Below are 55,490 nucleotides of genomic sequence, written 5' to 3' on the forward strand. Positions count from 1 at the left end.
TCTTTCGCTCGGCCGCTCTCTCGCGGAGAGCTTGTCTATATTACCACCCCATCCCCGACTTGTCAACACTTTTCTTCAGATTTCTTCATTTTATTTTTCCCGCCTCTCCCAGCGCTGGAAAACTGTCTTATAGTGTTCCCCTTTCCCCTCCGTGGTATACCAAACGCGGAGTCCTTTTCTCTGCCCCCGAAACCAAAACTCCAGACTGCCGGGGAATACCCTTACCTGCGCCTCCGTCTCCCACAGGATCTCCTCCCACAACTCCCGGGTGATGTCGGGTAAGGGCGGCGCATTGCATTTCTCCGGCTCCTCTGCCCGCTCCTGTTCCGTCTGATATTGCGCCCGCACCGCCGCCAGCTCTGCCGCCGTGATCACGCCGTCCAGATAGCCCTCCAATGCCCGGCGCAGCCGCCGCTCCCCCTCTCTGCGCCGGGATTCTTCCCTGGCTGATGTTTTCCCCTCCCGGGCCCTGATCCTCTCGATCTGTCCGGACAGCTCCGCCAGCTCTGCCGCCGGGTCCGCCCCCAGCTGTTCCAGGGCAAATTGCCCGCAGGCAAAGAGCGCCTTGTCGTTGACCATCCCCATGCCGCAGCTGTTCCGGCAGCCCCAGCTTCTGTACACGGCGCCGTCCTTCCGGCGGCTGGTCCGCGGAACATAAGTTCCGCCGCACCCGCCGCACTTCACCCGGCCGGAGGACCAGTAGCGGGCGGAGTGCCGCTCTCCCCCCTGCCGGACTCCGCGCCTCCGGGCCAGCTCCCGCTGGACGGCCTCCCAGGTCTCCCGGTCCACGATGGCCTGATGGTGGTCTCGGAGATAGATCTGTTCCTCCCTGCCCCGGTTCTCCACCTTCCGGTGGGTCAGGTAGTCCAGGGTGATGTACTTCCTCTGGAGCAGATCTCCCGCGTACTTCTCGTTGCGGAGCATGCGGAGGATGGTGTTCTCCGACCAGCGCTCCGCTTTGGGCGGCGCGATCCCCGCCCGGTCCAGCTCCCGGGCGATGACGTGGGCCCCCTTCCCCTCGGCCAGATATTTATGGTAGATGAGCCTGACCACCTCGGCCTCCGCCGGGCGGACAGTGAGGGCGCCTCCTCTGGTCTCAAAACCGTAGGTGGAGTCGCTGCCAAAGACCACCCCCGCCTCCATCCGGCGGCGCTGGCCCCACTTCACCCGCTGGGAGGTCTTGCGGGACTCCTCCTGGGCCATGCTGGCCATGATGGTAAGGCGCAGTTCCCCGTCGTTGTCCCGGGTGTCGATGTTGTCGCTGAGAAAGACCACCCCTACCCCCATCTCCTTCAGTCTGCGGGTGTATGCCAGGGTGTCCACCGTGTTTCTGGCAAAACGGGAGACCTCCTTGGTGAGAATGAGGCCAAATTTTTTCGCCGCCGCGTCCTCCAGCATTTGCTGAAAGGCAGCCCGGCGGCGGACGCTGGTGCCGGACAGGCCCTCGTCGGCGTACACCTGGGCCAGCCGCCAGCCGGGGTGGTTTTGAATATAAGTATGGAAGTACTCCCGCTGGCTGCGCAGGGAGTTGACCTGGTCCGTCCGGTCGGTGGACACCCGGCAGTAGGCCGCCACCAGCAGCTCGTCTTCCGCTGTCACTGCCTCACCTCCCCCAGCAATTTCTCCGCCTCTGTCCGGGTGATGACGCCCTTCTTGTGCAGATGGCGGATGATTCCCCGGCGTACCAGGCGCTTCAGCTCCGGGTCAATGGAAGTCCGCTCCTCCATGGTCTCGCCCTCCTTCCCCTCTCGGGAGAGCATATGCTCGGACGCCTTAAGAAAGCACCCCGGCGCTGTAAAATACCCCATGCGGCAGGTACCGCGTTGGCTACGGCCAATTCCTCCCGCAGAAAATAGTCCCGGAGCACCAGTCCCCGCTCCTCCGCCAGCACCGCCGCCTCCCGGGACACCCGGCCGCCGCAGATCACCTGCCCGGAGCGGAGGGCGTCCAGCACCTGGGACAGGCTGTGCCTTCCGGCGGACAGCGGCGCGTTCAGCATTCCCGTCTCCCCCTCCACCGGCAGAGGGAGAATCACGCAGTCGGCCAGGGCGGCCTCCCGCAGAGTGGCCGCCTCCCGCACCTGCTCCGGCCGCTCCCCCTGCTCCAGGGCAAAGGTGTGGACGCTGTGCCCGTCGGCAGCCAGCAGGCCGGCCAGCCGGACCTGGCGCATATCCCCGCCGATCACCCAGAAATTCAGTTCTTGTCTCATGGGTCGTTCCTCCATTCACCGCGACTACCTTATCCTATTCTCTCCGCCGGAATGGGTGCAAAAGAGCGCCGCTCCGGTTCTCCCGGAGCGGCGCTCTTGGTCGATGATTCAGTTTCCGTTCTTCTCGGCTGCTCTGGGCAGCTTCACGGTAAAGGTGCTGCCCTCGCCCAGAGCACTCTCCAGGGTGACGGTACCGCCGTAGAGCTGGACGATGTGCTTGACGATGGCCAGCCCCAGGCCGGTGCCGCCGTTTTTCCGGGCCCGGCCCTTGTCCACCCGGAAGAAGCGCTCAAAGACCCGCTTCTGGGCGTCCGCGGGGATGCCGATACCGGTGTCGGCCACCACGGCAGTGACCCAGGCGCTGTCGGCGGACACGGTCACGTTGACGCTGCCGCCCTTCACATTGTACTTCACGCCGTTTTCCATCAGGTTGAGGAGCAGCTCCTTCAGCCGGCTCACCGGAATGGCCGCCATGGCGCTCTCACCGGTGACGGTCAGGGACACCCCCGCCTCCTTGGCGGCGGGCTCCAGAAGGGTCTGGGTCTCCTTGGCGGCGGAGAGCACGTCGCTGGCCTCCTCGCACTGGTCGATGGCCACCGACTCCAGCTCGGAGATCTTCAGGATGTCGTTGATGAGCTCAATGAGCCGGTCCACCTCCACGCCGATCATGGTGAGGAAGCGCTTCCGGTCCTCCTCGCTCTTGACCATGCCGGAGGAGAGCATGTCGGTGAAGCCCTTGATGCTGGTGAGGGGGGTCTTGAGTTCGTGGGACACGTTGGCGGTGAACTCGCTGCGGATGCCCTCGGCCCGCTTGAGCTCGGTCACGTCGGAGATGAGGATGGAGGCGCCCACGGTCTCCCCCTCGTACTGCCGGCCGGTGACCGGGGAGAGGAACATGCGCAGGCTCTTGCCGTCAAAGGCCGGGTCGTCCAGGTCCAGCACCACGGGGGTCTTCTCGGTGCGGACGGTCTTGAGGGCTTCCCGCAGGCGGCGGGAGCGGGTGAGCAGCAGGATGCCGCTGCCGTCGGAGTCGTCGCTCAGGCCGAACAGGCGGCGGGCGGACCGGTTCAGGGTGAGGACATGGCCCTCCTCATCCAGCAGGATGAGGCCCTCGTCCATGCACTCCAGGATCAGGCTGACCTTGTCCCGCTCGGCCCGAATCTCGTCGATGTAGGCGCTCAGGCGCTCCATCAGCTTGTCGATGTATCGCAGCAGGGGCCGGACCTCGTCGTCGGCCTCATAGGCGGCCAGGGCGGCCTTGTCCTCCGCCTCGCCGTCCAGCACGCCCTGGATGGCGTCGCCCACCACGGTCAGGGGCTTGAGCACCAGGCGGGCCATGCGGCTGGCCATGATGAGGGCCAGCACCAGGGCCACCAGGGCGGCCACCACAAAGCCGCCCACGCTGTCCCACACCAGGCTGTCGATGGAGGAGACGGGCATGGAGGCCCGGCCCACCATGCCGTCGGCAAAGCGCTTGGCCTCGTAGAGCATGGTGGTGCCCACCGTGTCGGAGGATCGGAGGGACTCGCCCCAGCCGGTGGCCGTGGCCTGCTTGAACTCCTCCCGGTCGGCGTGGTTCTCCATGGCGGTCGGGTCGGCCTCGGTGTCGGCCACCACAGTGCCGTCGCTGTCGATGATGGTCAGGCGCTTTTCCGGCGCGGCCTGGCGGAACTGCTCGGTCAGGTCTGCCGGCTCGGTGATGGCGCTCTGGGCGTCCATGAGGACCAGCAGCTCCTGGAGGCTCTGCCGGGCGGCGCTTATCTCCCGCTCCCGCAGCACCCAGATGCCAACGGCGCCGGATACCAGCAGCGCCACCAGGACGGTGATGAGCGTGGCGCAGATCAGTCGTTTTTTCATCAGAATTCCCCCTGTATTCAGAGAACCGGGCGGCATCCGGGGCATTCCCCCGGCACCACCCGGCCGCCGTTCAGTTCATCTTGTATCCCACGCCGCGGACGGTTGTGATGTACTCCTCCCCCAGCTTCTGCCGGAGGGTCTTGACGTGCATGTCCACCGTGCGGGTCTCGCCGGTGTAGTCGTAGTCCCAGACGGACTGGAGGATCTCGTCCCGGGTGAGGGCCACGCCCCGGTGGGTGGCCAGCAGGCGGAGCAGTTCAAACTCCTTGAAGGTCAGGTCCACCTGCTGTCCGCCCCGGCGCACCACACGGGCGGCCGGGTCGATCTCCAGGTCCCCGCAGCGGATGAGGCGGTTCTCCTCTCCCCGGTGGGTGCGGCGGAGAACCGCCTTCACCCGGGCCTGGAGCTCCATGATGCCGAAGGGCTTGACCACATAGTCGTCCGCCCCGGCCTCCAGGCCGTTGACCCGGTCCATCTCGGCGGTGCGGGCGGTGAGGAGGATGACGGGCACGCCCTCCCGGTCCCGGTCGGCCCGGAGCCGGCGGAGGATCTCCAGCCCGTCCATGCCGGGGAGCATGATGTCCAGGATGCACAGCACCGGGCAATCCTTCCCCTGCTCCCCCTCGAACATGGCCTCGCCGGACTCATAGGCCCGGACATTGTACCCGACGGACTGGAAATAATAGCGGAGCATCTCGCGGATGCTCTCGTCGTCCTCAACAACCAGAATCACCTGGGACATGGAATCACCCCACACAAAATTTGCCGGTTTCTCAGCCGGCCAGCTCGCCGGTCACGCAGTAGATGGCCCACTGGGCGATGTTGACCGCGTGGTCCGCGATCCGCTCCAGGTACTTGGCGATGATGATCAGGTCAATGGCCTGGTCGGCCTCGCTGCGGTTGTTCACGATCAGCTCCACCAGCTCGTGCTTGGTGGCCTGGAACAGGTTGTCCACCTCGTCGTCCAGGTCCACCACCTCACGGGCGGAGGAGGTGTCCCGGTTGGCGTAGGCGAAGATGGCCCGCTTGACCATGACGCCCGCCTTCTGGCTCATGGTGCGGATGTCCTTCATGGCCTGGTTCCTGCCCGGATTGCCCAGCAGGCCGGACAGTTCGGCGATGTTGGCGCACTGGTCGCCGATGCGCTGCAGGTCGGTGACCATCTTCAGGGCGGCGGAGATGGTGCGCAGGTCCCGGGCCACGGGCTGCTGCTGGAGGAGCAGCCGCAGGCAGCGGTTCTCAATGTCCCGCTCCATCTGGTCCATGTGCTTGGTCATCTCCACGGCCCCCTTGGCCGCGTCGTGGTCGGCGGAGGTGAGAGACTGGGTCACCGCGTCGATGACATCCTCCGCCGCGGCGGCCATGTCGATCATCTCCGCGTTGAGCTCCTGGAGCTCCGCGTCAAAGGTCTTTCTCATTTATCCGAACCTCCCGGTGATGTAGTCCTCGGTCCGCTTGTCTCTGGGCATGGAGAAGAGCTGGGTGGTGTCCCCGAACTCGATGAGTTCGCCCATGAGGAAGAAGGCGCACTTGTCCGAGACACGGGTGGCCTGCTGCATGTTGTGGGTGACGATGACGATGGTGTAGTCCTTCTTCAGGTCCCCGATCAGATCCTCGATCTTGGAGGTGGAGATGGGGTCCAGGGCGGAGGTGGCCTCGTCCATCAGCAGGATGTCGGGCTCCACGGCCAGGGCACGGGCGATGCAGATACGCTGCTGCTGGCCGCCGGACAGGGACAGGGCGGACTTCTTCAGCCGGTCTTTCACCTCGTCCCAGATGGCCGCGCCCCGGAGGGACTTCTCCACGATGTCGTCCAGCTTGCTCTTGCTGCGGATGCCGTGGGTGCGGGGGCCGTAGGCGATGTTGTCGTAGATGCTCATGGGGAAGGGGTTGGGCTTCTGGAACACCATGCCGATCTGCTTGCGCAGCCAGGTCACGTCCACGCTGGGGTCGTAGATCTCCTGGTCCCGGTACTTGACGCTGCCGGTGATCTTGATGTTGGGCACCAGATCGTTCATCCGGTCCAAGGTCTTGAGGAAGGTGGACTTGCCGCAGCCGGAGGGCCCGATGAGGGCGGTTACCTGGCGCTCGGGAATGTCGATATTCACACCCTTGAGGGCGTGGTTTTCTCCGTACCACAGGTTCAGGTCCCGGGCGGAGAGGATCGTCGTTTCATCCATAAGGCTCGCTCCTTACTTTTTTCTCAGCTTGCTGCCCACCAGCTTGGCCGCCAGGTTGATGACCAGAGTCAGGATCATCAGGATGGCCGCGATGGCGAAGGCCACATCGATCTCGCCCCGCTCCATGGCGTACATGTAGAGGGATACGGTGAGGGTGGCGCCGCTGCTGCCCATGGCCTTGATAAAGCCGTTGATGGTCAGGCCCATGCCGGCGGTAAAGAGCAGGGCGGCCGACTCGCCCACCACACGGCCGATGGCCAGGATGCAGCCGGTGACGATGCCGTCCACAGAGGAGGGCAGGACGATGGTGCGGATCATGTGCCACTTGCCGGCGCCCAGGCCCAGGGCGCCCTCCCGGTAGGACTGGGGCACGGTCTTCAGGCTCTCCTGGGTGGTGCGGATGATGGTGGGCAGGGTCATGACCACCAGGGTCAGGCCGCCGGCCAGCAGGGAGGTGCCCAGGCCGCAGAACTGCACGAAGAAGAGCATGCCCACCAGGCCGTAGATGATGGAGGGGATGCCGGTGAGGGTCTCGGTGGCGAACTCGATGGCGGAGACCAGCTTCCGGTTCTTGGCGTACTCGGTCAGATACACGGCCGCGCCCACGCCCAGAGGCAGGACGATGATCAGGGTTATAAAGACGATATAGAGGGTGTTGAGAATGTTGGGGAGGATGCCGATGGTGCCCTTGATGGTGCTGGGCTTGGTGGAGAGGAGCTGCCAGGTCACATTGGGCAGGCCCCGGACAAAGATGTAGCCGATGATGCCCACCAGCAGCGCGCAGGTGAGGAAGGCGCACAGGTACAGCAGGAACCGCAGGCCCCTGTCGTAGGCCCGCCGCCGTCCGGAAAGTCGTTTCATTTCCATTTAGTATACCATCCCTTTGGGAAAATTCATAGGTGGAACCGGCGGGCCTTTAATCCTTCCGGTTCTTTTTCAGCAGGCCGTTGAGCGCCACGTTGATGAGCATGATGAACACAAAGAGCACCAGCGCGATGGAGAACAGGGCCTGGCGCTGGAGGGAGCCCACGGCGGCGTAGGACATCTCGCTGGCCACGGCGGTGGTGAGGAAGCGGACCGACTTGAACAGGCCCGGCATGTTGGCCACGTTGCCGGCCACCATCATGATGGCCATGGCCTCGCCGATGGCGCGGCCGATGCCCAGCACCACGGAGGCGGCGATGCCGCTGGAGGCCGCGGGCACGCTGACCCGGAACACGGTCTCGATGTGGGTGGCGCCCAGGGCCAGTGAGGCCTCCTCGTACTCCCGGGGCACCGCGTTGAGGGCGGTCTCAGAGACGCTGATGATGGAGGGCAGGATCATGACGGCCAGCACGATGATGGCGGCGAACAGGCTGGCGCCGTCAGGCAGGTTGAAGGCCTTGCGCACGGCGGGGACCAGCACGATCATACCGATGAGGCCGTACACCACGGAGGGGATACCGGCCAGCAGGTCCACGGCGGGCCGGACCACGGCGGCCAGCTTCCTGGGGGCCACCTTGGAGATGAAGATGGCGGTCATCAGACCCACCGGCACGCCCAGCACCACCGCGCCGGCGGTGCCGTAGATGGAGGTGAGGATAAAGGGCAGGATGCCGAACTGGGGGTCCTTGGCGGTGGAGGCCCAGGTCTGGCCGAAGAGGAAGTCCACCAGGCCGATCTTGGCGATGGCGGGCAGGCCGGAGATGATGAGGTAGACGCTGATAAACAGGACAAAGACGATGGCGACAATGCCGCAGAAGAAGAAGACGCCGTTCATCACCAGCTCCATGGCCCGCAGGGGGCTGCGCTGGCCGGGCCGAGGCCCGCGGCCTCTGCCCTCCCGTGTCTTTTTCTCCTGGCGGGGCTTGGACTCCTCCGCGGGGGAGATATGCAGCGTTTCATCCATAGTGGGAAAAAGCTCCTTTCGGGCGGACATTCAGTCAGCCTGAGACGCCTCCGCAGGCTGTGCGGAGGCGCCTCAGGCCAACAAGTCAGGGTTTTAATCAGGCCAGGGGCACCGCGCCGGCACCGGCAATCAGGTCGGCGGCGTCAGCGGAGAGGGCGAAGTCCACGAACGCCTGGGCGGCGTCGGACAGCTCGCTGCTGCTGTTGAACACAAAGTTGAAGTTACGCTGAACCTTGTAGGTACCATCCAGAACGGTCTCCTCGCTGGGAGCCACGCCCTCGACGGAGACGGCCTTCACACCGTCAGCGCCCTCAACGGCGGACAGGGAGGCGTAGCCGAAGGCGTTGGGGTTGCCGGCAACAGCCTGGATGACGGCGCCGGTGGAGGTCAGCTCCTGGGTGTAGACGCAGGCGTCCTCGGTGCCGGTGATGGACTCGAAGCCGTCGCGGGTGCCGGAACCGGCCTCACGGCCGATGAGGACCACGGGGGCGTCATAGCCGTCCACGACCTCGCTCCAGTTGGAGATCTCGCCGGTGGCCAGCTTGGCGATCTGGTCCAGGGTCAGGTCGGCCACGGGGTTCTCGCTGTTGACAATGATGGCGATGCCGTCCAGGGCGAACACGGTGGCGGTCAGGCCCTGGGAGGTCTCCTCCTCCTTCAGGTCACGGCTGGCCAGGCCCACATCGCAGGTGCCCTCCAGCGCAGAGTTGATGCCGGTACCGGAGCCGGTGGGGTCATAGTTGATGGTCACATCGGGGTGCATCTCCATAAAAGCCTCCATCATGGCCTGGATGGGCTTCTCCACGGAGGTGGAGCCGTTCAGGTTCACAACCCCGGACAGCTCGGTGTTCTCGCTGGGCTGGGTGCTGGTCTGGACATCGGTCTGAGCGCTGGTGGAGGGGGAGGTGCTGGGCTGGTCGCCAGTGGTGTCGCCGGTGCTGCTGCAGCCGGCCATCAGGCCCACGCACATGGCCAGGGCAAGGAAGAGTGCGGAAATCTTTTTCATTTCGTTCATTCTCCAATCGTCTTGTTCATTCTTCATTTCGTGTTGTTCTCTCGAACACGGATTAGTATACCGGGGCTTTGTAAAGTTGTCCCGCAACCCTTTGTAAAGCCTGTGTAAAGAAAAACTTTTCTTTACTTTTCCCCTTTACATTTTAAATATTTACGGTCTTCTGTCCTTTTTGGCAGGAGGAAATCGAATTAATTGACAGATTAACGACAAAGTTATTGCTTTTTCTCACGTCCTATGGTATAAAGGGATGCCGCCAAAACATCCAGTGTTTTGGTATGGAATATTCCGACATTTTTAAAGAAGGAGAGAATGTGGCATGATCAAAAAAATGAGCGCACTGTTTCTGGCCATCGCGCTTGTCTTCAGCCTGGCCGCCTGCTCCAACGGCACCGCTGACAACAGCGCACAGCCCAGCGGCTCTCAGACCGTAACCGAGGGCAAGTTCACCCCCGGCACCTATGAGGGCGAGGGCCAGGGTATGGAGAGCACCATCAAGGTGGCCGTGACCCTGTCCGCCGACCGCATTGAGAAGATCGAGGTGCTGGAGTCCGACGAGACCCCCGCCATCGGCGAGACCGCTCTGGAGTCTCTGCCCCAGGCCGTGGTGGACGCCCAGTCCACCCAGATTGACTCCATCTCCGGCGCCACCATCACCAGCCAGGGCTTCTTTGACGCTGTGAACGCCGCCCTGACTGCCGCCGGTGTGGACCCCGCCTCCCTGACCCCCGTGTCCGGCGGCTCCGACCAGACCGGCGAGGAGCAGACCCTGGACGTTGACGTGGTGGTCGTGGGCGCCGGCGGCGCCGGCATGACCGCCGCCATCACCGCCGCCCAGGCCGGCAAGAGCGTGGTCATCCTGGAGAAGACCTCCATGGTGGGCGGCAACTCCGTCCGCTCCACCGGCGGCATGAACGCCGCCAAGACCGAGTGGCAGGACGCCAACGAGTTCACCGAGGACGCCGGCGTGGAGAAGACCCTGGCCACCGCCGCCGAGACCTACCCCGACCTGGCCGACCTGGTGGCCACCGTTCAGGCCCAGTACGACGCCTACAAGGCCAACCCCACCGGCTACTTTGACAGCGTGGAGCTGTTCATCCTGGACACCATGGTGGGCGGCCAGGACATCAATAACTACGACCTGGTCAAGACCCTGGCTGAGAACTCCGCCCCCGCCATCGAGTGGCTCTCCACCATCGGCGCCGACCTGCACAACGTGGGCTCCTTCGGCGGCGCCAGCGTCAAGCGTATCCACCGCCCTGTGGACGCCGACGGCAAGGTGGTCTCCGTGGGCTCCTACGTGGTGCCCATCCTCCAGCAGGCCTGCGAGGACAACGGCGTGCAGATCATCTACAACGCCCCCGCCACTGAGATCCTGATGGACAACGGCGCCGCTGTGGGCGTCAAGGCCGACGGCTACACCGTCAACGCCAAGAGCGTGGTGCTGGCCACCGGCGGCTTCGGCGCCAACCTGGACATGGTGGCCGAGCTCAAGCCCGAGCTGAAGGGCTTTGTCACCACCAACGCCCCCGGCATCACCGGCGACGGCATCAAGATGGCCGAGGCCGTGGGCGCCGCCACCGTGGACATGGACCAGATCCAGATCCACCCCACTGTCGAGCAGAAGACCTCCGCCCTCATCACCGAGGGTCTCCGCGGCGACGGCGCCATCCTGGTCAACGCCGAGGGCCTGCGGTTCTGCGACGAGGTGGGCACCCGTGACGCCGTGTCCGCCGCCGAGCTGGCCCAGACCGGCGGCTACGCCTGGCTGGTGGTGGACCAGAAGATGGTGGACGCCTCCAGCGTCATCGCCGGGTACATCAAGGCCGGCTACACCGTCCAGGGCGACACCTACGAGGCCCTGGCCGAGGCCATGGGCGTCCCCGCCGACGCCTTTGCCTCCACCATGGAGAAGTGGAACGCCGCTGTGGCCGCCGGCACCGACGCCGAGTTCGGCCGCACCAGCTTTGCCAACCCCCTGGACACCGCTCCCTACTACGCCATCAAGATCGCTCCCGGTGTGCACCACACCATGGGCGGCGTCAAGATCAACACCAGCGCCCAGGTGCTGGACACTGAGGACAACGTGATCCCCGGCCTCTTCGCCGCCGGCGAGGTCACCGGCGGTATCCACGGCGCCAACCGTCTGGGCGGCAACGCTGTGGCCGACTTCATCGTCTTCGGCCGCATCTCCGGCCAGTCCGCCGCCGACTACGCCAAGTAATTTATCCCCCGGATATAACAAAAGGAAGGCCCGGAACCGATCGGTTCCGGGCCTTCCTCTGTTGTTCCCGCTGCCGCGGGGGCAGAACGTCATCTGGTCTCCTGTCCCAGCCTGCCGCTCACGACAAGCAGGATCCCGGCGGCGGCAATCATCAGGGCGATGAGTTCCATAGCCAGTCCTCCTTTCCTTCGCACGCTTCGTTCTGCCTGTATGGTACCGCGATCATTTAAAGAAAGGGTTAAGAAAAGACCTGATTCTCTTAAATTTTCCAGGGGGCTTACAGCCCCAGCCACGCCTTCATGTCCACCATATCCGTGGCCACGTGGTCGCAGGGGTAGGCCTGAAAGGCCGCTGCGGGGGTGACGCCGGTGGTCACGGCGGCAAAGTGGGTCCCCGCCCGCTGGGCGGTCTCAGCGTCCAGCACCGTGTCACCGCAGTAGAGCACCTGGTCTCCGGTCACGTCCAGTGTCTCCATGGCCCGGAGCAGGCCGGTGGGGTCAGGCTTGGGGGCGCGGACCTGGTCGCCGGAGACGGTGAGGGTAAACAGCTCCCGGATATTCAGGGCCTCCAGCACCGCCTGAAGGGCCTCGTTGCGCTTGGAGGTGATGATACCCAGGGGCACCCCCGCCCCGTGCAGGGCCTCCAGCAGATCCCGGGCGCCGGGCAGCAGTTTGGTGGTCCTGGGCTGCATGGGCCGGCACTTCTCCTGGAACAGCCGGACGAATTTCTCCTGCCGCTCCGGGTCGCTGTCGCCGGTGAGCATGGTGTACCCATCCTTGAGCAGGTAGCCCACGGTGCTCCGGATGGCCGCCTCGGTGGGCTCAGGGAGCCCCATCTTCTCAAACGCGTGGCGGAACCCGGCCACAATGGACTCGGTGGCGTCCCCCAGGGTGTAGTCAAAATCAAAGAGTACTGCCTTGAACTTCATGTACCATACCATCCTTACACTGTTTTTTCGTACTGCCGGCGGCCTGTGGTGCTGGGGATACCCAGCTCATCCCGGTATTTGGCCACCGTGCGCCGGGAGATGGCGCAGCCCTGTTCCCCCATCAGCTGGCTCAGCTTCTGGTCGGAGAGGGGCCGCGCCTTGTCCTCCTCCTCGATAAGCTTGCGGAGCAGGGCCTTGGCCGCCTCGGGGGAGGCCCCCTCCTCCCCGCCCGTGCTGCCGCCCAGGCCCCGGGAGAAGAAGTAGCTCAGGGGGTACACCCCCATGGAGCACTGGAGATATTTGTCCCGGATGGCCCGGCTGACGGTGGATTCATGGACCTCCAGCCGCTGGGCCACATCGGCCAGGGACATGGGGGTCAGATGGCCCGGACCCTGGCGGAAGAACCGCTCCTGGAGCTCCAGGATGCACTGGGCGCAGGCGAGCAGGGTGCTCCGCCGCTGCTCGATACTCCGCACCACCCATTTGGCCTGCCGGACCTTCCCGGTGAGGTAGTCCTTGACCTCCTGGTCGTCGGTGTCCTTCATCAGCTGCTGGTAGTAGCTGCTCATATGCAGGCTGGGGAAAAAGTAGTCGTTGGCCAGCACCTCAAAGTGGTCTGGGAAGCTGACCACGATGATGTCCGGATTGATGTAGGTCAGGTGCTCCCGGGCGGCAAAGCCGGTGCCCGGCTTGGGGTTCAGGGTCTTGATGAGGGCACAGGCCTCCCGCACCTCCTCGGCGGAGGTCCCCAGCTCCCTGGCGATCAGGCCGAACCGGCTCCGGGCCAGGGCGTCCAGGTGGTCCTCCACGATGCGCAGGGCCAGGGCACAGTCCCCGCCCCGGCGCAGCAGCTGGAGCCGCAGGCACTCGGAAAGGTTCCGGGCCGCCACGCCGGCGGGCTCCAGGCCCTGCACCGCCTCCAGCGCCTGCTCCATGACCGGCTGCGGGCACCCGAAGGCCGCCGCCAGGGCGGGCACGTCGTCGTCCAGCCAGCCGTTCTGGTTCAGACTCTCCACCACGAACACCGCCGCTGCCATCACGTCCGGCTCCAGGGGCAGCATCCGCAGCTGGGAGAGCACATACCGGTACAGGTCCTCCTCCCCGTCCTCCACGCCGCCGTAGTTGGCCATGGGGTCGGCGTCCTCTTCGGTGTCCTGCCGGTGGTACCAGCTGTTCTGTACGTCGGTGGCCTCCAGCCACTCCAGCTTCCGCCGCATCAGGTCGAACTCGTCCCGGCGGTCATATTTCTCATCCACCTCCAGCACCGGATTCTCCTGGGTGGTCTCCTCGATAAACTCCAGCAGCTCCTGAGAGCCCATCTGCAGGATCTCCATGGACTGCATCATCTGGGGCGACAGGGTCTGGGTCTGCTTGAGGTTCATGCTCAGTTCCATGCGCTTCTCTCCGCTCACCGTGGTATTTGTGGAAACTATCCCAAGGGCTGTCTCCACAGATTCTCTTTTTTACATTATAACATATGTTTTTTTCTCCTTCAATTTCAATTCTCTCCTCCGCCCATCTCCGGCGGACAGCGCTCTGTCTTGACAGGACATACTTTTTCTTCCCTTTCCCTCTTGCTTTTCCGCCCCGGCGGCCTTGACAACCATCTTTTCCGGTGATATAGTGTCAGCATCCAAAGTGGCTGTGATGGGGACTGCGCCCTGTACCGTCCCACAGAGAGGAGACGCCGCTGGCTGAAAGCGTCTCCGGCACGCGGGCAGAGCAATACCACCCCTGAGCCGCCCACCGATCCCCTTCCGGGCTAGGCTGGGCCGGGTCCTCCCGTTACAGAGGTCACGAGCGACGGCGTATGCCGTAAGCAGGGTGGAACCGTGGGACCCCTTTCGTCTCACCCCTGGAACCGTTCAGGGGTGGGACTTTTTTGTCCTTACCCCCAATTACAAGGAGGAATTATCATGGCAGAAGAAAACAATCAGTATAGTTTTGACAACCCCGAGTACCGCAAGACCTACTGGCACACCTGCTCTCACATCCTGGCCCAGGCGGTGAAGCGCCTGTACCCCGAGGTGAAGCTGGCCATCGGCCCCTCCATCGACGAGGGCTTCTACTACGACATGGACTCCCCCTTCCCCTTCACCCCCGAGATTCTGGAGAAGATCGAGGCGGAGATGCGGAAGATCTGCAAGGAGAAGCTGAAGCTGGAGCGGTTTGAGCTGCCCCGGGAAGAGGCTGTCAAGTTCATGGAGGAGAAGGGCGAGCCCTACAAGGTGGAGCTCATCAACGACCTGCCCGAGGACGCCCACATCTCCTTCTACAAGCAGGGCGAGTTTACCGACCTGTGCGCCGGTCCCCACCTGGACTCTACCGGCCGTGTAAAGGGCAACGCCATCAAGCTGACCGCCTGCAACGCCGCCTACTGGCGGGGCGACTCCAACCGTGAGACCCTCCAGCGTATCTACGGCATCGCCTTCCCCAAGAAGGAGGAGCTGGACGCCTACCTGCAGCGCATCGAGGAGGCCAAGAAGCGGGACCACCGCAAGCTGGGCAAGGAGCTGGGTCTGTTCATGCTCCGGGATGAGGGCCCCGGCTTCCCCTTCTTCCTGCCCAACGGCATGGTGCTGCGCAACGCCCTGATCGACTACTGGCGTCAGGTCCACAAGAAGTACGGCTACGTGGAGATCTCCACCCCCATGATGCTCAACCGCCAGCTGTGGGAGCGCTCCGGCCACTGGGACCACTACAAGAACAACATGTACACCACCGTCATTGACGGCGAGGACTTTGCCATCAAGCCCATGAACTGCCCCGGCGGCATGCTGGTCTACGCCAGCGAGCCCCACTCTTACCGTGACCTGCCCCTCCGTGTGGGCGAGCTGGGCCTGGTCCACCGTCATGAGCTGTCCGGCGCCCTCCACGGCCTGTTCCGGGTCCGCTGCTTCACCCAGGACGACGCCCACGTCTTCATGACCCGGGACCAGATGAAGGACGTCATCCAGGAGACCGTCCGCCTGTTTGACGAGGTCTACTCCACCTTCGGCCTGACCTACACCATTGAGCTGTCCACCATGCCCGAGGACCACATCGGCACCGTGGAGGAGTGGGAGCGCAACCAGGACATTCTGAAGAACGCCATCACCGACATGGGCAAGGAGTTCGTCATCAACGAGGGCGACGGCGCCTTCTACGGCCCCAAGCTGGACTTCCATCTGGCCGACTCTCTGGGCCGTACCTGGCAGTGCGGCACCATCCAGCTGGACAGCCAGCTGCCCGAACGCTTTGAGCTGGAGTACACCGGCGCTGACGGCGAGAAGCACCGCCCCGTCATGATCCACCGCGTGGTGCTGGGCTCCATCGAGCGGTTCATCGGTGTCATCACCGAGCACTTTGCCGGTGCCTTCCCCGCCTGGCTGGCCCCTGTCCAGGTGTCCGTCCTGCCCATCACCGACCGCACCGCCCAGTATGCCGACGAGGTCAAGGACCTGCTGGAGAAGGCCGGCTTCCGCGTCGAGGTGGACCACCGCAACGAGAAGATCGGCAAGAAGATCCGCGAGGCCCAGCTGAAGAAGATCCCCTATATGCTGGTTCTGGGCGACAAGGAGGCCGAGTCCGTAACCGTGTCCGTCCGCAACCGGGCCGGCGGCGACCAGGGCGCCATGACTCTGGACGAGTTCGTGGACATCCTCCGTGAGGAAGTGGATCAGAAGATCATCCGCTGACGCTTTTTCCCGATAAAAAACGGGTGTCGCAGGCTGTTCTGCGGCACCCGTTTTTCCTGCCCTTGACATACCTCGGTTATCTAGGTATACTATGCCTAGATAACCGAGGTATATTTTATTATAAGAAAGGAGGCTCCCCTATGAAGCCCGACAAAAGCCTGCTCTCCGGCAGCACCACCCTGCTCATTCTCTCCCTGCTCTCCGGCGGCGATATGTACGGCTACGAGATGATTTCCCAGCTGGAGGCCCGCAGCGATCACACCTTCACCCTCAAGGAGGGCACCCTCTACCCCATTCTCCACGGCCTGGAGAATGAGAAGGCGGTCACCTCCTACGAGAAGGAGGCCCCCTCCGGCCGGAAACGGAAGTACTACCATATCACCAGGAAGGGCCTGCGGCTGCTGGACGAGAAGAAGGCGGAGTGGCAGGTATTTTCCCAGAAGGTCAACGCTATCGTCACCGGTACCGCCGGGGCCATGGCCTGACTCCATCCGATTCCGAAGGGAGGTCATCCCATGGCCTGGGACCCTATCCGTCAATACTGCGACCGGGTGTGCCGCTATATCCGCTTCCGCCCGGCCCGGGAACAGATTTATGAGGAGCTGCTGGGCCACATGGAGGACCACGCCCAGGCCCTCCAGGACGGGGGCATGGACCCCCGGCAGGCCCGTCAGGAGGCGGCCGCCGCCATGGGCGACGCCGACCAGCTGGGTGCCGACCTGGACAGGCTCCACAGTCCCTGGTATCCCCGCCTCACCCGGGTGTTCTGTGTTCTGGCGCTCCTGATTTTATGTGCCGGATTCTTTACCGCCCAGGACGGGGTCATGGCAGGCAAGACCTGGGCGCCCTTTTCCGACCCCCAGGATCTGGTTTTGGCCGATGTGGAACGGCTCTATCCGAACAGTACCATTTTGGCCTCCGGCGCCGCCCTGGGCGGCGGACAAATCAGCTCCTATTTCTTCTCCGACACCGGCGCCGCCCTGCTCTACCGGATTGACGCCGACGTGGACGGCATTCCCCTGGCGGAGCCGGAATACCGTCTGGAGCTGGTGGTCTCCGCCCTGTGTCCCGCCTTCTGGCTCTCCCCGCTGGACGCCGAGTATCTTCCTGTCTCTCTCAATGGAGATGATGGCCCGCTCTCTGACCCTCCACGCCTCTCCGCCCGCTCGGAGCGGGGGCTGTTCCGCCAATTTTATAGCATTTCCGTGTACTTCTCCCAGCCCGTCTCCCCACCTCAGACCTTTACCATTGAGTTTGGGGATGACCACCAGCTGGTCTACCAGTTCACCGCCCAGGAGGTGACCAAGCCGTGAAGCTGCCCACACCTTCCCGAAGAGTCCGTCTGGTCCTCAGTATTCTGTTTCTGCTGTTTTCTCTGGTGTTCTACTGGTGGGCGTCCGGTTCTCCCATGCCCACGCCCGGTCTGGCTCATCGGGCCGCCCTGCTGTCCTACGGTCTCAACCCCGGCCCGGTGGTGGCCCAGGGTACCATCCATTTTCAGGAGATCACTCCCTCTCCGTACGATGACGGAGAGGGGAGCCACTGGCTGGTCAGCCGCCAGGGGGACGGCTGGGCGGTGACCAGCCATTCCAGGGCCGGCCTCTTCTGGTCTCAGCCCAAATTTCCTGTTTATCTTCTCACGCCTTCTGAGGATGCTCCTCTGGTGGTGGTCCATCTCCAGTACGCCAGCGCCTACCTGCTGGATGAAAGCATTGGCGAAAATCCCTTTGACAACGGCGACTGGTACTGGGAATGGGTCTCGCTTGCCGTGTGTACATTGCCCGACGTGGCCCGTATTGAGCTCTATCAGGGCTGGTACAACTTCAGCGAATCGGGCGGTCTTTCCCCCCGGGACTGGCTGCTGGAATACGGCAGCGCCGCCGACTGCACCCGGCTCTCGCCGGACAGCCCCTTCTGGCTGTGCCAGCAGGTGTGGAATCCCGGTGAAGGCGCTTCCTCCACCCTGGCCCGTGCCTATGACGCCCAGGGCGATCTCCTCTGCGAGTGGTGCTCTTACGACGGATAATTTATCCATTTTATGGTATCTTCTCCCCAGGAGGTGATACCGTGAGGCGTCTCTTTGCTCTTGTGCTCTCCCTCGCCCTGCTCTGTCCCGCCTGTTGGGCCGCTTCCGGCCCCGTCACCCGGGGCGAGTTTACCGTTGTCCTGTGGGAGGCCTTCGGCGGCGTACCCTACGAGGACACCGGCGTGTTTTACGACGTCACCCACAACCGTTCCGATACCGCCGCCATCTGCTGGGCGGCGGATATGGGCTTTGTGCTGGGCACAGGCTGGGGCCGCTTTGACCCCGACCGGCCTATCACCCGGGAGGAGGCCGCCGTGGTGCTCCGCCGTGTGGGCAACTTTCTGGGCTTTGATACCCGCACCTTCGGCAATTTAGCGGAATGCAACGACTTTGACGGCATCTCCCCCTGGGCGGACGACTCCCTCTACTGGGCCACGGACACCGGCTTAATTCTCTGGGCGGAGGGCGGCCTGATGGCACCCCAGGACACCCTGACCGCCGAAGAGGTCACCGGCATCTTCACCCGTTTCTTTCACTGATGCAGCGACGCCCCGGCCGTGTATCTTCACGGCCGGGGTCTTTTTACTGCTCCGACTCCCCCTGGTCGCCTTTTTCCAGCAGCACTTCCAGGGCGTTTTTCAGGAAGGCGGGGTAAGGCACCCCCATCAGGCCCAGATTCTCCAGGATGGACAGCCCCTCATTGCCGATGAAGAAGATCAGCACCGCCATCCGGGCGTACTGGCCGCTGCCGGTAAGGGCGTCCAGCCGGACGGCCAGCAGCACCAGAACCAGCTCCGCCCCTTTCTTGCACAGGCCCCGGAATCCGGCGCCGCTGTCCAGGCGCCCGCCCTCGCTCTTGTCCGAGCGCTTGAACACCGCCGCCACCACCACGCCGGAGATACAGTCCACCGCCATGAGCACCAGCAGGGTCTGGAGGGCGATGTCCCAACCGCCCAGCCAGCCGGTGAGCATACTTCCCGCCGCTGCCACCGCCGCCAGAATACCGAATTTCACATCGCCCCAGTTCACTCCGCCACCTCGGTCCAGCCGTAGACGCCGGGGGCCCATACGTTGTTGTCCACCGTGCTCTCGTAGACCTTGCCCTCGTACTTCACCCGGTCGCCGGTGTGGTAGGCGTCCTCGGAGCCCAGAGGCTGCCGCCACTCGGGGATCGCGTCCGGTTCCTCCGCCGTCACGCCTAGGGGCGTATATAAAGCCGGGGTCTGGTCCATGGGCCAGTCGGCCTGCGCCGTGTGGTCTTGTACTACCCGGTACAGATTTCCCGCCTCGTCAGAGATCCGCGCCCCCGTCTGATAGGCTGTCCCCGGCGTCCACTGGGGGAAGAGCACCCCCACCTTGGCCGCCGCATCGTCCTCCAGCCCCATAGCCGCCTGCCGGGCCATGGCCACCGCCGCCTCCTGTAGCAGGTCGCTCCGCTCCTTCTGGTAGCGCACCACACCCTGCCGCACTTCAATCCGTCTCATGCTTCTCCCCCTCAGGTCACCAGTTTTTCGATCTCGCTCCAGGTCAAATCCAGCTGCTCCAGGTCTCCCCAGGTGGCGAACCGTTCCTCCAGCATCCCCCAGTTTACGTACCAGTACACATACTCCACCGCCAGGTGGCAGGGCAGGATGTCCTCGATGATGGCCCGCATGGTCTCAAAGCCGTCGGGGATGCCGGGCACATCGGGGAAGCGCACCTCCACCGTGCCCGGCGTTCCCGTCTCGCTGGCCGCCGCGTTGATGCCGCACCCGGCCAGATTGTCGTTGATGGCCGACAGGGTGAAGCTGTCCCCGCCCATGCGGAGGAGGGCGGCCAGGGCAGCCCTCCGTCCCTCCGCCGTCTCAGCCACTGGCCTGCGGCTGAGCAGGCCCTCAATGGCCTCCAGGCCCATGTCCTCCGCCGTGGTGAGCAGCATCTCCCGCTGGAGGTTGTCCAGGGTCCCGGCCACGCCGTCCAGGGCCTGGCCCTGGGCCTCCAGCTCGCCGCCGTTGATGGTGCCCTCCAGTTGGTAGACCCCCAGGGGCCGCAGCAATTCCTTCAGATACTCCCCGCAGCTCATATCTTCATCTCCGTCACGCTCAGGCTCCCCAGTCTGGGCAGCTCATCCTGTTCCACGGCCACATCTGCCGCCGGTGCGGTCAGGTCGTAGTTTTCCACGCCGTCCACGCCGAAGATCACCGCTCCCAGTTTGGCCCGCAGCACGTCCTGCCCCAGCAGCCCGCCGTTGAACCAGCTCCCCAGGGCCTGCTCCACCGCTGTCCGCACACCGGCGGCGTCGCTGCCCTCTCTTGCGGACACCGCCACCGACACGTCCACCGTCTTCTCCCTGGGCGCCCGCACCTGTACGTCCACGGCGATCTCCCGCCGCTCCTGGAAGTAGGCGGTCAGCCGCTCCAGCAGGTCCTCGTCCGGGCTGCCCGCCGCCGTGGCCACCACCACGTCCACGGTGCCAATGCCCCGGTTTCTGGGCAGCACCGCCGCGGCAGCCACCTCCGGGAAGGACAGGGCCCCCTGTTCATAGAAGGCGGCGTTGGCCCCGTTGGGCAGCCGCCGGAAGGTCTCCAGCACCCGGACCCGCAGGGTCTCGTCGTCCTCCCGGTCTGTACCGCCGGCAAAGCCCTCCGGGTTAGAGCACCGGCTCACCCCCACCGGGGCCACCGCCATGGTCAGGATGGTCCCCGCCGCCGCGTTTCCCGCCGTTCCGGGCTCCACTGCCTGGGCAGCCGCGTCAACGTACAGGCTCCCCGACCGGAGCACCGCCGCCTCCGTTGTCTCAAAGCGCACCAGCCCTGCCGTCATGCACACTGTGCCCGCCGGGATGGTCAAAGCGGTGCCGCCCGCCTGATCCACGTAGAAGCGGATAACACCCACCGCCTTGGCCGCCTCCTTCCGCTCCAGGCCCCGCAGAAAGGCGTGCTGGTCCAGGTGCTCCCCCGATGCCGTCTGGGGGAAGCACTGCCGCGCCGTCCAGTCTGCCTGGACGTACAGGGCGTAGACCTGGGCGGCCACTGCGTAGAGCCGCACCGCCATATCCCCGTCCTGTCCCGCCGTCTGGCCCGTGGCCCCGGCGAAGGCCGCCGCCAGCTCGCCGTATATCTCGTCCACTGTTTTCATTTCGCCGTCACTCCTCCAGGGCCAGGCCCGCCGTCATAGGGGCGCCCTCATAGGTCAGCTCCACCTTCAGCAGGCCCATCCCGTGCTCCTCTGTCAGCTCCACGCCGGTGACCTCCAGTCCGTCCTCCCCCTCCAGGGCCTCCTGGACGTACTGTCTGGCCATGGCCAGCCGGTTCCCCGGCTTTTCCCGGGGCAGGAGGTAGAGCCTGCTGCCCAGTTCAGGCAGGAAGGGGAAGCTGCCCCGCCGCACAGTGAGCTTCCACAGCACCCGCTGCAAAATGGTGTCGTTTCCCTCCGCCCGGGCCAGCCCGCCCGTCCCGTCGGGCACATAGTCCCCGTCCCGTATCATCAGTTCCGTCATACATCCCCGCCTCTGTTCCGCATCTCCTCCAGGGGCACGCCGTTGATGCGTACCTGTCCCATCAGCTCCACCGTGCCGTCGTTCCCCAGCTTAATGGCCGCGTCCCCCTGGCCCGCATGGATGAGCACCTCGCCGGGGGCCAGGTCGCCGCCGCAGCGCACGCCCACCGCGCAGGTCTTTTCCCCCTCCTGCTTGAGCACCAGCACCTCTTCCCCCACGGCGGGCCGCCAGGCGTAGCCCCCGGGGGCAAAGACCGCCAGCGTCCGCCGCTCCGCGTCCAGATAGACGCCCGCCGGGTCACCGCTCAGGGTGGTCTGTCCCACCATGGCCTCGCCGTACTGTCTGCCTCTCTTCCGCTCAGAAAGCCACACGGGCCTCCCCCTCTCTCAAACTGTGATCTCCCGCTCGCCCAGCTCCAGGGTGGTGCGGAGTCCCTGTCCGTCTCCCCTGTGCTCAGTGGACAGCACCCGCCACACGCCGGACAGACTGTACCGCGCCAGATTCAGTTCCACCAGGTCCCCGGGCCAGGCGGCCACCCGGCCCGCCAATGTCAGCTCCAGCCGCAGCCGCTCCGCGGCGGACTGCTCCAGCTGGAACCGGCCGCTGTACCGCATGGCCTGGTAGCTGCTTTTGCCCGGCATGGTGAGCACCCGCCGGCACATGCCGCCCCTGTCCAGGACGGACTGGTTGACCACCCGCTGCACGCTCTGGGTGGTCCTGTCCCGCACCAGCACCTCGGAGAGCACGCCGTAGCGCTTTTCCGTCCACCGGACCTCCTCCACGGCGGCGCTGTCGTCCAGGCGCAGGCGTTTTCCGTCCTGCCAGGAGGTCAGGTGGAGGATGCCGAACCGGTCGAAGCGGGGCTCCACGCCGCCGTAGTAGCGTGCGAAGTTGTAGAGCACCTGCCACTCGCTGCTGCCGCTCTCCACCGAGAAGCCGGGCACCGCCGGCAGGCTGGCCCCCTCTGCCGTCTGAATGCCGTAGGGGGTCACGTGGTCCCGCAGGATATCCTCCAGTGTGGCGGTCTGGTAGTCGGCGGGCTGGGCCTCGTTGTCCAGCAGCCGCCCGGCCATGCCCCGGCCGGAGATGAGCAAGGTGCTGCCGCCGCTGCCGCAGCTCCACTCGTACTCGTCCACCACACCGCGAAACACGGTCTCGCCGTCCTCTTCAGCCGTAAACTCCACCGCGTCGGACAATGCGCCGTCCAGCTTCTCTCCCCAGGGACAGCGCACCTCAAAGCTGTCACAGGGGGTGCCGGTGCCGTAGTTCAGCGTCCACGCCAGCAGCGCGGGCAGTGCGTATTTCTTGCCATCGTATCCGATCAGTTTTCCCGTCACTTCACCCGCACCTGCTCTCCGGGGTAGATGAGGTTGGGATTTTTGAGCTGGGGGTTGAGATTTACCAGGGCTTCCACCGTGGTTCCGTAGCGCAGGGAGATGCTCCACAGGGTCTCTCCCGCGGTCACCGTATGGTAGGCCGCCCCGCTCCCCGCGCTGCTGCTGCCCGTATTGCCGGTGCCGCCCGTCTCACCCACAATCTCCCGCAGGCCCTCCTGATAGCCGTCGTAGCACTCCCAGAACTCAAAGGCGTAGCTGACGTAATCGGCTCTGGGCTCCTGCTTCAGGGAGAGGGCGGCGAAGTAGGCCTTGGCCGACTGCCACACCGGGTGGACCAGCAGCCCGGGCCCCTCGCCGTAAAAGACAGACGCCAGCTTTTTAAACTCGTCATAGGCCCCCTGGCCCACGAACTCCCCCTCGCCCTTCATGACCCGCCGGGTCGGCCCCATATCCTGGAGGCAATACCGGCCGAAGGGCACCTTCCGGGCCGCGATCTCCCGCCGGTATTCAATGGTGTACACTCTGGGATTGTGGGGCCACACATAATTTTTGTACCGCATTGCAGCCAGTCTGCCCATGTCCATCCCCCTCAGTAAAGTTCAAATCCGCCGTCATACCGGCGGGCGTCCCGCTGGAAGGCCCGGTCCAGCTCCGCCAGGCCCTGTACGGACCCGCTCTGCGCCTCTGCCGGCAGGAGGGCCACGCTTGTCCGGCTGGGCCGGTACTCCGCCGCCGTCTGCGCCTGTCTCAGCCGCTGGTAGAGCTCTCCGCCGCCGGAAGCGCTCCCCCGGAACACAGCCGTCACTCCTTCCAGCCAGCTTGCCGCTCCCACAGACGCCGTTGTCTCCGCCGTCTCCAGCCAGGCCCGGGTTCGGCCGACTGCCAGATCTTCCAGTCCGCCATCCTGCTCATCCTGCTTTCGGGCGTCTCTCCTGTCCGGCTCTTCTCCAGTAAGCGTCCCGGCCTCCGGGGCGCCGCCGTTCCAGGCAGTCCCACCGCCTTCTGCCGCCCGCTCCCGCGCTTTTTTCCGCCCCACACCGGCGGCGCTGTGCTGCTCCAACAGGAGCTCCGCCGTCTCGCTGTTTTCCCGCTCGTCCTGATCCGCCAGGGCCAGGGCGATGTAGTCCGTCATACCCGCTCCCCCCGTTTCAGCCGCTCATACCGCTCCAGGTCGAAGGCCTGGTTTTCCCCGGCGTTTGCCGGAGCTGCCGGGCCGCCGCACACCGGGCAGCGTCCCTCCTGAGCCTCCGCCCGGCAGGAGGGGCACAAAGCCGCCAGCTCCTCCTCCTGGTCCAGCAGCAGATTGAGGGCGCACCAGAGGTAGTCCCGGCCGGTCATCTCTTTTGCCCGCGTCTCAGTGGGGAGGGCCCCGAAGGCTTTGAGCACACGCCAGCGAAGGCGCGCCTCAGGCGTGTGCTCCAGGCTTTTTTTAGGGCGTCCACCCGCTCCTCTCCGTCCTCCGGCCCAGGGTTTTCCGCCCGGTTCAGGCCGCTCCACAGCCTGGCCAGGTGTCCGATCTCCCCGGCGGAGAGCCCCTTGAGCACCGCCTCACCGTCGGGGAACACCGTCCTTCCGTCCCGCTCCAGGGCTCTGGCAAGCAGGCAGGCGTTGGCGCACAGGGCCTTCTCCTCCTCCCGGCAGGCCAGCCCTTCGGCCTCCCGGCCCGCCTCCAGCAGCTCCAGGGCGGAGAGGAGCCGCAGCTCCATGCCCTTGTCCACCTTGATGCGCCGCCTGCCGCCCAGCAGCACCGACCAGTTCTCCTCCATGCCTTACACCTTCATCTCAATCCGCTTGGCCGCCACGATGGTGATCTTCTCCACCACCATGGCCCCCAGGGCGCCGGTCTCGCCGATGGTGCTCCACTGGCAGCCGGAGTAGATGATCTTCCGGTCGGGCTTACAGATGACCAGGTTGAAGTCCTCCAGGTCGTGGAAGTTGATGCCGTCCCGGATGGCCTCGTCGGTGGCGTAGAGCCGGGTCAGTTCCAGCACGTGGGTGCGCTGGCCGGGGATGGTGGCCACCGGCTCGTCCTCGCCGAAGGCCTCCACGGTCTGGCTGGTCTTACTGGTCTTGGCGGAATAGCTCTGGACCACCGCCACCTTTTTGCCGTCCACCTCCAGATAGATGTCGCTGCTTGTGGGGAATCCCGACAGATTCATGTGTGTTCCCTCCCTTTACACGGTGATGTGTGCGGTGAGCCAGATCTGGTTCATGCCGTGGACCACGGCGAAGGAAAACTCCACTAGGCACACGGTGGGGTCGTCCTCCAGTGCGGACACGGTCACGTTTTCGTAGGCGTCGATGATCTCCCGGCTCACCCGGTTTTCCAGCTCCACCACCACCTGGGCCCGCACGGCGCCCCTGCTCTGCTCGGTGTTTTTGGCTCTGCGGAACTTGGACCGCAGGCTGCTGCGCAGCCCGGGGATGACCTCGTCGATGATGAGGATGGTGGACAGTTCCCGCCAGGTACTGTCGGGGGTTTCGCCGGTCTTGGTCCGGGTGGTGACGCCCCGCACCACGCTCACCACCCCGGCCAGGTTTTCCAGGGGGGTGACGCCGCCCCGCACCAGGGTGTCGATCTGGTTGTCGTCGTACCGGGCATTTAGGTCGGTCAGGCCCTTCAGCTCCGCGCCGCCCAGAGGGACGGCGGGGTCGCTCTCCCCGGCGATGGCGCCCGCCACAGCGGCGGCTGCCTTGGCCCCGCCGGGGGCTGTGAGCACCACCCGCTCGCAGTTAAGATTGCCCGCCCGCTCGGCCAGCTGGCTGGGGTTCTCGTCGGTGCCTCCGGGCACCACGGCGATGCGCTCCCGCCGCACCCCGGACGCGGCCTTCACGCTGTCCCGCAGGGCCTGCTGTACCGTCAGGGTCTCGCTGTCACAGACCGTGATAGCCACGTTTTCCTCTCCGGAGAGCAGGGCAAAGGCTGCCTCATAGCCCTCCTCTCCCGTCACGGGCACAGCGTATACCGCCCCCGCGCCGTTGAGGAAGAGGAGCTTCACCAGCTCGGTCAGATTGTCGCCGGTACCGAAGGCGGTCTCGGCCTCCTCCAGCCTTGTCAGCTTGTACAGCTTGCCCGTCTCGCCGCCTTCGCTCACCGCCGCAATGCCCACCGTTTTGCTGCCGCCGGAGGCGGTCACCACGGCAGAGGTGTCATAGCTGGAGTAGACCCCCGGCCGTTCATGTGTCGTCACGTTCATAATCTCTCCCCTCTGATTTCAAAGTCCAGGAAGGTGCCTCCCTCGTCGGCCACGGCGTACAGCCGCGCCTGACACACCGCCTCCACCGGACAGCGGTAGAGCTGGCTATCCTCCTGGAACTGTGTCTCACCCACGGAAAATTCCAGAACATCCAGTCCGTCGGGCCCGGGGCCGTTGAAGGCGGCGGACAGGGTGTCCAGAGCCCTGTCGATGGCCGCCGCGCCGCCGCTGGTCTGGGCGGCGTAGAGGTCCAGGCCGAAGGTGATTTTCACCCGTCTGCCGTAGAGCTCCTCCCACCGTCCGGTGTCCTGGTTGTACCGCTCGCCCAGATAGTCCTGGAAGCCGGCCGGGCCGCCCTCGCAGCCGCGGAGGGAGACGGCGGCGGCCGCCCCCTCTCTCCGTGTCCGTCTTGTCTCCGGCCAGGCGGTCACGGCCTCCAGGCCCTGTTCCGTCAGGAATTGGGCCATGCGCTCCCGAATCTCATCCAGTCCCGCCATATTCTCCCTCCTCCCACAGGTCCTCCACCGTCAGGATGGCCCACCAGTGGCTGACTGTGTCGCCCATATAGATGGGCTGTGCCGCGGACACTCTGAGCCGCAGGTCCCGCCACTCCAGGTGCCCGTCCTCCATGTGTTCCAGGGCGGTGTCCGCCCCGGTCAGACAGAGAAAGCGGTCCTTCCGTACCGTCCCCATGGGGGAGGGCTCTGTCTGCCGCCAGGTCTCCCGCCGCTCGGTGACAGGCTGAAGGAAGGCCCGGATGATCTCCGTCTCCCCCTCGTGCCTGCACAATGTCACGCTCTGGCCGTATTTGGCCAGCAGTTTTTCAAAGGTCCCGCTCACCCCGGCACCCCCAGAAAGCAGAAGCCCTCGTCCTTCAGGTAGGGCCGCATCACCTGCTCCGCCTGCCGCCGCAGGCTCAGGCTTCTGTCCTCCGTGCCGCCGCCGTCCCGGTGGTGGATGGTCAGGCTGCCCGCGGTAAAGGACTCCACCTCGTCGGCGGCCCCTGCGGCGCACAGACCGGCCAGTCCCAGCCACGCGGCCCCCATGGTGAAGGCCGCGCCGCAGTCGGCCCTGGTGATGCCGTCCTTCAGCCTGCCCTCCAGCTCCTGCTCGGCCAGATCGCACAGGGCCTGCAATTCCTCCATCCGGTCCTCGGATACCTGTCCCAACTGCCGGGCCAGCTCCGCCGTCTCTTCCGCCATGCCGTTCCCTCCCGTCTCTCTTGGGTGGGGCGGGCCATACCTCGGCCCGCCCTCTGGTTGTCTTACACCTTCAGCACTCGGCTGGCGTCCTGATAGAGCTTGGCGAAGCCGCAGGTGCTGGTGATGGCGGCCCGCTCCAGCTGCCGGTCGATGAGCTTGTCGTACTCCACGGTCACGTCCCCGGCCTGCACCATCTCCAGGGCATAGTTCTTGTCCAGGCCGATCATGGTGTTCTCACTCATGGCGGAGGTGCGCAGCAGGTTGGCGCCCAGGGGGGTGGTCATCTTGCCGGTGCCCTGGAAGTTGAGGCCGGTGAGGGGATTCTGGAACTCGCTCATCTTGAGCATCTTGAGCATCACGTCCCCGGACACCAGCATGGTGTTCATCTCGTAGGGGTCGAACTGGGCCCAGAAGTCCACCAGATCGTCGTAGGTGAGGGTGCCGGTCTCGCCGCCGATGGGGGAGGTACCCACCTTGTACTCCTTGGCGGCGTTGTTGTTGCCGTCGCCGTTGATGAGCACGCCGATGGCGTCCTCCAGCAGCATCCGGTTGATGTGTGCGCCGATCTGGCGCAGGGTGACGGAGAAGAGGTCCAGCTTCTGCCACCGGATGGCCTCGTAGCTGGCCACCAGCATGCGGCCCCGCTTGTGGAGCTTCACCAGGTTCTCCTGGGTCTTGACCTCGGTCTGGGGGATAGCGGCGCCCTCCTCCACATTGCGCAGCTCCTTCTCCTCCTTGCCGGGCACGGAGGCCACGGAGCGGTAGTCCATGCCCTCGATGCGGGTGGTGGTGGCCACGATGGAGGGCAGCAGGTTGGCCTCCTCCATCCCCTGGCGCACGGCCCGTGCGATGTACTCGGGGAAGAGGACGGCGGAGTCGGAGGTGCGGAAGAACTTCTCCACCACGTCGCTGCCCGCGCCCTTGACCTTGATGTCAAAGCGCTTGAGCTGCCGCTGATAGGCGTCCAGGCCCTCCAGGGGGGTGCCCTTGTAGCGCTCGGAGGGGTCCTCCCGCTCCAGCACCTGGGTAAAGGACTGGCCCGCCTGGCGGTACATGCCCTTTTCCAGTCTCACATTGTCATAAGCGTATCCCATTTTTTCAGCTCTCCTTCCTCCGGCGCGGCGCGCCGGCATTCCAGTTTTCTCTCCGTCCTGCGATTACAGCAGGATGGTGGCCTGTTTCTCGGTGCTGCCTGCCTCCACCACCAGGTAGGCGGTGCCCGACGCGTTGGTCTTGACGCCGCCGCCGGCGTTGGCGGACAGCTTGGTGTAGCCCACGGCCACAGTGTCGCCGCAGTTGACCTTGATAAAGCCCTTGAGCTGCACCAGGGCCAGCCCGTCGCTGACCTCCAGGGCCACGCCGCAGAAGGCCTCTCCGTCGCCGCAGGGGCCCACCTTGCCGTCGCCGGTCATCTTGACGGGGCCGGCCGTGAGGCCCTCCTCCGCCAGGAAGGTAACCATCATCTCGCCGATGCCTTCAAACGAAACCTTTGCCATACTCCGTTCTCCTTTCTTTTATCCGCGCCTCAGATGAGGAAAGCGCCGTCTCTCTGGTCCATCTCGGCCTGCTCGGTGCGCCGGGGCAGCTGTACGGTGAGGGGGAACCGGTCCTCCAGCTGTTTCTGGTAGCTGTCTCGCAGGGCCTCCAGCTCCTCGCCGCTGAGCTTGTCCGTGATGCTTCTGCGGATGTGCTCCTCCACGCCCTTTTCGCAGATGCCGCCCAGCCGCATCACCTCGCCCCGCAGCCGCTCCAGGTACTTGCGTCCCAGTGAGGCCTCTTTCTCCAGCTGTTCCGCTCTGCTCAGCAGTACAGGCTGGTCCTTCAGGTATTCCATCAGGTCGGTCTCCTGACCGCCTCCCATTCGCTTGATGACCCCGGCCTTGGGCTGGGCGGGCACCGCCACAAAGGACCACTCGTAGGCATCGGTGGCGCCGGACAGGTCTGCCCAGCACAGCTTTCCGCCGTACTCCTGGCCCTTGGTGTGTGCGCATTTTTTTCTGTCCCGGATGTCCTCGCCGCAGATGGAGCACACGGCCCGCTCCACGGCGCACCCCACGGACACCTCCCGCTTGATGCCGCCCTCGATCTCGGCGATGAGTCCCCTGTTCTCCTCGGTGCGCACCATGTAGGCGTACCCCTTCAGGTAGCAGTACGGGTCCCCTGCCCGGGTGAGGATGTTTTGCTCCCGCACCACCTCGGTGCGGTAGATCCGGGCCGCCTGGCCCTTAGCGCTCCACTGGTGGTCGAAGATGCCGCTCTTGCCCTCAAAGAGTTTTGCCAGCTCCTCCAGGGTCTCCCGGGTAAACCGCTCCCCGTCCCGGTCGATCTCGTTGTCGCACAGCCGCACGGCGAAGGCGTATACCTCCTCCGCCGTCAGGGCCTTCCGGCTCCAGCGGTTGATGAGGGCCAGATCCCGCTCCTCCACGGCGAGGGGCTGCCCCATGTCCGCCTGCTTTACAATGTCCATTTCCTACCCCCTGTTCTCCATCGGCTCACTGCTTCTGTCCCAGCTCCACCTGAATTTTTCTGGCCTGCTCCCGGTAGAGCTGTGCCTTGGCCTCCTCCACCAGGTCCTGGAGGTTGATATCCTCCCAGTCCACGGTCACCCCGCCGCCGTAGCCCTTCAGCTCCAGCCACAGCTCGCAGATCCGCTCCAACACCGGCTCCAGGCCCCGCCGGATGGCGGTGAGCTCGCTGGTCATCATGTCGGCCTGCTGGGTACTCATCCGCTCGGTGGAGGACCAGGACAGGCCCAGCATAAAGGGCGGGATACCGGTCCTGGCGATGAGCTGCTCCAGGATCTGCCGCACGGGCACCTGGCTGTCCAGAATCTGGTTGTCCGCGCCAATGACCTTGATGTCCACGTCTCCCACGGCCACAAAGTCCCGCACACTGCCGTTTTTCCCCGCCTGCATGGCGGCAGACCACTCCCGTGCGATCTGCTGGCTGCGCTCCACGGCGTAGGCCCTGTCCACAGCGTCCTCGCCGGGCTTGTAGACCACAGCGAAGCGGACGTTGCCCATCCGCTCCCAGTTCATGCCCTCGGCCTGATAGATTTTCAGCAGAATCTCGGTGAGGAAGGGCATGGACCGCAGCAGGGACACGCCGTAGGGGCTGTCGGTCTCGGGCTGGAAGGGGGTAAAGAGGAGCAATTCCTGGCAGGGCAGGTCCTCCAGCACGCCGTCTCTTCCCCTGGCGCACAGGGTGATGTCCAAGGGTGTCTCCCCCTCTTTGATCTCCACATCGGCCACGTTGCCGCAGAGCACTGCGGCGATGCCGTCCCGCCTGCCGTTGAGTACGATCTCCCCTACTGCTCTCCCGCAGGTGAGCATGGAGTCCAGGTAGCAGTCCAGGAAGGACTGGATGCCCCGCTGTCTCCGTCCGGTGCTGACCGTTTTCAAAAACCGGTCCATCTCCCCCTGAGCCCGCTGATTGCCGCACTGCACCACCGGTCCGCCTGCCAGGCGAATTAGCTTCAGAATGGCGGCGTCCACAATGGGCACCGCCTCCCGGATGCTGCGGTACAGGGCGATCTCCCCGTTTCTCAGGGGCACGTACCCGTCCAGCACACCGAAGGGGTGCCGTCCGCCGTCCCGCAGCTGGACGGCCACCCCTGCGGGTGCCTCAATCTTTTTCTTCTCCCAGAATCCCATCCGAGCCCTCCCGTATTCTAAAATCTTGTCCGCTCCACGTAGGCCGCGCCCAGGTAGGGCGGCTCTCTGCCGGCGGCCACGGTGGCCGCGAAGTAGCGGATCTCGTCCATGGCGTGGTCGTGTTCCTTGCGCACCCGGTCCTGTCCGCCTCTGTCTGCCCAGCAGTAGAGCTGGAACTCCCGCAGGGCGTCGCGGCACCCCCGGCAGATTACCAGCTTTTTCTCCCGCAGCAGTTCGGCGGTGGTGCGGATGCCGGAGAGCACGTCGTTCTCCGCCTTCACCACCCGCCATCCCTCTCTCCGCAGCACCTCGATGAAGCTGGCCGCCGACGGGTCCACCACCACCAGCCGGATGTCCCGTCCCCCGGCCAGTTCTCGCAGGTCCCGGGCGTACTCCCCGTCGGTCTTCTGCCGTTTTTCCGCTCTGGAGTCGTAGTAGAACTCCTTCACCCGGTACCAGATCCCGTCCTTCCACCCCCACAGCCCGAAGGAGGCGGGGTTGACGGTACCGTAGTCGCAGGAGATGCACCACCGGCTCAGGCCGTCGGGCGGGTCCTCCACGTAGCGCTCGTCGAAGAAGTCGTAGACCCGCCCCTCAGCGGCCACCCACTCCCCCAGCACGAACCTGCGGTAGAATGCGCCGCTGAACATCCGCGTGTACCGCGCCCGCACCTCCGGTCTGAGCCCCGGATTGTCCTCCATGGTAAAGTGGAGGTACAGGGCGTTGCGCTCCTCCGCCTTCTGGATCCACTCCTTGTAGAACCAGTGCTCGGGCCCCTCGGGGTTGCAGTTGAACCACAGCCTGCTTCCCGCCACAGAGCACCGGGCACAGGCCTGCTCCACAAAGGACCGGGGCATGAGGGCCACCTCGTCCAGCAGCACGCCCGCCAAGGTCACGCCCTGGATGAGGGCGGCGCTGCCCTCGTCCTTGCCGCCGAAGAGGTAGAAGGTGTTCTCCCTCCCGCCCCGCCGGACGGTGAGGAGGTTGCGGGACACCTTTTCCTCACACCGGAACCCCAGTTCCTCCAGCACGGGCACCAGCCCTCTCACCAGGTTGCGCCGGAGGGATACGGTGGTCTTGCCGCACAGTCCGAAGGCGGCATTCTGGAATCTGGCCATGGCCCAGCACACAAAGGACAGCCCCATGCAGAAGGTCTTTCCGCTGCGGACGGCGCCGTCGCAGATGATGGCCTCATACCGCCGTTCCGGTGTGCACCACCACCGCAGCACAGTCTTCTGCTTTTCGGAAAATACCCATTTCCGCACTCATTCGCCCCTCCCGGGCACAGATTCTCCGCCGGGTTCTGTCCCGGCGCACTGGTCTCCGGGGCGCTCCAGCGCCCGGAGGAACGCGTCTGCCTCGTCCTCCTCTCCCCGCTCCAGCATGGCGGCGATCTTCTCCAGTACCGCCACCCGGTCCATGAGCTTGATCTCCACGGTTCCGTTTCCGCTGCGCTTGAACTCGGTGAGGGCGGAGAGGTCCAGATTGTCGATCTCATCCACCCGCTCGCCGTCCAGGAAGGCCAGCTTGACCGCGTCGTTGACCCTGCCGCCGGCCAGCCGCTCCATGCGCCGCATCAGGGTGTTCAGCCGCCGCTCCCGTTTTTTTCCCGATTCGGTTTTCACTCCACTCACCTCTCACCCCCATCTGTTCCGGCCGGGAATATTGCTGCTTTCTGTACATCAACGGTGGAAAAAATTTTTTCACTCTGTTTTTTCTCCCGGTCCCGACTGAAAAAAGGGCGCAAAAAAGCTCCCCTGCGGGCAGTCCGCAGGGGAGCTTTTCAGCTGGATTGTTTACTTTTTCAGGCTCTCAGCCCAGGCGGTGTACTTGGCCACCTTCTCGTCGGCCTCGGCCTTGGTGGCGCCGTTGGCCAGGATGTAGACCTTGACCTTGGGCTCGGTGCCGGAGGGGCGGACGATGAGGCTGGTGCCGTCGGCCATCTCATAGCGCAGCACGTTGGAGCCGCTGAGCTCTATGGTGCTCTTGGCGCCGTCGGAGACGTTGACCACGGAGCCGTCCTTGTAGTCCTTCTGCTGCTTCACGGCCACGCCGGCGATCTCCACCGGGGGCTTCTCCCGCAGTCCGGCCATCAGGTCGGCCATCTTCTTCAGGCCGTCCAGGCCGGGCATGACCAGGTTGAGGGTCTTCTCGGCGTAGAAGCCGTACTTCTCATAGCACTTCTGGAGGGCATCGTACAGGGTCATGCCCTGACCGGCGTACCAGGCGGCCATCTCGGTGAGGGACAGGGCGGCGGTGACGGCGTCCTTGTCCCGGACGTAGTCGCCCAGCATGTAGCCGTAGCTCTCCTCGTAGGCGAAAATGACCTTGCCCTCGCCGGCGTTCTCCAGCTTGTCCTTCTTTTCGGCCAGGAACTTGAAGCCGGTGAAGGTGTCGTAGCACTTCAGGCCGTTGGTCTCGGCCACCTTGCGGGCCATCTCGGTGGTGACGATGGTCTTGAGGGCCACGGGGTTCTCAGGCATCTTGCCGGTGCGCTTCTTGGCGCCGATGAGGTAGTCCAGCAGCAGCACGCCGGTCTGGTTGCCGGTGATGGTGATGTACTCGCCCTTGTCGTTCTTGACCATGATGCCCACCCGGTCGGCGTCGGGGTCGGAACCCAGGATGAAGTCGGCGCCCTCCTTCTTGGCCAGGTCCACCGCCAGGTAGAAGCCCTCCGGGTTCTCCGGGTTGGGGGAGACCACGGTGGGGAAGTTGCCGTCGATGACCATCTGCTCGGGCACGCAGATGACGTGCTTCATGCCCAGGCGCTTGAGGGCCTCGGGGATGAGCTTGTAGCCGGTGCCGTGGAAGGGGGTGTAGACCATCTTGAAGGTGTCGGCCACCTTGTCCACGGCGGCCTTGTCGTTGACCTGGCCCATGACGTTGGAGAGGAACTTCTCGTCGGTCTCGGCGCCCATCAGGGTGATGAGGCCGGCCTTGACCGCCTCGTCATAGTCCATGCGCTTGATGGAGTCAAAGAGGTCCAGCTCCTCCATCTTGGCGGCGATGGCGGAGGCGTGGTGGGGGGGCAGCTGAGCGCCGTCCTGCCAGTAGACCTTGTAGCCGTTGTACTCCTTGGGGTTGTGGCTGGCGGTAACATTGATTCCGGCGATGCAGCCGTATTCCCGCACGGCGAAGGAGAGCTCGGGGGTGGGGCGCAGGGCGTCGAAGATGCGCACCTTGATGCCGTTGGCGGCCATGACGCAGGCGGCCTCACGGGCGAACTCAGCGGAGTGGTTGCGGCAGTCGAAGCAGACGGCCACGCCCCGCTCTGCGGCGTTGCCGCCCTCGGCCAGGATGACCTCGGCGAAGGCCTGGGTGGCGTGGCGGATGACGTGGACGTTCATCTGATGGAGTCCCACGCACATGGTACCCCGCAGTCCGGCGGTGCCGAACTCCAGGGGGGCAAAGAAGCGGCTTTCGATCTCCTTTTCATCATTGGCGATGCTGCGCAGCTCTTCTTTTTCCGCCTCGCTGAGGGCAGGGCTGTTCAGCCATTTCTCATACATATCACGATAGGACATGGGACTTACCTCCAATATCTGAATTTCCGGAATCACAGGTTCCCGCTGTTGTGATTATAGCACAACGCCCACCGGCTATCCACCCCTGAAGTCCAGAAATACCCACAAATTTCAAATATGGAAACGCCGCGCGGTCCCCGGAGCGCTGCTGTGCGGGGGCCGCGCGGTGTATTACGGCGGGGCGCTATTTGTGGTAGCTGGAGCCCTCGGCGATTTTGAAGGCCCTGTAGAGCTGCTCCAGCAGCATGACCCTGGCCAGATGGTGGGGGAAGGTCATTTTGGACATGGACAGGCGCAGGTCGGCACGCTCCTTGACAGCGGGATGGAGTCCGTAGGAGGAGCCGATGACAAAGCAGAGCTGGCTGCGGCCCTGGCCGGCCCAGTCGGTGATCCGGCGGCTGAGCTCCTCGCTGGAGAGTCCTTTTCCCTCTACGCACATGGCGGTGACGGCGCACCCCTTGGGCAGCCGCTGGAGGATGGCGTCGGCCTCTTTCCGCAGGGCGGCGTCGATCTGGGCCTGGGAGGGGTTGTCGGGCAGCCGCTCCTCGGGCAGCTCGGTGAGCTGGAATTTGCAGTATCCTCCCAGCCGCTTGGCGTACTCGGCGGAGGCGTCGGTGTAGAACTTTTCCTTCAGTTTTCCCACGCAGATCACGTGAATTCCCAGCATATATTACACCTCACAGCGAATACCCGTCTCGCTTCTGGGGGCCACCTCCAGCCGCACGTCGGTCCCCGGCCGTATGCCCCTGCGCTCCATGGCGGCCAGCACCGTGTCGTAGGCTCTGGCGGGGGTGTTGTTCTCCTTGGACAGGTGGGCCAGGATCACGGTGCTGGCCCCGTTTTCCACAGCGGAGCAGGCCAACTCGGCCCCTGCCTGGTTGGAGAGGTGTCCCCAGCCCCCCTGGATGCGCTCCTTCAGGTAGTAGGGGTAGGGTCCGGACTGGAGCCATTCCGGGTCGTAGTTGGTCTCGGCCACCAGCAGGTTGGCGCCCCGGATTCCCCTGGCCACCTCCTCGGTGACCCTGCCCAGGTCGGTGACCACGGCTGCCTTTCTGCCCTCCGCGGAGACGGCGTAGCCCACGCTCTCCGCCGTGTCGTGGGGCGTGGGGAAGGACTCCACGGTCAGGCCTCCGATCTCAAAGACCGCGCCGGCCTCAAAGGCCCTGAGCCGGTTCTCCAGGAAGGCGATCCGGTAGCACAGCTGCCGTCCGGTGCCCTTGCTGGCGTATACCGGCATGTCAAACTGCTTGGTCAGGGTGGTCAGCCCACAGATATGGTCGGAGTGCTCGTGGGTGATGAGGATGCCCGCCAGTTCAGCCGGGTCGATCCCCAGCTCCCGCAGGCTCTTGGTGATTCGCCGGGCGGAGATGCCGGCGTCGATCAGGATATGGGTTTTCCCATCGGACACCAGCAGGCTGTTGCCGCTGGAGCCGCTGGCAAGGGTGGTCAATGACAGCAATCGAATCTCTCCTATGTAGTGTCTGCAAGCAATAAAACGGTCTGTGGGGGCGTTATATGCCCGGCGCGTTCATAAAAACAGGGCGGCAGCACATTGCCGCCGCCCTGACTGGCTGTTTTGTTATCCCACCTGGGCCTGCTTGTCCTCGTCGGGGGTGACCACAACGCGGATGTCGGCGCCCACGCCGGAGAGCTTGCGTACGATGTCCTCGTAGCCGCGCTCAATATAGTGGATGCAGTCCACCTCTGTGACGCCGTGGGCGGCCAGGCCGGCGATGACCATAGCCGCGCCGGCCCGCAGGTCGCAGGCCCGGACAGGGGCGCCGGTGAGGTGGTCCACGCCCTCAATGACGGCCACCTTGCCGTCCACCTGGAACTGTGCGCCCATGCGGCGGATCTCGTCCACATAGCGGTAGCGGTTGTCCCACACGCCCTCAGTGACCACGCTGGTGCCCTCGGCCAGGGAGAGGACCACGGCCATCTGGGGCTGCATGTCGGTGGGGAAGCCGGGGTAAGGCAGGGTCTTGATGTTGGTGCGGGTGAGGCGCACGGAGGGATCTCTGCGCACCAGAACAGCGTCATCCCGCTCTTCCACCTCCACGCCGGTCTCCACCAGCTTGGCGGTGATGCACTCCAGGTGCTTGGGGATGACGTTTTTGATCAGGACCTCGCCTCCGGTGGCGGCCACGGCGGCCATATAGGTGCCCGCTTCGATCTGATCGGGGATAATGGAGTAGGTGCCGCCGTTGAGGCGATCCACGCCCTTGATCTTGATCACGTCGGTGCCGGCGCCCATGATCCGGGCGCCCATAGAGTTGAGGAAGTTGGCCAGATCCACGATATGGGGCTCTTTTGCGGCATTTTCGATGACCGTGGTGCCCTCGGCCAGGGTGGCGGCCAGCATGATGTTCATGGTGGCGCCCACGGAGACGATGTCCAGGTAGACCTGAGCGCCGCTCAGGCGCTTGCCGTCCTTGACCCAGGCGTTGACGAAGCCGCCCCGCACGTCCACCTCGGCGCCCATGGCCACAAAGCCCTTGATGTGCTGGTCAATGGGGCGGTCGCCCAGGTGGCAGCCGCCGGGAGGAGGCACCTGGGCGCTGCCGAAGCGGCCCAGCAGTGCGCCGATCAGGTAATAGGAGGCGCGGATTTTCCGAGCCAGCTCGTTGGGGACTCTTGCGTTGCGGATGTGGGAGCAGTCGATGTCCACCGTGGTCCGGTTGACAGTGCGCACGTCGGCGCCCAGCTCCTGCAGGATGTTGAGGATCATCGTCACGTCGCTGATCTGGGGGATATTCTCAATACGGCATACGCCGTCCACCAAAAGTGCAGCGGGGATAATGGCCACCGCGGCATTTTTGGCGCCGCTGATATCGATTTCACCATAAAGCGGCTTACCGCCGCGGATCACATATTTTGTCAAAACGGCACCCTCTATTCTCTCCGTTGCGGCTGGAAACCAGCCTGTTCAGTCAGCAGGCCGGCACAACACCGGCCAGACAATTCAAGTTTATATTTTCCGCCGTACTCCTTCTGAAGGGGAAACCCCGACGTTTTTCCGGCGCGGCATGCGCTCCATGCCAGTCGCAGATATTATAACATAGTCTCATGTAAAATCAAAGTAATTTTACAGTATCTCCGGCCTCCTGATTGAATTTTCGTGTCTTTCAGCCCCTTCTTTTTCCGTTTCCTGCCGTTTCTATGGTGTCACTATGTCCTTTTTTCTGTGGTTTTATTCTATTTAAACAAATCTCCAAAAAGGAATGTCCTAGAAATTGGTTCCTTCGGTTTTCTCTGCCGCTCCCGGCTTTGGAACTTCTCTGAGCGATGGGCTTCCCTGTTCCGGCGGCCGTCTCGTCCATGGCATAAAAAAGGAGTGTCTCCCATCCCGACGCGATTGCCCGGGGGCGACACTTCTCTGTTGAAAAAGCGGCAAATAATGTTCTTTTGCTCTGCCCCGGGTAGCGTGGAGGCCTCATATAAAAACTGGATGCCCTGTACTGTGCAACAATCCGCACCGGAACGGGGAGATATGAGGAGGGGGCGATCCATGTGAAAGCGTATCAAGCCCGGCGCCCTCCTGCCTGCCGCGGCAAGCGGCGCAACAATCGGAAAGGAGCATACTTATGAGCACACAGACACAGCACATCGGCCTCCACCAGTGGGAGCGCGCGGACCCGTTTCTCCGGGAGGACTTCAACCAGGACCACCGTCTCATTGACGCCGCAGTGGCGCAGGCGGAGGGAAAAGCGGACCAGGCCCTGTCCGGTCTGGAGGACGTGGGCTACAACGTCTACAACCTGCTGCTGCAAAACTACTATGAGGGCAAATACACCGGCTTCAAGAAGGGGCTGATGTTTGACGGCTTTCTGGACGGCAGCCGCATCGCCTCCTGGGAGGGGAGCGCCTACCGTGACACAGCGGCTCACACCGTCAGCCTTGACACAGCCGGTCAGTCCGACGTCCCCCGGCCTGCCACGCTCACATCTGGAAAATCCGCACGCAGGGGCGATTTTGTCTCGCGTCTTTGGACCGCCCAGGGCAACGGTACCATCACCGCGGTCTCGGTCCAGGGGTATGGCACCTCCAACATTCAAACCGTGGCGCTGTCCATCTGGCAGGACGACAGGAAGCTGGCTGATGCCACCAAGACGCTGGACTTTCTGAAAGATAACATGGCCTGGTATGAGTTTCCCATCACCTGCTCCATCCGCAAGGATGAGGTCTATGAAATTCGCGTGGAAAACGTCACTTCCGAGGGGATTGCCGGAAGTATTGTCTGTGCATACGAGGACGAGGACAGTATCATCCACCCTGTTGCCATCGGGCTGACCGTTACACCTGCCGGCAGCACCTCGGGCGGGCTGATCTCTTCCGCCGAGGACATAGGCCCCTGGACTCAGGCCATCTGTTATGTCCGGCACAGCGGCGGCGGTACGGTCGCCGCGTTTCTGGGGGAGCAGAGCGGCAGCCTTGAGAAAATGGAGCAGGCGGGGACCTCTGCCGCTCAGACGCTGGAGGGGACTTCCTGTCAGGAGAGCACCTTCCGTCTGACCCGTTCTGCGGCAGCTGCGGCCGGATGCCTCCGCCTGTCCCTGTCCGGCAGCACGCCCGTTGTCCATGATTACGGCGTCATCTTTCTGGAATAAAAACAGGCATGACAAAAGGGACCCCGGGCCAAAGGCCCGGGGTCCCTTTTTTGCTCTTGTGACTGTGTGAATCGTCAGATTACACAGCGGGGGTGATCACGAACACCACGGAAGCGGTGTTGTTGGTGGTACCATCGGCGAGCACGACGGCGACCTTGGCGGTCTCGCTGGCAGCGATGTCGCTGGCGGTCACGGTCTCCACGTCGCCGGTCTTCTCGTTGATGGCGTAGAAGACGGTGCTGTCGTTGTACAGGTAAGCGGTCTCGTCAGCGCCGACGACCATGACGCCGCCGGAGATGGACTTCAGGCCAGTGGCGGGAGTCACAGCCTTGACTGCCTCGCTCACCACGCCGTCGGTGGTCACATAGGTGACCAGGCCGTTGACCTTGACGTAGTCGGTGGTGTCCACGGTCAGGGTGGTCTTCACGCCGTCCACGATAGCGGCATAGACATAATCCAGACCGTTGTTGCCATCGGAAACGACCTCATAGGCGTCCTTGTTCAGGATGTAAGCATACTTGGCAGCAGCCACGTCGCCGGTGAACTTGTCAGCCACGATGTAGACGTAGGTAGCCACGCCGTCCTTGCTCACGACCTGGCCGCTCTTCAGGTCAGCCTTGGCGATGCTGGGAACATTGGCGATGCCCTTGTAAGCGGTGTAGGTAGTGCCCTTCTTCACCAGGAAGATGGTGTTGGCGTTGGCGATGTTGGTGCCGTCGAACTTAGCGGTGTTGGTGGTGATGCCCTTATCGGTGGCAATGGCCTCAGCAGAGTCGACCAGAGTCAGCTCGTACTTGCCGTCCTTGTCGACGGAGTACTCGACGAACACGCCCTTGTTGGTAGCAACAGTGGCATAGTTGACCTCGTTCTCACCAGCGTCGGCGTTCACGACGGTCTTGCCGCCGAACTTGCTCATCTCGACGACCTCAACGGTGCCGTCCTCGAACAGCAGCTGAGCCTGAGCCACGAAGCTGGCGCCGATAGCGCTGCTGGTGATCTTGCCGTAGTCGAGAACCACGGCGGTCTTGGTGACGGTCTCCTCGGTGACCTTGACGGCCTTCACGATGTTGTTGCCGTTGTCCAGGTAGAAGGTGTAGGTGTTCTTGAAGTCGTTGGCGGTGTAGCCCTCCATGCCGTTGACAACCAGGCCGGACACACCGTAGTACACGCCGTCGACCTTGTAGGTGTTGTTCTTGATACCGGTGACAACGCCCTCAACGGTGTTGGCCTTCTCGATGTAGGTCACGCCGCCGATCTCAACGGTCAGGACCACGTCGTTCTTGGCCAGGCCCTCGTAGCCGGAGACGCTCTTGGCCTCGACATAGTTGGTGGTGACGCCGGGGACGGAGACCATCAGCACGTCATCCTCGGTCTTGGTCTTGACGTCGCCGGAGACGGTCTTGACGGACTTGTTGGTCAGCTTGACCAGGTCAGCCTTGCCGTTGCCGTTGGCGTCGATCAGCTCAACAACGGTACCGACCTTGATGGCGGCGTTGGCAGCAGCCACGTTGTCCAGCTTGGTGCCGTTCTCGAAGTAGTTGACGGACTCATCCAGCTCGGCGATGTAGGTCTTGTTGGCGGTCTTGTTGGTGGTCAGGTCGTTGGTCTTGCCAGCCTCATAGCCGGTCACCTTGGTGCCGTCGGTGCTGGTGCCCAGAACGTTGGTGGCGCTGATGACCAGGGAGCTGGAGATCAGGCTGCTGGCCTTGTAGGTGCCGTCGGTGTTCAGGGTGCCCTTCACGTACAGGGTGACAACGTTGCCGACCATGTCGGGGGTAGCGGTCAGGGTCTTGCTGATGGACAGGTTGTTGGTGCCCACAGTGGCGGGAGCCAGAACGGCCTTGCCGTCCTCGATGCCGGTCACAGTGGCGTTCACCTTCACCATGCCGTAGGTCTGATAGCCCAGGGTGGTGGAGTCAACAACATACTCGCTCAGGTACTGCACGCCCATGTCGTACTGGAACTTGGGGGTCACAGTCTTGGCGTTCAGGGTGTTGTAGATCATCTGAGCAGCGCCGTCACGGGTCAGGGTGTCGTTAGCGGTACCCTCAACGCCGTTGAGCAGGCCGGCAACCTGAGCGTCCTTCATGATGTTGACGGACCACATGGAGTTGCCCTGGTACTTGCTGGCGTTGGCGTCATAGCCCAGAGCCACCAGCAGCATCTTGGCGGCCTGAACAACGGTCACGCCCTGGGTGGGGAAGAAGTGGCCCTGGCCGTCACCGGAGATGATGCCGTTGGCATAGCAGTACTTGATGTAGCCCTCGGCCCAGTTGGTGTCGATGTCGGTCAGATCGGTGGAAGTGCCCTCGAAGATGGCAGCGTCCACGTCGCCCATCAGCACGTAGGTGATGAGCTTGGCCATGGTGGCGCGGTCCACGCCCTCAGTGGGGGCATAGGAACCGTCAGGCTTGCCCACGATGATGCCCAGATCGACCATCACGGAGACAGCCTCTTTGTTGGTGACCTTGTCCATATCGGTCAGGTCAGCCGCAGTCTTGTCCGCAGCGCCGGCGCCAATGACCATCATGCCGATGAGCATGACGGAGGCCAGAGCCAGGCTGAGGACCCGCTTGAGGTTTCTCATTTGGAATTCCTCCTTCTAAATTTTGAGTGTGGGGGGCAAACTAAGCGTTTCCGCACAGTACCGCACCCCTTGCCTCTGTGGGCATGATAATACATCCCGGCGAAATCGTCAAGCGGTTTCCCCCATTTGTAACACAACCGTAAAACTACGACCTTGCCGTTCCTGTCTTATCATTTTTTGTTAGACGATATGGCCATTTAAAAGGTTCCCGCCCTGTTTTTAAAATTTTTTGATTATTTTCGTTTGGCTGTAACATTTCCGTGTTTTCAATACATATAAGGTAGAGGCCCCCGTTTCAGGCCCCGGTGCTGTGCTCCGGCCCGCTGTCCGTCCCCGGCAGCGGCGCCTCTCCATGGGCTTGTTTCGGGCCGCCGCGATGCGCTTGGGCGTGCATCTTTTTTCTTTCGGACGGTAACTTTTTTTCTTTCTCTGCGTCTAAAAGACAGGAGGCTGAATCTTAAGGTTATCTTAACAACTTGTCATTCATTTGTAGTGCTTTCCCCTGTTCCCCCATGCTACAATGATGATGAGAACCTATGGCAATAGGAGGAAATGAAAATGGCTGAACAGAACACCCCCGTCATGGACCCGGCGCCCGTTCACACACCGGCTCCCCAGCCCTCCGGAAAGGCTCCGGAGCGGAAGAAGAAGAACAAGAAGATCGTCAAGAACATCATCACTGCAATCATTGTCCTGGCGGTCATAGCCGCTGCGGCCTGGGCCCTGTGGTACTTTGTGTTTACCGACCATAAGGACTCCAACCTGGGCGAGCCCATCTATGACAGGGCTTCCACCGGCACCATCTCCACCACGGTCCGGGGCGGCGGCGCAGCCAACGCCAAGGACTCCGCCACCATCACCCTGGCGGCTGACGGCGTGGTCCAGGAGGTGTATGTGACTCAGGGCCAGGTGGTCAACGCCGGCGATCCTCTCTACGTCGTCACCTCCCCCGCCGCGGAGGAGGCGCTCAAGAACGCCCAGGAGGCGCTGGTGGCCCAGCAGGAGTCCATGTCCAAGCTCAACCAGGAGATGGCCGACCTGCAGAAGAGCCGGGGCGACCTGACCATCACCGCTCCCCACGGCGGCAAGCTGACCGAGGTCTCTGATATTAAGGTAGGGGACCCCATGAGTTCGGGCACCCAGATCGCCGTTCTGGTAGACGACACCAAGCTGAAGCTGTCTCTGTACTACAGCTACGCCTATGAGAACGACATCCAGGTGGGTCAGACGGCGGAGATCTCCATTCCCGCCGTCATGGCCACCCTCACCGGCACGGTGGAGAAGATCAACAAGGTGGAGCGCATCGTCCCCGAGGGCTCGGTGACCTTTGAGGTCATCTTTGTGCTGGACAACCCGGGCACCCTGACTGCCGACATGGTGGCCTCCGCCTCTCTGACCGACTCCGCCGGCGTCCCCATCTACCCCTACGAGAGCGGCAAGCTGGCCTACTACCAGACCACCACCATCGCCACCAAGGCCGCCGGGCCTGTGGAGCAGGTGGCGGATCTGATGAATTACGCCAATGTCACCGCGGGTCAGGTGCTGCTGGTCCAGGGCACCAACGATATTGACGAGCAGATCCGCGCCAAGCAGGAGCAGATCAACACCGCCCAGGAGTCCCTGACAAAGGCCCAGCAGGCGGTGACTGACGCCGAGAAGAACGTGCAGAACTTCTCCGCCGTGGCGCCCATTTCGGGCACCGTGGTCACCTGCTCCCTGATGCCGGACATGGAAGTCACTTCGGGCACCACGGCCATCGTCATCGCGGACAATGCGGTTATGACGGTCAACATCCAGGTGGACGACCGCAACCGGCAGTACATCTCCGAGGGCATGACCATCAACCTGTCCGACTGGAACGGCAACAGCTACATGGGCGTGGTGGAGACCGTGGCCGTCCAGGGCACCAATGAAAACGGCGTCACCGTGTTCCCCGCCACTATCCGGGTGGACAATCCCACCGGCACCCTGATGGGCGGCTACTATCTGGACTATGAGTTCACCGCCGCTGAGAGCACCGGCATCATCATCCCCAGCCAGGATGTGCGGTACTACACCCCCGAGGGCGCGGAAAAACCCCAGCCTGTGGTCTACATCCAGCTTCAGCCCGGCCAGGAGGCCCCCGAGAACGCCATTGACAAGTCCGTCCTGCCCGAGGAAATGCAGGAGGAGATCCCCGACGACTGCGCGGTCATCCCGGTGGAGCTGGGCCTGAACGACGACACCAACGTGGAGATCACCTCCGGCCTCAACGACGGCGACATGGTGTATAACAATACCCCCAGCGCGGACGGCAACTATTATGGCCGCAGGGCCAGCGCCTCCTCCAAGGCGGGCTGAGCCGCTCCTGTCAAAAGGAGATGATGGAATGCTCATTGATATAAAAGATGTATTCAAGATTTATAACGAGGGAGAGGAGCGTGAGGTGCGCGCCCTGAACGGCGTGTCCCTCACCATCGACCGGGGTGAGTTTGTGGCCATTGTGGGCCAGTCCGGCTCGGGCAAGTCCACGCTGATGAACCTGATCGGCTGTCTGGACATCCCCACCTACGGGGAGTACCATCTGGACGGCACCGACGTCACCGACCTGTCGGACCGGCAGCTCTCCCATGTGCGCAACAAACAGATCGGCTTTATCTTTCAGGGCTTCAATCTGATCCCCGCCCTCTCCGCCTACGAAAATGTGGAGCTGCCCCTGATTTACCAGGGCATCAAGGCCTCCGTCCGGCGGGAGCGGGTGCGGGACGCGCTGGAGCGGGTGTCCCTGTGGGACCGGCGGGACCACAAGCCCACGGAGATGTCGGGCGGTCAGCAGCAGCGGGTGGCCATCGCCCGGGCCATCGGCACTCATCCCCCCATTATTCTGGCCGACGAGCCCACCGGCGCGCTGGACTCCAAGACCGGCATCCACGTACTGGACATCCTCCGGCGTCTTTATAAGGAGGGGACCACCGTGATTCTCATCACCCATGACAACGGCATCGCGGCCACGGTGCCCCGGGTGGTTCGCATTTCAGACGGTCAGATTGTATCTGACGGGCAGCAGGAGGTGGACTGGCTGTGAACTTAAAACAGACCATCAAGCTGGCGGCCAAGTCCATTGCCGCCCGGAAGGGCCGCACCTTTCTCACCATGCTGGGCGTCATCATCGGTCTGGCGGCGGTCATCATCCTGGTGACCTACGCCCAGGGCACCACCAAGCAGATGATGGACCTGATGAAGTCCATGGGCACCAACCAGATCCAGGTCTCCGCCTATAAGTGGACGGGTGGCTCCAGCGACGACGTGGTATTCAACAGTCTCTACAACTACTGCAAGCAGCTGGACGACCTGGTGGTGGGTGTGACGCCCAACCAGTACTGCTGGTTCACCGTGCAGTACGGGGCCAAGAATTCCAACAACATGTACTCGGACGACGGCAGTGTCCAGCCCCCCCAGATCTGGATGGGCAGCGACCAGTGGGCGGCCTGCAACAACGCCACCATTGCCAAGGGCCGGGACCTGACCTATCTGGATGTACAGCGAGGCAGTCAGGTGTGCGTTCTGGGCTCCTACGCCGCCAAACTGTTCTTTAACTATGCAAATCCTATCGGCGAGACCATGCTCTTTGACGGCGTCCCCTTCAAAGTCATTGGTGTCTATGAGTCCCGCATCAATGAGAAAACACTTACCGAGGAGACCAAACACTATGTTCAGCAGGACAACTTCATTCTCCTGCCTTACACCACCACCCGTGCCTTCCAGGTAGCCGGTTCCGGCAATGTCTCCTCCAGCAACTCTGACTTTATTGTCAAAGCAAAAGATGCCGCCTCCACTCAGGAGGCTGCCGCCCGTCTGGAGGGCTTTCTGAAGGGCCTGATCGGTGACTCCAAAACTGGAAACAGCTACGGCTACTACAATGTCTATTCTCCTGACAACTACATCGACTCCACCGAAGAGGCCAACAAGAGCCAGCAGATGCTGCTGGGCGGCATTGCGGCCATCTCCCTGCTGGTGGGCGGCATCGGCATCATGAACATCATGCTGGTCACCGTCACCGAGCGTACCCGTGAGATCGGCATCCGCAAGGCCATCGGCGCGGAGCGGAAGAGCATTATTATCCAGTTCCTCATTGAGGCCTGTATGATCTGCGGCATCGGCGGTATTCTGGGCATCGGCGTGGGCTACGTGGGCACGCTGATCGTCTGTAAGCAGACATTGGGTATTATACTGCTGCCCAACGCCGGCATCACCGTGGGCGCCTTCGCCATCTCGGTGGGCCTGGGCATCATCTTCGGCCTCTATCCCGCCATCAAGGCCAGCGGCCTCCAGCCTGTGGAAGCCCTGCGGGCCGAGTAAGCCTGTCGTTTTCGCATGACCCCAACTCCATCTATAAGGGAGAGAGAAATATGAAAATCAAACGATTCCTTGCCGGTCTGCTCTCGGTGGCTCTGCTGTGCGGCCTGCTGACGGTGGTTCCCGCCTCTGCGGCTGCCGGCACCACCAGTGTCTCCGGCTTTACCGACATCACCGACCCCGACGTGTCCGAGGCTGCCGAGGTGCTGCGCCTCCTGGGCGTGGTCAACGGCACCGGCGGCACCCTCTTCAACCCGGGCGGCACCCTGACTCGGGCCGAGTTCTGCAAGATGGCCATTGAGATCATGGGCAAGGGCGAGGAGGCCTCCGCCCAGATGAACCGGACCATCTTTCTGGACGTGAAGGGCGACCACTGGGCCCGGGGCTATATCAACCTGGCCGCCTCCACCCGCCTTGGCGGCGGTGAGGACGGCAGCGGCGGCGAAATGCTGATGGTAGGCGTGGGCGACGGCACCTTCCAGCCCGGTCGGACCATCACCTTTGCCGAGGCGGTCACCACCATGATGCGCATGCTGGGGTATACCGCCTCCGACGTGGCGGCGGGCTCTCCCTGGTACAGCGGCTATCTGGCCGCCGCCTCGGTCATCGGCCTGACCGACGGCCTGTCCCTCACCTGGAACTCCACCATCACCCGGGGCCAGACCGCCATTCTCTTTGAGAACATGCTGTACACCGCCCCCAAGGACTCCGAGTCTCCCTACCTGACCCAGCTGGGCGGCAGCATCACCGACGAGGCGGTGGTCCTCTCGCTGGACGCCACCGCAGCCGACGGCACCGCGGGCTGTATCCTGACCACCGGCTCCGCCGACCCCTACAAGACCAACCATGTGCCCTTTGACACCGCTCTGGCTGGTTCCCGTGCCCGTCTGGTGCTGGACAAGGGCAGCAAGGTCATCGCCATTCTCCCCAGCGAGGGCGGCACCCAGCGCGCCACCTCTGTCGTGTCTGCCGAGATCAACTCCGTGACGGTCTCCGGCGGCGAGAAGCTGGATGTGGCGCCCGACACTCCGGTCTACCGTGAGAGCGGCGAGACCACCTATCGGGATATCTATCTCAACCTGAAGACCGGCGCCGCTCTGGTCCTGCGCTATGGCGCCACCGGCAAGCTGGAGTATCTCTACCTCCCCTCCACCCAGGCCTCTGAGACAGCCGTCGTGGCCAAGGCCACCGGTTCCGGTAATCCCTTTGCCTCTCTGGTTGGCAACGATACAGGCTATCGCATCCTGAAGAACGGTCTGCCCGCCACGCTGTCGGATATCCGCCAGTACGACGTGGCCACCTATGACAAAGCCTCCAAAACCCTCTATATTTGCGATCTGCGCCTGACCGGCGTCTATGAGAACGTCTCTCCCAGCCCCGCCACGCCTCTGAGCGTCACCATCATGGGCGCCACCTTCCCTGTGCTCTCCAGCGCCTACGCGGATCTGGCCTCTTTTAAAATCGGCGACACTGTCACGCTGCTTCTCACCTCCGACGGCCAGGTGGCCGGCGCTGTCTCTCCCTCCGTGGCCAAGTCTACCACTGTGGGTGTGGCGAAGATGGAGGGCACCACCGCCACCGTGACCCCGCTGGCGGACATCCGGGATTCCGACGGGAAAAAGGTCGTGTTCACCGGCGCCACCATCTATACCGAGGAGAGCGCGGCCCAGATGCAGGGCCAGCTGGTGACAGTATCCTCCAATAAGCTGGGTATGCTGTCTCTGTCCCGTCTCTCCGGCAGCGGCGCCTCCGGCGCTCTGGACGTGGCCGCCCGCACGCTCGGCGAGGATAAGCTGGCCGACAACGTGGTACTCTATGAGCGTGTAGGCAGGGGCGCGCCCGTTGAGATCTCCTTCGATCAGCTCACCCGGACCACTGTCCCCGCCGACAGGATCACCTATGTGGGCAAGGACTATGCCGGCCGGGTCAACTTCATTGTCTTTGACGATGTCACCGGCGACCAGTACACCTACGGCTTTGCCAAGAAGGGGACTGTTACGGGTGAGAAAAATCAGGTGAGTTTCACCAACACCTCTGTGTCCGTAGAAACTGGCAAGGGCCAGTACAGCGAGGAGCTCATCACCGGTGCCCCCATTAAGGACGGCGATCTGGTGGGCATTGCCGCTTCTCTGGATACCATCAGCGGTGTCCCGAAGCTGTCCAACTGGGTGGCGCTGAAGGCGGTGGAGAATGTACCTCGTTCTGCCTTTGAGATGAATGAGTATATTAACCCCGAGAGCAAGGCCCCCATCGGTACCGTCACCACCAGAGATATGGTTCTCCCGATCGCCGGCAATGTGCTCTGCTATAACAAGACCACCAAGTCCTGGTTTGCCTCTCTGGACGAGGCCCGTGCCTACTCCGATACGCTTACCATCTACTATGACCGCGCTCCTCAGGAGGGCGGCAAGGTCCGTCTGGTGGTGGTCGGCTGACGCCGGCATCCGATGGATACCTGACAGAACGGGGAGCTGGAATTCTTCCAGCTCCCCGTCTTTACGTCATATTGCGCCGTTTCTCCCTGCTATCTTCACAGTCCCTGAAAAAGGACGCCCTTTTCCTGGTGATAGGAAAGGGCGTCCTTTTTTATTCCGCCTGCCGGACGGTTCCGTCGGTCCCGTCCACATAGAAGGAGACGGTGTTGGTGATAATCAGCCATACCGGCTCCAGGGCGGCGCTGCCGGTGCTGGACAGGGTAACCTCGTATCCGGCCGTCATGCCCACGATCTCGCTGCACACATAGCCGCCGTCCTGGACGCCGCTGAGGAAGCGGAGCAGGATGGTGGCCACGTCCAGCGGCTCCGTGCCGGCTTTCGGCTCAGGGGTCCCCATAAGCCGCTGGCCACGGATGCTCCGCAGGCTGCCGTTCTCATAGGTCAGGTCTGACGTGCTGTTGAACACGGGGTCCCCGTCCCACAGCTGCTGCACCGTTACCACGGTGGTCCCGTCCTCCTGCTGCCGGACGTCCAGCACCTGGCACTCATAGCCCGCCTGCTCCAGCAGTTTCTGTCCGTGTACTTCCGGGTCCTCCTGTCCGGCCGGCAGTCCCTCTCCCGCGAAGGTAAAGGAGAACTTGCCGTCGCTGAGGAACTGCCCCTCTCCCCGGCTGCCGGAGTAAGTGACCGGGCCCAGGTCGCCCGACTTGCTGGTCTCGCCCAGCAGGGCCTGGGCCATGGCGTCCTCCATGGTCCTGTCCCGTTCCACGGACATGGTGTGGAGGTCGCGCTCGGGCGGCAGATTCTCCGGGTCCATGTGGATGTTGGCCTTCTCCAGGATTTCCACCGCGCCGGTGCGGGCCTCCTCCTGGTAGGCGGCGGATTTCCGCTCCTGATCCGCCACCAGCACCAGCAGGAACAGATTCACCGCCAGGAGCATGAGCAGGATGATGTTCTTGATTTTAGACCACTCCAAGGCGGCTCACCTCATTTCACGGGGTCTGTATGGCGATCCACTCCGCTTTCAGCAGCTCGGCAGCACCGCTGTCCTCATAGGCCAGCAGCAGTTCGCTGCCCTGCACCCTCTGAGCGGACATGGCGGCGGCGGCCTGGGCCTCGGGCAGCACGATGGACTGCTCGCCCGTGTCGGTGTAACTGCGGAAGAAGAGCTCAAACTCGGTGATCTGTCCATTCTGGATGATGAAGCGGGCGGCATAGCCGTCTGCGCCCAGCTCCACACCTGCGCCGTTGAGGCAGTAGCCGTAATCCGCCATCCACTCGTCCTCGCTCATCTGCACCACGCCAATGAGGTAGAGTCTGGCCGCGCCGCAGGACTGTCCTATGGTCTGTTCGGCCAGGGGCCAGGTAGCCTGGGACACTGCCGCCGCGTCCACCGGCTCTCCCGGCGTGCCCACGGGGTACTTGGGCTCGTTGGAGACAGAGGTCTCATAGCGCACGTGGCCGTCGTCCAGGATGCTCAGCCGGTCGGGCCACTCGTTGACGATCAGCCGGTCGCCGCTGCGGTAGCTGTTGTTGGACTGGGGGTGGAAGCCCAGGGCCTCCATCATCTCCTCCCGGTCGCTCTCGCTCATCTGGGCCACCGGGTTGGCCGCGTGGTACACCTTGGGGCTGACCTGGGTGGCGGCCACCATCACATAGGGGGCCAGCTCGGAGTAGCTGGTCTCATAGGCGAACACGGTGCCGTTGGGGCTGTAGACCGCGGCGGCGGTCTGGACGTGGCCCCGGAGCGCCTCGGCGGTGTCGCAGGCATAGTACAGGCCGGTGCTCTCATTACTATAATACAGGCGCACGGTCCCCTCCTCCTCGGCCAGCAGGAGCCGCCGGACGTCCGCCTCAGGCAGGGCCTGATTGACAGCGCCGGACAGGGATGCGGAGAGCACGGTCAGGGGCACGGTGCCCCGGAAGTCGAAGTAGATGCCCCATGCGTCGGAGAGGGCCTCCCGCCAGGCGCCCTCGGTGACCTGGACCGGTCTCTGGGCACTGCCCAGGGCGTCGCCCAGCAGGCTGGCGGTGGCGTCAAAGAGGGCGTCCACGGCGGTCTGGTCGTACTGCACGCCGTACCGGCCGCCGCTGCCCAGCTGGACCGACATGCGCACCGGCCGGAGCTGCATGTTTTCCTCTGTCTCTTCGCTGACGGTGGGAAGCAGACTCACGGTCTTTCCGTTGAACAGCCTGTTGAGCCAGCTGCCGTTCCAGCCCGCCAGCCCGCCGATCTGGGTGCGCATGGTGAGGTACACGGCGGACAGGGCCAGCAGGACGATGAGCACGTCCTTGACAAGCTCCAGCAGGCGTCTGCGTTTTTTTCTACGCTCCATGGCAAGGTCCCTCAATCTTCAGCTCCACCCGGACGATCAGGCCGGGGGTATCCTTGTCCACCAGCCGGATCACGCCCTCATGCCGGTCGATGATCTCCTTTGCGATGGAGAGTCCCAGGCCGGTGCCGCCGGACTCCCGGGACCGGGCCTTATCCACCCGGTAGAACCGTTCAAAGATGCGGGGCCGGTCGGCGGCTGGGATACCGATGCCGTTGTCCTCCACCTCCATCCACACCCGCTCTCTCAGCCGGCCGGCGGAGATACGGATGCTGCCGCCGTCGGGGGTATACTTGATGGCGTTGGACACCACGTTCATCATCACCTGGAGAATGCGCTCCCGGTCCCCGATGATGTTGGGCAGGTTCTCCTCGATCTCCAGCCGAAGGGTGTGGCCGTGGCGCTGGGCGTCCAGCAGCACGGCGTTGTACACGTCCCGGATGGCCTGCTCGAAGGAGAAGGGGGCCAGCTTGAGCTCGCTGTGGCCCGAGTCGAACCGGGACAGGGTGAGCAGATCCTGGACAATGTGGGTCATCCGGTCGGACTCGTTGAGGATGACGCCCAGGAAGTTTTTCTCTGTGTTGGGGGGCAGCTCGCCGGCGTTGTCCACCAGGGTCTCGGCGTAGCTGCGGATGTTGGTCAGGGGGGTGCGCAGTTCGTGGGACACGTTGGCCACGAACTCCCGGCGCATCTCCTCGGTCTTGCGCTGCTCGGTGACGTCGTGGATCACCACCATGACGCCGCCGGCGCTCTCGCTGGAGAAGGGGGCCAGCAGCAGCTCCAGGATGGTGCCGTCGATCTCCCGCTCGCCGTCCAGATAGCCGGGCTGCTCCACAGCCAGCACGGAGGGCAGGGCGGCGATGTCGCCGAACAGGGTGTCATAGGTCACCTCGTCGCCCCCCACGGGGATGGTCCGGCGGAGCATCCGCTCGGCGGCGGGGTTGCACTGGATGACCGCCCCGTCCCGGGAGAAGGCCACCACGCCGTCGGTCATGTGGAGGAAGAGGGTGCCCAGCTTGTTGCGCTCGTTCTCCGCCTCCCGGATGGTGTCCCGCAGCTGCCGGGCCATGTTGTTGAAGGTGCCGGTGAGCACGCCGATCTCGTCCTTGGACGCCACCTCGATCTTGTGGGAGAAGTCCCCCTTTGCCACCCGTTCGGCGCCTGTGGTCAGCCGCTCGATGGGGGTGATCATGGTCTTGGACAGGAGGAAGGACAGCAGGATGGAGATAATCAGGCCAAAGGCCAGGGCCTCCAGGATCAGCTGAAAGAGCTGGGTGTTCAGGTTCTGGACCGTGGTCCGGTCGTCCAGGATATAGATGATGTACCGGTTCTCTCCCCGCTGGATGGGCACGGCCACGTCCATGTAGTCGGCGGACACATCCTTCATGTCCCCCTCCTGGTTCTGGATGGCGGCGGTGATGTTGGGGGTGATGCGCAGATTGGCGCCCTTCTCCTCGTCGGAGGCGGCCAGGCACTTGCCGGTGGAGCCGTCCAGGATAAAGTAGTTGCGGTGGCGGTTGTCAATGCCCAGGGCGCCGATGTAGCTCTTGAGCACGTCCTGGATCACGTCCACGTCGCTCTGGCCCTCTCCGGCCTCGGCCTGTAGATCCCGGGCCAGGGTCTCGTTGTCGGAGCGGAACACGGTGTGCATCTGGTCGTAGAACTCTGTCAGGTAGAAGGCGGACACCGAGTTGACCAGAAACGCCCCCACCACGGTCATCAGCGACACGATGAGCAGCACCATAATGAGTACCAGCTTCATATGCAGGCTTCTGAACACGGCGTCCTCACCTCCTGACGGCTTCTCAAAACTGTCTTATGGATTCTCTGCACTTAAAAATCCGGACTTTCTCTACGGGTTGAGCAGGTACCCCTGGCCCCGTCTCGTCACGATGATCTGCGGCTGTGCCGGGTCGTCCTCCACTTTTTCGCGCAGGCGGCGGACGGCCACGTCCACGGCCCGGACGTCGCCCACATACCCCTCGTAGTTCCACACGTTTTCCATCAAGGCCTCCCGGGAGAACACCTTTCCCGGCCGGGCGGCCAAAAACCGCAGTAACTCATACTCCCGCTGGGTCAGGTCCAGGGGGCGTCCGTCCTTGTAGGCCACCATCAGATCCTGGTCCACGGAGATGCGCCCGGCCTCCAACCTGTTGGTGCTCAGGGGAGCTGCGGATGGGCCGCCGGCCATCTCCCGGCGGCGGATGTTGGCCTTCACCCGCGCCAGCAACTCCCGCATGGAGAAGGGCTTGGTGATGTAGTCGTCTGCGCCCAGCTCCAGGCCCAGGACCTTGTCGTTCTCCTCTTCCCGGGCGGTGAGCATGATCACCGGCGTGCTTTTTCCCTGAGCCCGGAGGCTGCGGCACACGTCAAAGCCGTTCATCTTGGGGAGCATCAGGTCCAGCAGCACCAGGTCCGGGTCCTGCTCCAAGGCCAGCTGGAGCCCGGTCTGACCGTCGTAGGCCTCTATGGTCTCGTAACCCTCCCGGCCCAGGTTGAAGCTGAGGATGTCCACAATATTTTTCTCGTCTTCCACAATGAGAATGCGCTTGTTCATGACTGCCTCCTCTACAGGACGGCCGCTCACCGCCCCAACAGCACCTTTGCTTTCAGCACCGCCGCCACGGTCTTGGCGTCGGAGATCTCGTTGTTCATGACCTGCTCCACCAGCTGGTCGAAGGGCACCTTGATCCGCTCCAGGAACTCCCCCTCGTCGGGGTGGCAGGCGCCCTGCTTCAGGCCCCGGGCCAGGTACATGTGGAGCACCTCGGTGCAGAATCCGGGGGAGGCGTAGAGGCAGCCCATGTAGGTCAGCTCTTGGGGCTCCAGGCCCACCTCCTCGCTCAGCTCCCGGAGGGCGGCCACCCTGTGGTCCTCGTCGCCGTCCAGCTTACCGGCGGGCAGCTCGGTGATCACCTTGGCGAAGGGGTAGCGGTACTGCCGCACCAGGGTCACCATATCCTGGTCGTCCAGGGGGAGCACGGCCACGCCGCCGGGGTGCTCCACCACTTCCCTGCCCGACTGATGCCCGTCAGGCAGCTCGATCTTATCCACCTTGAGGGTCACGATGCGTCCCCGGAAGATTTCCCGGCTCTCCAGTGTTTTTTCTGTCAGTTCCATCTCTAAACCGCCCCATTTATCAAAATATGGATTCATCCGGTCTTGCCGCAGATAACGCGCTCCGTTTCTGTTTGTTGCTATTATGACATTATAGCATAATCCCCATTTCCGCGCTACCCCGGAGACGCTTCTTCCAGTTCCCCCAATCATTACAGCTGTTCACCCTCCGGGGCGGCCGCTATAATGGTAGCCATGTCATACGGCCCGCTTCGGGGCCCATTTTCTGTTCAGAGCAAGGAGGTCCCTACTATGACCATCCAACCCATCGGCGCAGGCAGCGCGGTGCTGTACATCACCGCGGCGGACTTGAAGGAGCGAGGGCTCACGCCTTCCCAGCTCACCCTGGAGGGGGCGCTGGAGCTGGCCCGGGACGCCTTTGCCCGGGAGGGCATGCCCCTGGAGGGGCCCATCGAGATCGAGGCCTACCCGGAGGCCTGCGGCGTGCTGGTTTTTGCCCGGGTGGCGCCGCCGCCCCGGCAGTGGTTCTCCTTCGCCGGCTTTGAGGAGCTGCTCGCCGCCGTCCGGGCGCTGCCCGCCCTGTGCCAGGACAGCGCTCTGGCCTGGCTGGACGGCCGCTTCTGGCTCTCTCTCCCCGGCGGCGAGCGGGGCATGGCGGCCTGCCTGTCGGAGTTCGGCCGCACCGAGGACGCGGGCACCCATCCGGATGCCCGGCTGGCCGAGCATGGCCGCGCCATTCTGGACCGGGACGCCCCCGCCGTACTGCTGCGCCATTTTCCCCCTGTCTGAGCCCTTGACAGATATGGTATAATACTTTCACAGTGGTATTTGTGCCGTCTTTCCGGCGCACGCCGCCATGCCCGCCCGGAAGGAGGTGCATTCCCGTGGACCAGAAGGGCATTAAGATTATCTCCAAGAACCCCAAGGCCTACCACGACTATTTTATTGAGGATAAGTACGAGGCAGGCATTGAGCTCTGCGGCACGGAGGTCAAGTCGGTCCGCCAGGGCAACGTGAACCTGAAGGACGCCTTCTGTATCGTCAAGGACGGGGAGCTGTCCGTGGTGGGGATGCACATCTCCCCCTATGAGCAGGGCAATATTTTCAACAAGGACCCCCGCCGTACCCGCCGTCTGCTGATGCACAAGCGGGAGATTCTCCGCCTGTTTCAGAAGACCAAAGTGGACGGCTACTCTCTTATTCCCCTCTCCCTCTACTTCCGCAACGCGCGGGTGAAGGTGGAGGTGGGGCTTGCCAAGGGCAAGAAGCTCTACGACAAGCGGGATGCCGCCGCCGCCAAGGACGCCAAGCGCGAGATGGACCGGGCCATGAAGTCCCGGGGCGGCTACTGAGATAATTTGCTTCCATAACGGAAAGGAGATGTTCCCAATGGCTCAGAATCCTCTGGTCACCATTGAGATGGAGGACGGCGGCAAGATGGTCGCCGAGCTCTATCCCGACGTGGCCCCCAATACGGTCAACAACTTCATCAGCCTGGTGAAGTCCGGCTTTTATAACGGCCTGATTTTCCACCGCGTCATCCCCGGCTTCATGATCCAGGGCGGCTGCCCCGACGGCACCGGCATGGGCGGCCCGGGGTACACCATCAAGGGCGAGTTTGCCCGCAACGGCGTGAAGAACGACCTGAAGCATGACCGCGGCGTGCTGTCCATGGCCCGCGCCATGCACCCCAACTCCGCCGGCAGCCAGTTCTTCATCATGG

Annotated in this window: 58 protein-coding genes (1 of these 58 running past the window's edge); 14 read left to right on the forward strand and 44 right to left on the reverse strand. The window is 63.7% G+C overall.

Going from position 1 to position 55,490, the window contains the following annotated elements:
- Positions 1–90: 90 nt before the first annotated feature.
- From Q0K23_RS00005 to Q0K23_RS00050, 10 genes are all read right to left on the reverse strand, one after another.
- On the reverse strand, positions 91–1,599 hold the full coding sequence (locus tag Q0K23_RS00005; RefSeq protein ID WP_294516329.1) for a recombinase family protein: 1,509 nt from the start codon (positions 1,597–1,599) through the stop codon (positions 91–93).
- A complete protein-coding gene (locus tag Q0K23_RS00010; protein ID WP_294516331.1) occupies positions 1,596–1,727 on the reverse strand; it encodes a hypothetical protein in 132 nt (43 codons plus the stop codon). Before Q0K23_RS00010 ends, Q0K23_RS00005 begins: the two co-directional genes overlap by 4 nt.
- The gene (locus Q0K23_RS00015) at positions 1,694–2,209 is read right to left on the reverse strand and encodes a dipicolinate synthase subunit A N-terminal domain-containing protein (protein WP_294516334.1); all 516 of its coding nucleotides are present in this window, start codon (positions 2,207–2,209) and stop codon (positions 1,694–1,696) included. Before Q0K23_RS00015 ends, Q0K23_RS00010 begins: the two co-directional genes overlap by 34 nt.
- A 108-nt stretch (positions 2,210–2,317) precedes the next feature.
- Entirely contained in the window at positions 2,318–4,066 is a 1,749-nt protein-coding gene (locus Q0K23_RS00020; RefSeq protein WP_294516337.1) for an ATP-binding protein, read from the reverse strand.
- Between the two features lie 70 nt (positions 4,067–4,136).
- Positions 4,137–4,808 carry a response regulator transcription factor gene (locus Q0K23_RS00025; RefSeq protein ID WP_294516339.1) on the reverse strand — a complete coding sequence of 224 codons (672 nt, stop codon included), beginning with the start codon at positions 4,806–4,808 and terminating at the stop codon, positions 4,137–4,139.
- Positions 4,809–4,839: 31 nt separating this feature from the next.
- Complete coding sequence (phoU, locus tag Q0K23_RS00030; RefSeq protein ID WP_294516342.1) at positions 4,840–5,484, reverse strand: phosphate signaling complex protein PhoU; 645 nt, start codon at positions 5,482–5,484, stop codon at positions 4,840–4,842.
- Positions 5,485–6,246: a phosphate ABC transporter ATP-binding protein PstB gene (gene pstB / locus Q0K23_RS00035; protein ID WP_294516344.1), complete on the reverse strand. Its 762-nt coding sequence runs from the start codon at positions 6,244–6,246 to the stop codon at positions 5,485–5,487.
- Positions 6,247–6,258: 12 nt separating this feature from the next.
- Entirely contained in the window at positions 6,259–7,113 is an 855-nt protein-coding gene (pstA, locus tag Q0K23_RS00040) for a phosphate ABC transporter permease PstA (RefSeq protein WP_294516346.1), read from the reverse strand.
- A gap of 49 nt (positions 7,114–7,162) precedes the next feature.
- On the reverse strand, positions 7,163–8,017 hold the full coding sequence (gene pstC, locus Q0K23_RS00045; protein ID WP_294516665.1) for a phosphate ABC transporter permease subunit PstC: 855 nt from the start codon (positions 8,015–8,017) through the stop codon (positions 7,163–7,165).
- Positions 8,018–8,231: 214 nt separating this feature from the next.
- Positions 8,232–9,140 carry a phosphate ABC transporter substrate-binding protein gene (locus Q0K23_RS00050; RefSeq protein ID WP_294516350.1) on the reverse strand — a complete coding sequence of 303 codons (909 nt, stop codon included), beginning with the start codon at positions 9,138–9,140 and terminating at the stop codon, positions 8,232–8,234.
- Between the two features lie 325 nt (positions 9,141–9,465).
- Between Q0K23_RS00050 and Q0K23_RS00055 the strand changes: the two genes are divergently transcribed.
- Entirely contained in the window at positions 9,466–11,370 is a 1,905-nt protein-coding gene (locus Q0K23_RS00055; RefSeq protein WP_294516352.1) for a flavocytochrome c, read from the forward strand.
- 277 nt (positions 11,371–11,647) lie between these two features.
- On the opposite strand, the gene Q0K23_RS00060 is transcribed toward Q0K23_RS00055, so the two are convergent.
- Both Q0K23_RS00060 and rpoN read right to left on the reverse strand, forming a co-directional pair.
- Positions 11,648–12,298, reverse strand: coding sequence for an HAD family hydrolase (locus tag Q0K23_RS00060; RefSeq protein ID WP_294516354.1), 651 nt, complete (start codon positions 12,296–12,298; stop codon positions 11,648–11,650).
- A gap of 14 nt (positions 12,299–12,312) precedes the next feature.
- Entirely contained in the window at positions 12,313–13,692 is a 1,380-nt protein-coding gene (rpoN, locus tag Q0K23_RS00065) for an RNA polymerase factor sigma-54 (protein WP_294516357.1), read from the reverse strand.
- A gap of 522 nt (positions 13,693–14,214) precedes the next feature.
- On the opposite strand from rpoN, the gene thrS reads away from it, so the two are divergent.
- From thrS to Q0K23_RS00090, 5 genes are all read left to right on the forward strand, one after another.
- Positions 14,215–15,975: a threonine--tRNA ligase gene (thrS, locus tag Q0K23_RS00070; RefSeq protein WP_294516359.1), complete on the forward strand. Its 1,761-nt coding sequence runs from the start codon at positions 14,215–14,217 to the stop codon at positions 15,973–15,975.
- 140 nt (positions 15,976–16,115) lie between these two features.
- On the forward strand, positions 16,116–16,460 hold the full coding sequence (locus Q0K23_RS00075) for a PadR family transcriptional regulator (protein ID WP_294516361.1): 345 nt from the start codon (positions 16,116–16,118) through the stop codon (positions 16,458–16,460).
- Between the two features lie 30 nt (positions 16,461–16,490).
- On the forward strand, positions 16,491–17,288 hold the full coding sequence (locus Q0K23_RS00080) for a permease prefix domain 1-containing protein (RefSeq protein WP_294516363.1): 798 nt from the start codon (positions 16,491–16,493) through the stop codon (positions 17,286–17,288).
- Positions 17,285–18,001 (forward strand): DUF5044 domain-containing protein, encoded by a 717-nt coding sequence (locus Q0K23_RS00085; protein ID WP_294516365.1) that lies wholly within the window; start codon positions 17,285–17,287, stop codon positions 17,999–18,001. The genes Q0K23_RS00080 and Q0K23_RS00085 overlap by 4 nt, the downstream gene beginning before the upstream one ends.
- 41 nt (positions 18,002–18,042) lie before the next feature.
- The gene (locus Q0K23_RS00090; protein ID WP_294516368.1) at positions 18,043–18,540 is read left to right on the forward strand and encodes an S-layer homology domain-containing protein; all 498 of its coding nucleotides are present in this window, start codon (positions 18,043–18,045) and stop codon (positions 18,538–18,540) included.
- A 43-nt stretch (positions 18,541–18,583) separates the two neighbouring features.
- Here the strand turns inward: Q0K23_RS00090 and Q0K23_RS00095 are convergent, their stop codons facing one another.
- The 26 genes from Q0K23_RS00095 to Q0K23_RS00220 all read right to left on the reverse strand — a co-directional run bounded on the left by Q0K23_RS00095 (position 18,584) and on the right by Q0K23_RS00220 (position 37,273).
- On the reverse strand, positions 18,584–19,030 hold the full coding sequence (locus tag Q0K23_RS00095) for a holin family protein (protein ID WP_294516370.1): 447 nt from the start codon (positions 19,028–19,030) through the stop codon (positions 18,584–18,586).
- On the reverse strand, positions 19,027–19,485 hold the full coding sequence (locus Q0K23_RS00100; protein WP_294516372.1) for a carbohydrate-binding protein: 459 nt from the start codon (positions 19,483–19,485) through the stop codon (positions 19,027–19,029). Before Q0K23_RS00100 ends, Q0K23_RS00095 begins: the two co-directional genes overlap by 4 nt.
- A gap of 11 nt (positions 19,486–19,496) precedes the next feature.
- Entirely contained in the window at positions 19,497–20,063 is a 567-nt protein-coding gene (locus tag Q0K23_RS00105; RefSeq protein WP_294516374.1) for a DUF2313 domain-containing protein, read from the reverse strand.
- Positions 20,060–21,118, reverse strand: a complete 1,059-nt coding sequence (locus Q0K23_RS00110) for a baseplate J/gp47 family protein (RefSeq protein ID WP_294516376.1) — start codon at positions 21,116–21,118, stop codon at positions 20,060–20,062. Before Q0K23_RS00110 ends, Q0K23_RS00105 begins: the two co-directional genes overlap by 4 nt.
- 7 nt (positions 21,119–21,125) lie before the next feature.
- Positions 21,126–21,479, reverse strand: coding sequence for a hypothetical protein (locus tag Q0K23_RS00115; RefSeq protein ID WP_294516378.1), 354 nt, complete (start codon positions 21,477–21,479; stop codon positions 21,126–21,128).
- Positions 21,476–21,850, reverse strand: coding sequence for a hypothetical protein (locus tag Q0K23_RS00120; protein ID WP_294516380.1), 375 nt, complete (start codon positions 21,848–21,850; stop codon positions 21,476–21,478). The genes Q0K23_RS00115 and Q0K23_RS00120 overlap by 4 nt, the downstream gene beginning before the upstream one ends.
- Positions 21,851–21,865: 15 nt before the next feature.
- On the reverse strand, positions 21,866–22,816 hold the full coding sequence (locus Q0K23_RS00125; RefSeq protein WP_294516382.1) for a hypothetical protein: 951 nt from the start codon (positions 22,814–22,816) through the stop codon (positions 21,866–21,868).
- Positions 22,813–23,394: a LysM domain-containing protein gene (locus Q0K23_RS00130; protein ID WP_294516385.1), complete on the reverse strand. Its 582-nt coding sequence runs from the start codon at positions 23,392–23,394 to the stop codon at positions 22,813–22,815. Before Q0K23_RS00130 ends, Q0K23_RS00125 begins: the two co-directional genes overlap by 4 nt.
- Before the next feature lie 11 nt (positions 23,395–23,405).
- Positions 23,406–23,948, reverse strand: coding sequence for a hypothetical protein (locus Q0K23_RS00135; RefSeq protein WP_294516387.1), 543 nt, complete (start codon positions 23,946–23,948; stop codon positions 23,406–23,408).
- Complete coding sequence (locus tag Q0K23_RS00140) at positions 23,945–24,154, reverse strand: molybdopterin oxidoreductase (protein WP_294516389.1); 210 nt, start codon at positions 24,152–24,154, stop codon at positions 23,945–23,947. Before Q0K23_RS00140 ends, Q0K23_RS00135 begins: the two co-directional genes overlap by 4 nt.
- A complete protein-coding gene (locus tag Q0K23_RS00145; protein WP_294516391.1) occupies positions 24,151–24,582 on the reverse strand; it encodes a hypothetical protein in 432 nt (143 codons plus the stop codon). The genes Q0K23_RS00140 and Q0K23_RS00145 overlap by 4 nt, the downstream gene beginning before the upstream one ends.
- Before the next feature lie 3 nt (positions 24,583–24,585).
- Positions 24,586–24,975: a hypothetical protein gene (locus Q0K23_RS00150; RefSeq protein ID WP_294516394.1), complete on the reverse strand. Its 390-nt coding sequence runs from the start codon at positions 24,973–24,975 to the stop codon at positions 24,586–24,588.
- A 15-nt stretch (positions 24,976–24,990) separates the two neighbouring features.
- Positions 24,991–26,013, reverse strand: coding sequence for a phage tail sheath C-terminal domain-containing protein (locus Q0K23_RS00155; protein WP_294516397.1), 1,023 nt, complete (start codon positions 26,011–26,013; stop codon positions 24,991–24,993).
- Positions 26,010–26,510 (reverse strand): hypothetical protein, encoded by a 501-nt coding sequence (locus tag Q0K23_RS00160; RefSeq protein WP_294516399.1) that lies wholly within the window; start codon positions 26,508–26,510, stop codon positions 26,010–26,012. Before Q0K23_RS00160 ends, Q0K23_RS00155 begins: the two co-directional genes overlap by 4 nt.
- Positions 26,494–26,853, reverse strand: a complete 360-nt coding sequence (locus Q0K23_RS00165; protein WP_294516401.1) for a hypothetical protein — start codon at positions 26,851–26,853, stop codon at positions 26,494–26,496. Before Q0K23_RS00165 ends, Q0K23_RS00160 begins: the two co-directional genes overlap by 17 nt.
- On the reverse strand, positions 26,850–27,215 hold the full coding sequence (locus tag Q0K23_RS00170) for a hypothetical protein (protein ID WP_294516403.1): 366 nt from the start codon (positions 27,213–27,215) through the stop codon (positions 26,850–26,852). Before Q0K23_RS00170 ends, Q0K23_RS00165 begins: the two co-directional genes overlap by 4 nt.
- A 62-nt stretch (positions 27,216–27,277) precedes the next feature.
- Positions 27,278–28,309 carry a phage major capsid protein gene (locus Q0K23_RS00175; protein ID WP_294516406.1) on the reverse strand — a complete coding sequence of 344 codons (1,032 nt, stop codon included), beginning with the start codon at positions 28,307–28,309 and terminating at the stop codon, positions 27,278–27,280.
- A 63-nt stretch (positions 28,310–28,372) separates the two neighbouring features.
- On the reverse strand, positions 28,373–28,711 hold the full coding sequence (locus tag Q0K23_RS00180; RefSeq protein ID WP_294516409.1) for a hypothetical protein: 339 nt from the start codon (positions 28,709–28,711) through the stop codon (positions 28,373–28,375).
- Positions 28,712–28,740: 29 nt separating this feature from the next.
- A complete protein-coding gene (locus Q0K23_RS00185) occupies positions 28,741–29,682 on the reverse strand; it encodes a hypothetical protein (protein ID WP_294516412.1) in 942 nt (313 codons plus the stop codon).
- A gap of 25 nt (positions 29,683–29,707) precedes the next feature.
- Positions 29,708–30,868, reverse strand: a complete 1,161-nt coding sequence (locus tag Q0K23_RS00190) for a serine/threonine protein phosphatase (RefSeq protein WP_294516415.1) — start codon at positions 30,866–30,868, stop codon at positions 29,708–29,710.
- A gap of 17 nt (positions 30,869–30,885) precedes the next feature.
- Entirely contained in the window at positions 30,886–32,133 is a 1,248-nt protein-coding gene (locus Q0K23_RS00195) for a PBSX family phage terminase large subunit (protein WP_294516417.1), read from the reverse strand.
- Positions 32,134–32,493, reverse strand: coding sequence for an XRE family transcriptional regulator (locus Q0K23_RS00200; RefSeq protein ID WP_294516420.1), 360 nt, complete (start codon positions 32,491–32,493; stop codon positions 32,134–32,136).
- A 171-nt stretch (positions 32,494–32,664) separates the two neighbouring features.
- On the reverse strand, positions 32,665–34,392 hold the full coding sequence (locus tag Q0K23_RS00205) for a phospho-sugar mutase (protein WP_294516423.1): 1,728 nt from the start codon (positions 34,390–34,392) through the stop codon (positions 32,665–32,667).
- A 184-nt stretch (positions 34,393–34,576) separates the two neighbouring features.
- Positions 34,577–35,059, reverse strand: coding sequence for a 23S rRNA (pseudouridine(1915)-N(3))-methyltransferase RlmH (gene rlmH, locus Q0K23_RS00210; RefSeq protein WP_294516425.1), 483 nt, complete (start codon positions 35,057–35,059; stop codon positions 34,577–34,579).
- Between the two features lie 3 nt (positions 35,060–35,062).
- The gene (locus Q0K23_RS00215) at positions 35,063–35,851 is read right to left on the reverse strand and encodes an MBL fold metallo-hydrolase (protein WP_294516429.1); all 789 of its coding nucleotides are present in this window, start codon (positions 35,849–35,851) and stop codon (positions 35,063–35,065) included.
- Positions 35,852–35,971: 120 nt separating this feature from the next.
- Entirely contained in the window at positions 35,972–37,273 is a 1,302-nt protein-coding gene (locus Q0K23_RS00220) for a UDP-N-acetylglucosamine 1-carboxyvinyltransferase (RefSeq protein ID WP_294516432.1), read from the reverse strand.
- 703 nt (positions 37,274–37,976) lie between these two features.
- Here Q0K23_RS00220 and Q0K23_RS00225 point away from each other — a divergent pair.
- Positions 37,977–38,999 carry a hypothetical protein gene (locus tag Q0K23_RS00225; RefSeq protein WP_294516435.1) on the forward strand — a complete coding sequence of 341 codons (1,023 nt, stop codon included), beginning with the start codon at positions 37,977–37,979 and terminating at the stop codon, positions 38,997–38,999.
- Between the two features lie 79 nt (positions 39,000–39,078).
- Here Q0K23_RS00225 and Q0K23_RS00230 read toward each other — a convergent pair whose 3' ends face one another.
- Complete coding sequence (locus Q0K23_RS00230; RefSeq protein ID WP_294516438.1) at positions 39,079–41,586, reverse strand: S-layer homology domain-containing protein; 2,508 nt, start codon at positions 41,584–41,586, stop codon at positions 39,079–39,081.
- 558 nt (positions 41,587–42,144) lie between these two features.
- On the opposite strand from Q0K23_RS00230, the gene Q0K23_RS00235 reads away from it, so the two are divergent.
- The 4 genes from Q0K23_RS00235 to Q0K23_RS00250 are packed head-to-tail and all read left to right on the forward strand — an operon-like array spanning position 42,145 to position 48,356.
- Positions 42,145–43,926, forward strand: a complete 1,782-nt coding sequence (locus Q0K23_RS00235; protein WP_294516441.1) for an efflux RND transporter periplasmic adaptor subunit — start codon at positions 42,145–42,147, stop codon at positions 43,924–43,926.
- A gap of 28 nt (positions 43,927–43,954) precedes the next feature.
- Positions 43,955–44,650 carry an ABC transporter ATP-binding protein gene (locus Q0K23_RS00240; protein ID WP_294516444.1) on the forward strand — a complete coding sequence of 232 codons (696 nt, stop codon included), beginning with the start codon at positions 43,955–43,957 and terminating at the stop codon, positions 44,648–44,650.
- Positions 44,647–45,924: an ABC transporter permease gene (locus Q0K23_RS00245; RefSeq protein ID WP_294516447.1), complete on the forward strand. Its 1,278-nt coding sequence runs from the start codon at positions 44,647–44,649 to the stop codon at positions 45,922–45,924. The genes Q0K23_RS00240 and Q0K23_RS00245 overlap by 4 nt, the downstream gene beginning before the upstream one ends.
- A gap of 50 nt (positions 45,925–45,974) precedes the next feature.
- Complete coding sequence (locus Q0K23_RS00250) at positions 45,975–48,356, forward strand: S-layer homology domain-containing protein (protein ID WP_294516449.1); 2,382 nt, start codon at positions 45,975–45,977, stop codon at positions 48,354–48,356.
- Positions 48,357–48,507: 151 nt separating this feature from the next.
- Here Q0K23_RS00250 and Q0K23_RS00255 read toward each other — a convergent pair whose 3' ends face one another.
- The 5 genes from Q0K23_RS00255 to Q0K23_RS00275 all read right to left on the reverse strand — a co-directional run bounded on the left by Q0K23_RS00255 (position 48,508) and on the right by Q0K23_RS00275 (position 53,809).
- Positions 48,508–49,332: a hypothetical protein gene (locus Q0K23_RS00255; RefSeq protein ID WP_294516451.1), complete on the reverse strand. Its 825-nt coding sequence runs from the start codon at positions 49,330–49,332 to the stop codon at positions 48,508–48,510.
- Positions 49,333–49,348: 16 nt separating this feature from the next.
- Positions 49,349–50,692: a hypothetical protein gene (locus Q0K23_RS00260; RefSeq protein WP_294516454.1), complete on the reverse strand. Its 1,344-nt coding sequence runs from the start codon at positions 50,690–50,692 to the stop codon at positions 49,349–49,351.
- The gene (locus Q0K23_RS00265) at positions 50,682–52,451 is read right to left on the reverse strand and encodes an ATP-binding protein (RefSeq protein ID WP_294516457.1); all 1,770 of its coding nucleotides are present in this window, start codon (positions 52,449–52,451) and stop codon (positions 50,682–50,684) included. The genes Q0K23_RS00260 and Q0K23_RS00265 overlap by 11 nt, the downstream gene beginning before the upstream one ends.
- Before the next feature lie 90 nt (positions 52,452–52,541).
- Positions 52,542–53,246, reverse strand: a complete 705-nt coding sequence (locus tag Q0K23_RS00270; protein ID WP_294516460.1) for a response regulator — start codon at positions 53,244–53,246, stop codon at positions 52,542–52,544.
- 26 nt (positions 53,247–53,272) lie between these two features.
- Positions 53,273–53,809, reverse strand: coding sequence for an NUDIX domain-containing protein (locus tag Q0K23_RS00275; protein WP_294516464.1), 537 nt, complete (start codon positions 53,807–53,809; stop codon positions 53,273–53,275).
- Positions 53,810–54,058: 249 nt separating this feature from the next.
- Here Q0K23_RS00275 and Q0K23_RS00280 point away from each other — a divergent pair, with 249 nt between their 5' ends.
- The 3 genes from Q0K23_RS00280 to Q0K23_RS00290 all read left to right on the forward strand — a co-directional run.
- Positions 54,059–54,556 carry a hypothetical protein gene (locus Q0K23_RS00280; protein ID WP_294516466.1) on the forward strand — a complete coding sequence of 166 codons (498 nt, stop codon included), beginning with the start codon at positions 54,059–54,061 and terminating at the stop codon, positions 54,554–54,556.
- 95 nt (positions 54,557–54,651) lie between these two features.
- The gene (smpB, locus tag Q0K23_RS00285; protein WP_006573054.1) at positions 54,652–55,119 is read left to right on the forward strand and encodes an SsrA-binding protein SmpB; all 468 of its coding nucleotides are present in this window, start codon (positions 54,652–54,654) and stop codon (positions 55,117–55,119) included.
- A gap of 37 nt (positions 55,120–55,156) precedes the next feature.
- Positions 55,157–55,490, forward strand: partial view of a peptidylprolyl isomerase gene (locus Q0K23_RS00290; RefSeq protein ID WP_294516474.1) — the 5' portion only. It continues 191 nt past the right edge of the window; only the first 334 of its 525 coding nucleotides appear in the window; it begins with the start codon at positions 55,157–55,159; its stop codon lies beyond the right edge, outside the window.

This window comes from uncultured Pseudoflavonifractor sp., assembly GCF_944387275.1.
Classification (GTDB): domain Bacteria; phylum Bacillota; class Clostridia; order Oscillospirales; family Oscillospiraceae; genus Pseudoflavonifractor; species Pseudoflavonifractor intestinihominis.

What these genes read in the sequence shown, in the direction of transcription:
- Q0K23_RS00100 (WP_294516372.1), bottom strand. Translation starts at nt 19,485, where the DNA reads ATGAGACGGATTGAAGTGCGGCAGGGTGTGGTGCGCTACCAGAAGGAG.
- rpoN (WP_294516357.1), bottom strand. Translation starts at nt 13,692, where the DNA reads ATGGAACTGAGCATGAACCTCAAGCAGACCCAGACCCTGTCGCCCCAG.
- Q0K23_RS00180 (WP_294516409.1), bottom strand. Translation starts at nt 28,711, where the DNA reads ATGGCAAAGGTTTCGTTTGAAGGCATCGGCGAGATGATGGTTACCTTC.
- Q0K23_RS00010 (WP_294516331.1), bottom strand. Translation starts at nt 1,727, where the DNA reads ATGGAGGAGCGGACTTCCATTGACCCGGAGCTGAAGCGCCTGGTACGC.
- pstB (WP_294516344.1), bottom strand. Translation starts at nt 6,246, where the DNA reads ATGGATGAAACGACGATCCTCTCCGCCCGGGACCTGAACCTGTGGTAC.
- pstC (WP_294516665.1), bottom strand. Translation starts at nt 8,017, where the DNA reads ATGGAGCTGGTGATGAACGGCGTCTTCTTCTTCTGCGGCATTGTCGCC.
- Q0K23_RS00140 (WP_294516389.1), bottom strand. Translation starts at nt 24,154, where the DNA reads ATGACCGGCCGGGACTACCTCTGGTGCGCCCTCAATCTGCTGCTGGAC.
- Q0K23_RS00115 (WP_294516378.1), bottom strand. Translation starts at nt 21,479, where the DNA reads ATGACGGAACTGATGATACGGGACGGGGACTATGTGCCCGACGGGACG.
- Q0K23_RS00225 (WP_294516435.1), top strand. Translation starts at nt 37,977, where the DNA reads ATGAGCACACAGACACAGCACATCGGCCTCCACCAGTGGGAGCGCGCG.
- pstA (WP_294516346.1), bottom strand. Translation starts at nt 7,113, where the DNA reads ATGGAAATGAAACGACTTTCCGGACGGCGGCGGGCCTACGACAGGGGC.
- Q0K23_RS00170 (WP_294516403.1), bottom strand. Translation starts at nt 27,215, where the DNA reads ATGGCGGAAGAGACGGCGGAGCTGGCCCGGCAGTTGGGACAGGTATCC.
- Q0K23_RS00130 (WP_294516385.1), bottom strand. Translation starts at nt 23,394, where the DNA reads ATGGGCAGACTGGCTGCAATGCGGTACAAAAATTATGTGTGGCCCCAC.
- Q0K23_RS00150 (WP_294516394.1), bottom strand. Translation starts at nt 24,975, where the DNA reads ATGAATCTGTCGGGATTCCCCACAAGCAGCGACATCTATCTGGAGGTG.
- Q0K23_RS00155 (WP_294516397.1), bottom strand. Translation starts at nt 26,013, where the DNA reads ATGAACGTGACGACACATGAACGGCCGGGGGTCTACTCCAGCTATGAC.
- Q0K23_RS00020 (WP_294516337.1), bottom strand. Translation starts at nt 4,066, where the DNA reads ATGAAAAAACGACTGATCTGCGCCACGCTCATCACCGTCCTGGTGGCG.
- Q0K23_RS00270 (WP_294516460.1), bottom strand. Translation starts at nt 53,246, where the DNA reads ATGAACAAGCGCATTCTCATTGTGGAAGACGAGAAAAATATTGTGGAC.
- Q0K23_RS00055 (WP_294516352.1), top strand. Translation starts at nt 9,466, where the DNA reads ATGATCAAAAAAATGAGCGCACTGTTTCTGGCCATCGCGCTTGTCTTC.
- phoU (WP_294516342.1), bottom strand. Translation starts at nt 5,484, where the DNA reads ATGAGAAAGACCTTTGACGCGGAGCTCCAGGAGCTCAACGCGGAGATG.
- Q0K23_RS00250 (WP_294516449.1), top strand. Translation starts at nt 45,975, where the DNA reads ATGAAAATCAAACGATTCCTTGCCGGTCTGCTCTCGGTGGCTCTGCTG.
- Q0K23_RS00080 (WP_294516363.1), top strand. Translation starts at nt 16,491, where the DNA reads ATGGCCTGGGACCCTATCCGTCAATACTGCGACCGGGTGTGCCGCTAT.
- Q0K23_RS00260 (WP_294516454.1), bottom strand. Translation starts at nt 50,692, where the DNA reads ATGGAGCGTAGAAAAAAACGCAGACGCCTGCTGGAGCTTGTCAAGGAC.
- Q0K23_RS00185 (WP_294516412.1), bottom strand. Translation starts at nt 29,682, where the DNA reads ATGGACATTGTAAAGCAGGCGGACATGGGGCAGCCCCTCGCCGTGGAG.
- rlmH (WP_294516425.1), bottom strand. Translation starts at nt 35,059, where the DNA reads ATGCTGGGAATTCACGTGATCTGCGTGGGAAAACTGAAGGAAAAGTTC.
- Q0K23_RS00060 (WP_294516354.1), bottom strand. Translation starts at nt 12,298, where the DNA reads ATGAAGTTCAAGGCAGTACTCTTTGATTTTGACTACACCCTGGGGGAC.
- Q0K23_RS00110 (WP_294516376.1), bottom strand. Translation starts at nt 21,118, where the DNA reads ATGAAAACAGTGGACGAGATATACGGCGAGCTGGCGGCGGCCTTCGCC.
- Q0K23_RS00145 (WP_294516391.1), bottom strand. Translation starts at nt 24,582, where the DNA reads ATGGAGGAGAACTGGTCGGTGCTGCTGGGCGGCAGGCGGCGCATCAAG.
- Q0K23_RS00235 (WP_294516441.1), top strand. Translation starts at nt 42,145, where the DNA reads ATGGCTGAACAGAACACCCCCGTCATGGACCCGGCGCCCGTTCACACA.
- Q0K23_RS00240 (WP_294516444.1), top strand. Translation starts at nt 43,955, where the DNA reads ATGCTCATTGATATAAAAGATGTATTCAAGATTTATAACGAGGGAGAG.
- Q0K23_RS00160 (WP_294516399.1), bottom strand. Translation starts at nt 26,510, where the DNA reads ATGGCGGGACTGGATGAGATTCGGGAGCGCATGGCCCAATTCCTGACG.
- Q0K23_RS00050 (WP_294516350.1), bottom strand. Translation starts at nt 9,140, where the DNA reads ATGAAAAAGATTTCCGCACTCTTCCTTGCCCTGGCCATGTGCGTGGGC.
- Q0K23_RS00105 (WP_294516374.1), bottom strand. Translation starts at nt 20,063, where the DNA reads ATGAGCTGCGGGGAGTATCTGAAGGAATTGCTGCGGCCCCTGGGGGTC.
- Q0K23_RS00175 (WP_294516406.1), bottom strand. Translation starts at nt 28,309, where the DNA reads ATGGGATACGCTTATGACAATGTGAGACTGGAAAAGGGCATGTACCGC.
- Q0K23_RS00075 (WP_294516361.1), top strand. Translation starts at nt 16,116, where the DNA reads ATGAAGCCCGACAAAAGCCTGCTCTCCGGCAGCACCACCCTGCTCATT.
- Q0K23_RS00135 (WP_294516387.1), bottom strand. Translation starts at nt 23,948, where the DNA reads ATGACGGACTACATCGCCCTGGCCCTGGCGGATCAGGACGAGCGGGAA.
- Q0K23_RS00025 (WP_294516339.1), bottom strand. Translation starts at nt 4,808, where the DNA reads ATGTCCCAGGTGATTCTGGTTGTTGAGGACGACGAGAGCATCCGCGAG.
- Q0K23_RS00280 (WP_294516466.1), top strand. Translation starts at nt 54,059, where the DNA reads ATGACCATCCAACCCATCGGCGCAGGCAGCGCGGTGCTGTACATCACC.
- Q0K23_RS00190 (WP_294516415.1), bottom strand. Translation starts at nt 30,868, where the DNA reads ATGGGATTCTGGGAGAAGAAAAAGATTGAGGCACCCGCAGGGGTGGCC.
- Q0K23_RS00230 (WP_294516438.1), bottom strand. Translation starts at nt 41,586, where the DNA reads ATGAGAAACCTCAAGCGGGTCCTCAGCCTGGCTCTGGCCTCCGTCATG.
- thrS (WP_294516359.1), top strand. Translation starts at nt 14,215, where the DNA reads ATGGCAGAAGAAAACAATCAGTATAGTTTTGACAACCCCGAGTACCGC.
- Q0K23_RS00275 (WP_294516464.1), bottom strand. Translation starts at nt 53,809, where the DNA reads ATGGAACTGACAGAAAAAACACTGGAGAGCCGGGAAATCTTCCGGGGA.
- Q0K23_RS00265 (WP_294516457.1), bottom strand. Translation starts at nt 52,451, where the DNA reads ATGAAGCTGGTACTCATTATGGTGCTGCTCATCGTGTCGCTGATGACC.
- Q0K23_RS00015 (WP_294516334.1), bottom strand. Translation starts at nt 2,209, where the DNA reads ATGAGACAAGAACTGAATTTCTGGGTGATCGGCGGGGATATGCGCCAG.
- Q0K23_RS00205 (WP_294516423.1), bottom strand. Translation starts at nt 34,392, where the DNA reads ATGTCCTATCGTGATATGTATGAGAAATGGCTGAACAGCCCTGCCCTC.